Here is a 57,671-nt window from a genome sequence, read left to right on the forward strand (position 1 = left end):
ATATGCATAAATTGCTATCTTCGTCTTGTTGCTAATCCCATGCTTTCTTTCCTGTTTATAAAAATCAGAATCTAACATTATATTAGCTCTTTTTCAACTTGGGGTAAACATACGAGCGTCTTGACGAGATGGATTTGGATGATGCCAACGGTGTTCTTTATTGAATTATTTAGCGACATATATAAAAGACCTGTCAGCGTTTTAAAAAATATTTGAAATGTAACCACCCATAAACAAAAAAATCACCCGGTGAACATCTCAGGATAGTTTGCAGCATGCTGAGAATGTCTACCGGATGATGGGGTCTGACCGCTAAAGCGGGCAGACGTCGTTTAAACAATTAGTGATAACCATTAAAAACACTAGAAATGTACAAAATTTTTACGGAATCAAGAAAACGGAAGTTTCTGATGCGAATCAGCTTTATCTATGTCTTCCTTTTGGTTAGCGGGATTCAAATTCTATCCGCTTCCAACAGCCGTGCCCAGGGACTGGAGGATATCATGGTCACGATAGAATTCGAGGAAAGAAACCTGGAATACCTACTAAAACGGATTGAGCTTCAGACAGATCTGACTTTTGCGTACCTGCCTGCGGAGGTGAAAAAATACCGTCGGATCACGATACGGTCTGGAAAGCAAAGTGTGAAGTCTGCTCTGGACTATGCATTGAAATCGACGAACCTGAGTTACCGGTATATCGAAAACAGCATCATTATTTTCCCGCGAAGTGAAAATAGTGGCGATGATCCAAGAAGGGATCGTTCAGCAAAGACTAATGAAGTGTATGTGCCCTCTACATTTTCGAATAGAAATAATACGGTCGTTGACCATTTGACCACGAATCGTTTTCCAGCTCTTTCCAGCAAACGGCTGGCCCGCACGATATCCGGTCAGGTGACTGATGTCAATGGAGAACCGCTGATCGGTGTGAACGTACAAGTGAAAGGGACAGGTAAAGGCACAGCTACGGATTTTGACGGCCGGTTTCTGCTCGAGGATATGGATGATCAGGCTGTGTTGGTGATTTCCTATATAGGTTATAAGACCAGAGAAGTAATCGTTGGTGGCCAAACCAATATGACGATCGTTCTGGAAGAGGATGCCCAGACGTTGGACGAGGTGGTGGTCGTCGGTTATGGAACACAGAAAAAAGTAAACCTCACCGGGGCGGTAGAATCGGTGGGTGAAGAGGTGTTTGAAAACCGATCCGTATCAAATACTACGCAAGCGTTGCAAGGAGCCATCCCGAATCTGAATATATTTCTGGAAGATGGGAAACCAACGCGATCGGCTTCTTTTAATGTTCGTGGGCAGACATCCATAGGACAAGGGGGTAGTGCGCTCGTACTTATTGATGGTGTAGAGGGGGATCCGTCGTTTTTGAACCCGAACGATATTAAAAGTGTGTCTGTGCTAAAAGATGCCGCTTCAGCTGCGATTTACGGTTCACGGGGATCATTTGGTGTCGTTCTTATTACGACCAAAAATCCGGAGAAGGGGCGAACCACTGTTTCTTATTCCGGGAATGTATCCTCCCAGTCCTTAGCAAAGAAGCCCGAGTTTGTGACTGATGGTGTCACCTGGTTAGAGCATTTCCGACTCGCGTATGTGAACACCCAGGGAACGGTTCCTACCTCGATCAATAATAATAATCAATACTACAGCGATGAGTGGTTAGAACGCATGAGAGCGTGGAAAGCTGCAGGTGGTGAACCCAAAACGGAAATTCTTCCCAATGGGAATTACGAGTACTATTCCAATACCGACTGGATGGGTATGCTGTTTAAAGATCAGACCCTGGCATACGATCACAATCTGACCGTATCGGGCGGCAATGATAAGACGGGCTTTTATTTATCCGGTCGGATGTATGATTTTGGTGGCATCTATAATTTCAACCCCGATGAATACCGATCATATAATATCAGGGGGAAAGGCTCCTTAGAGGCATTCGAATGGCTCAAAGTATCCAATAATATCGAATATTCCAATAATTTTTATCATCAACCATATTCTGGTGCCGGACGCGTGGCCAATGTGCAGCGGTATATCGAAGTCACCGGATTCCCGACCCAGCCATTATATAATCCGGATGGAACCTATACGCGGGGTGGCGCTTACACCTTAGCAGGTATGATCGATGGAAACAACTATCAGGATAATAGAAAAAATTTGTTCAAAAATTCTTTAAGCTTAAACTCCAGCTTCTTTAACAACACCTTTCGCATCAATGGAGATTTTACACTGCGTTACAATGACAGGAACTACTTCTGGAAACGGGTAAAAGTTCCCTATTACCAAAATGCGAATCGGGAAAACCCCTCTTATATCGGTGATATCAATGGAACCATTTACGAATGGCTCGGAAATACGATGTACACCGCCAGCAATATGTTTACCGAATATGAGAATACGTTTTCGAAGAAACATTATGTGAAAGCAATGGCGGGGTGGAATTATGAAACATCAGCATATAAAGCCAACAGTATCCAACGCAATCAGTTGCTGTTGGAAAATGCAGAAAGCGTACAATTGGCCACGGGTTCTTCGATCGTGCCCGGTGCTAGTGTGTCGAGATGGAAAACAGCCGGTGCTTTCTTTCGATTGAATTACGGTTATCAGGATCGGTATTTGGTTGAAGTCAATGGTCGCTACGATGGTTCTTCTCGTTTTCCGGTAAACCAGCAATGGGGATTTTTCCCGTCTATTTCTGCGGGGTGGCGGATTTCTGAAGAATCATTTTGGACGGTCAGTGATCGGATTATATCCGATATCAAACTGCGCGCGTCGTATGGATCATTGGGGAATGGAAACATATCACCCTACCAGTTTCTTGAGTTATTGAGCATTGGAAACTCAGGGCGGGTGCTCGATGGTGACCTAAATAAAAAAACGAGTGCCCCCGCACCGATCCCGTCCGGTCTGACCTGGGAAAAAGCCACCACAAGTGATATCGGAATTGATTTTGGAATGCTTCGGGGTAAATTGCGGTTTAATGGAGATTACTATATTCGGAAAACGACCGATATGTATGTCGCGGGCCCCACGTTGCCTGAAATTTTTGGAGCTTCCTCGCCCAAAGGCAACTATGCAGATATGACGACAAAAGGTTTTGAGTTGACCTTATCCTGGCGCGATGAACTGAATGTGGCGAACAAACCATTCAACTATCAAATCCGTGCGACGCTTTACGATTATGTTTCACGAATCGATAAATTCAATAATCCGACGAAGAAAATTTCTGATTTTTACGATGGAAAAATAATCGGGGAATTGTGGGGTTTTAGAACGGATGGACTGTTTCAGGAAGATCCGGAGCCGGAAGAATACATCAACACGATCTTCAAATCATCGGCAGATGCCGTGTGGCGAGCTGGTGATCTCAAAATATCCAATTTGGATGGAAGTTCAGATAACATGATTACCAAAGGTCAGCAAACGGTGGATAATCCCGGTGATTTGACCATTATCGGAAACACCGAGCCAAGGTATCAGTATAGCGTATCGCTCAGTGCGGATTGGAAAGGTATTTTTATTTCAGCATTTATTCATGGCGTCGGACGACAAGACTGGTATCCGGGTAAAGAATCTGCTTTTTGGGGGCAGTATAACCGGGGGTACAACCAAATGCCCGCCTGGCACCTCGGTAACTTTTGGACGGAAGACAACCGTGATGCGTATCTCCCCAGATATGCGCAATACAATGGAGCGGTGGCTTTTTCAGGAAATGTGCCCAATGACCGGTATTTGCAAAAAGTCTCGTATACCCGATTGAAAAATCTCCAAATCGGATATGCACTACCCGATGTCTGGATGACGAGATTGCAGGTCAGAAGCGCGCAGGTATACCTATCCGGCGAGAACGTTGCAAGTTGGTCCCCGCTGTACAAACGGGTTAAAAACTATATGGATGTCTCGTCAGCTGTAGGGAATACCGATTCAGATTTACGCAGTACCTATAATCAGGGTGCAGGAAACGGTTATCCTCTATTGAAAAGTATCTCCTTTGGTCTTTCTGTGACATTTTAATTCTTAAATAAACAGTAATATGAACAAGTATATAATATTTCTATCCGCCATTATATTTTTATTTTGTGGTTGTGAACTCGATGAACGTCCGGTAACATCGGCCGATAAGAATGCCATTTTTAGTTCAGAAGATGGACTGAAAGCCTATTCGATTTCATTTTATGATATGTTCCCAAGTGCAACCAGCCAGGCAATTGTAGAGCAATCCCTGGTAGATTATGGTGCAACCAATACACTTGGAGGGTTTATTTTGCGCAACTCATACAGCGAAAATAATTCTTCAGGTTGGAATTGGTCTGCGCTCCGAAACGTCAATTACTTTATAGCAAATTGTACCAGTCCGGCGGTTTCGGAAAGTGTCCGGAATAATTACATCGGATTGGCCAGGTACTTTCGCGCTATGTTTTATTACGATAAGGTGCGGCGATTTGGCGATGTGCCGTGGGTCGATCGACCATTGGAACCCAAAGATGAGGAGATACTATATGGTTCACGGGATTCCCGAGAGTTGGTTATGGAAAAAGTGTACGAAGACCTGATTTTTGCAGCGGAAAATATTACAAGAAGTACTGATGCAGCTCAGTCTTCCTTAGTGACCAAATGGGCAGCTTATGCACTGGCTTCCCGGGTGGCTTTGTTTGAGGGGACATTTCGAAAATACCACAACCTCAATCTGCCTACATCCAGTGAGGAGTGGCTCATAAGAGCGGCCGATGCAGCAAAGGCGGTGATGGAGCATTCCGGAAAATCTCTGCATGATAATTATCGCGAATTATTTACAAGCGATGATCCGCCATCCAGTGAAACCATTTTGGCTATTGCTTCGGATGCTTCTTTGAATGTAAAGCATGGGGCAAACTGGCGCTGGACTTCAGAAACCTTTGGTACCGGCCTGAATTTGATCCGACCCTATATTGCGACCTATTTGCAAAAAGATGGTTCTCCGTATACCACCCGGCCCGGTTGGGAGTATGAGGATTTTTATGAAGAATTTCAAGACCGGGATCTCCGGTTACACGCCACCTTGAGACACCCGGGGTATACCCGGGAGGGAAAGCGGACCCTGCCGGTATTTGGCGGCTACGCCCGACTGGGTTACCAACCCATCAAACTCAGTGTGGATGCCACTGTAGGAGACGATAAAAACGAAAGTACCCACGCCCTCCAATTGATACGCTATGGTGAAGTCTTATTGAACTATGCCGAAGCCAAAGCAGAACTGGGTACATTGACCGATGCAGATTGGGCAATGACGATCGGTGCATTGCGGGCCCGGGCAGGCATTACCGGTGGCCTTGAGATGAAACCCACGACAATCGATACCTATTTACAAGAAACTTATTACCCGGACATCAGTGATCCCGTAATTTTGGAAATCCGCCGTGAGCGTGCGACCGAACTAATCTTTGAAGGCTTTCGATTTGATGATCTAAGACGCTGGAAACGCGGAGATTTGTTTAAAATGACATGGACGGGAATGTATATTTCGGATGTGAACAAACCTTTGGACGTAGACCATGATGGTGTCGATGATGTCATTTATTACACCGATGCTTCCGGGCTCGAAAGTGCAGAAGATCAGTCGAATAATCCCAATCTGTACCGCGTACAGGTCAGTAAAGATCCGGGTGCAGAAATCATCCAGGTGCATGAAGCCGGAGATGGTCAGGGCTATTACCTGGCCTGGTACACCAATAACGAATCAAAGAAAGTGTGGGGCCCAAAACAATACTTTTTTCCGGTCCCGGTCGGTGCTTTGAATAATAACCCCAATCTGGAACAAAATCCGGGATGGGAAAATGGAGCAACCAACGATGGAAATTAAACCAACATGAAATGACCCACTGACATTATATTCCGATATCATGAACAGGTCAAAGACACATGCCATACCTTATCACATGGAATGTGTGGACTTTATAACTTGAATTTTATATATGGATCGGTATAGGATAGCTTCTCATTTGGCCAGTTCCCGATGCGGTCCATATTGCCTCTTTCCATCGGATCACCAAATAGCGTAGCAGATTACGTGATCTTGAGGTGGAACTGCATACCCTGGCAGATCAGGGCGCCCTGGAAATATTGGGTGTGATAGCGACCAGCGATGATCCGTATGTCCCACTATGTGTGGATGCGATCAATCATTACTTCGATCGCCCGGAAATTCCAATTGGTGTAGAAAAAGGCATCGAATTACGCCATCACTCGAGATATACCAAAGAAATAAGTGAAGAGTATAAGAAAAGGCTCCATACTTATGAAGAGGCAGAAGATGCTGTGGACCTGTATCGGCGTCTGCTGGCTCGTCAACCGGATGGCAGTGTGGTGATTTTGAGTATTGGTCACCTTACGAATTTGATGCGTCTTCTGGAATCGGAACCGGATGAGCATAGTTCGCTTTCCGGAAAGGAACTCATTAAGAAAAGGGTCCGAATGTGGTCCTGTATGGGGGGCGTTTTCCAAAAGGTAAAGAGGCAAATTTTTATCGACCCGATCCAGGGGCGACGCAAGTCTGTGTGGCGCAATGGCCGACAAAGGTGGTGTTCTCCGGATGGGAAGTAGGGAATCCGGTCATTACGGGTGGTAAAAAATTTAAGGAGAGACTCTCATCTTCCAGCCCGATTTGGCGGTCATATCACTTGTTCAATAATTTTAAAGGACGACAAAGTTGGGATCAAATTGCCGTTTTAGTCGCATTACCGGAGTACGATACGTATTGGCAATTTGATAATAAGGGCTATTGCAAAGTATACCCGGATGGGAGCAATGAATGGATACCGGGTGCTCCAACCAACCATTACTACATCATTCCAGAAGTTTCAAATGAAAATTTAGCGCAATTGGTGGAAAAATTGATGGTAGGGTCAGACGTCGGAAACTAGGATTAGTGCTTCGGATCCAGCCAGGTCATAGTAGAAATCAGGCAGGGTAATCACTATCAATTTATAGAGTCAGACCACTAAGTCCTGTGTCCATGACTAGATCAATACCCAAGTTTTTAATAGATTCCATGATTTACTATTGTATGTTTTTAGTTTCAGTCTGCGATTTATAAACAGACGGTTTGTGGAATCTTTTGATAAAAGTACTGTGTCGAAAACGAAGTTCCTTTTATTGTTCTATTTTCATTGTATTGAGTTTTTTTCATCTACATGGAAAAACTAGTATGTTATTCTTTTTTGAGTCACTTTTGAAATAAATACTAAATTATGACCCATAAGCTTTTGTTGAGATTAATGATGATAATAGGTCTTTGTGGGAGTACATTAATTGCTCATAGTCAGGTAACATCACCGACCAGTAGTAGTAAATACTATCAAGTGAAACCAGGAACACCAGGTTCAAATCTATACCGGGCTGAATTATTTTCCGACATTGACCAGTCATGGGACAAATGGAATCTGAGCGGGTATGCTTTTGGATTTGATCCCGGAAAGACACCGATGTACACCACCGTAAATGGGATACTCAGTACCCCGTATATGATTCAGGTCAGAGGGAATGAAAATGAAAAAAATAAAAAGCGGTGGGGGTTTCATGTTTTCGAAGGATATGCCAGCGATGACAAATCACGATTGACCATGCTGGTGAATAAGCATGTAGAAATGGAGAAATCGGTGGCAGAAATCTACTACTATGGCACCGCTTATAATCATTCAAACGAAGCATACAACTGGATTCGATTGGGATCTGATGTGAAAAATCATTCCTATATGTTTAGTCGGGATAAAGCTGTTTTTTATGGATCGCTACAACTCTCCAATGCTTTTACCCTGGGTAATATTGGTGCTGATGATGTCAGGAAGGACAAGCCGGCAGGTGATGATGAACGAAATGCCGATGAAAGTGCCCGGCATGTGAATTTTGTGGAATTGAAGGATTCTGGGGACGGCACCCTCTTTTATGATAGAGACAACCACCTCGTTGCTATAAAAATACAGGGAAAGTGGATGAAGTTAAAAGTGGAGGAATTGCCCGAGGGCGTTGAATACGAATTTGATGCGAATGAATAAAAGCTGATCAGGACGACTCAGAGTATAATGTACCCATCCTAGTTATCACGACGTTACATATAACATTCAGGCAGAGCCCATAGCCCATTGACCGTGGATGAATTTTAAGGAATTTACGTTGAAAGCCGGAGAAACCTTTGAATATGAATTTCCCCCATCTTTTCAGTCTCGCTGGGTTCGTTTTGTGACGAACCGAGATTGTGAAGCTACGGCGTAGCTGGAGTATAAGTAAAATTCACATATCTTACCCGTATTATTTACATTCAATGATCCGCATTGAGCGGTATGTATATCCTAGACCATGAAAGATTTCTTGTTTTTGTTATTCGGGTTGTTTTACACCTTTTTAGCCATCGGTCAAGCCGATCCATGTGCTGAAGTCAAGATAGTTCAGGGAGAACCCACGTTATTCGTGGATGGAAGCAAAGTACCTCCTTTTGCCTATATGTCCTATCTGGGGAAGCCCAAATATTATCAGGAAATGTCTGATGCTCGGGTGCGGCTATTCAATGTGCCTGCTTATCTGGGCGATCAGGGGATCAATTCCACGTCAGGGATCGGTGTTTTTCGACCGTCGATGTGGATTGGACCCGGTCAATATGATCTCAGTCCTTTGTACAAGGATATGGATGAAATTATTTCTTCTGCTGCAGATCCGTTGATTGTTATTCGTATTCACCTGGATCCACCCATATGGTGGGAGAGGAGGAATAAAGATGAACTTTGTTTGTTACCCGATCTAAGTATCCATCGGGTGAGTTTGTTTTCCGAAAAATGGCGAATGGAAGCCGGAGCTGCTTTGAAAGCTATCGTAGAGGAATTAAAAAGCGATCAACGGTACTCCAAGTATCTGTTGGGAATACACGTAGCGGGAGGGATGACGGAAGAATGGTTCTATCATTATAAAGATTATTTTTATGACGACAGCATGGCTCGTAAAACTGCATACCGAAAGTGGTTGCGAAAGCAGTATGGTGATTCTGTCGAAAAACTCAGAACGGCCTGGAATCAGCCCAGTGTCACCTTTGATAACGCTATGTTGGAAGATATTAGTGGAAAGCATCGAACCGAAGGATGGCGGGATCCTGTGGAAGACCAACCTTTTTTTGATGCATTCGATTTTCAGGCGGAAAACATGGTGAACAACATTATATATTTTTGCAAAATCGTCAAGGAAGCGAGTGACGGCTGTTTGTTGACGGGCGCGTTTTACGGCTATCATTATTTTGTAACAAGTCCACAGCGGGGACATGGTGCGCTTTCAAAATTATTGGAATGCCCCGATTTGGATTACTTGTCCAGTCCCAATGATTACAAGCGGGTTTCGGGGGAAGATTGGCCACCCATGGCTGCCATAGGATCCATTCAACTGCATGGTAAGCTTTGGCTGGCAGAAAATGACACAAGAACCTACCTTACCACACTACTCAAAGAAAAGGCACCCGAAGTAGATCCGGGTGGCGATTGGTACACGCAGGGCGTATGGTTGGGGCCGGAAAGCCCGGAGCTATCTCATTCCCTGGTGCTCAAGAACCTGGGTCGGATGTTGGCTGGTGGCTATGGTGGGTGGTGGTTTGATATGTGGGGTGGTTGGTTCAGTGATTCCACCATGTTGTCGATGATTGCAGATGGGGTGGAAGCTGTTTTTAAGGAGGACACCAAAGTTCATCTGAAACCGGAAGTGGCGGTGGTCGTCGACGAACGCTTGTCATTTTGGGATAAAAGCTTCGGGCAGCAAACGGCTCATATGCTACAAAACAGGTATGCACTGGGGAAAAGCGGAACGCCGTATAAATTGTTTCTTCGCACTGATCTGGAGCGGTTGTCGGAGAATGAATATAAAGCAATATGGCTGTTGGGCATACCTGATCTGAACCCGGATGAGCAAAAGATTGTGAAATTATGGTGGTCCAATAAGAAAGCGGTTTTTTATACCAATCTTCATTCTACGGTTCAATTTAGTAATGATGCGAGAGAGATTAATTACGATCAGACTGTGTTTAGTCCGGAAGAAATTGCTGAATTTTGGCAATCAGCCGGGGTCCATAGGTATTCCGCGCCGGGTACCGTGATCTATGCGGGCAAACGTTGGCTGACCATTCACTCGGGCACAGGCGGTGAACAAGTCATCCGTTGGCCCGGTGATTATGAAGTCAGAAATCGGTTCACCAATCAATTGATAACCTCCAAAAATAGAATGTCCCAGGTAGACATGAAACCCGGAGAAACGTGCTTGTTTGAATTGGCACCGATCGTCGATTGATTTTTACCTCATTTGGATCTAAGGTCTGGATGGATAGGACGTGAAGAAGTTCTGTATATAAGTCGCAGACACCTAATCGAAAAGCAAGAGATTCAGTGTCATAATTGTCACGTTTTTCAGTTCCCTTTTTTCCGTATGTTGGAATGAAGAAATGTCAAGAAGATCTCTACCCCCCCCCGGGCTGTTTTGACCGTAATTATTCATCAATTACCGTACAGTAAAAGCTGGTAGGCGGTTAGGCTAGGGGTCGCATTTTGTTCACAGCGTATTACAGTCTATCTTCTTAAGATTGTCATTGAACGTTCGCTTTTCCTCCAGGGACATCTCTTTGGTTAATTTGCTAAGTTCTACCCGGATCGAATCAGCCAGATCCCTGCTTTCTACGGCTAATCGGGCTTTTCGTTCTTCCATGTATCCTAATTTCGTTTCCCACTCCTGGATTTTATGAGACGCCGTATTGTCCGATTCAAGAAGGGAATCCTGAATGTGGCGCATGGAATCCGCCAGCGCAAACCGTGCATTTCGCATGTCAGTCGCCTTACAAGTGAGTATTGATATTTTCTGCAGTTCGTTATTTTTGGTACCCTGGGCACAGGCGGCAACCATTATGAGAAAACCTAAGACAGAAACAAATGGATTGAACTTCATAAACTCCTTACTGAATATTTTCAGGCCAATTTAAATCATTAACCACGGCATCGCCAACCGCATACCCCAGATCCAGACCTTTTGTATTGTCCATTTCAAAATGAATGCCCCCGTAATATCTGGATAGCGCACATTCTTCGGCCATCTCATAAAAATTGTCGAAGGTACGTGCTTCAAAACCGTATTGGACTTGGCTCAGGTCTGTAAAGCTGTAATCGCCACTTTCATCCGTAAACAGGTGAATGAACACTTTGGTCGCGGCTCCGATCTCGGCAGAATGGCCCGACGTGTAGGCCGGGAAAGGCGGGGTGCCAATAACGGTTTCGAAATTGGGATCGATATTCTTCTGTATATAGCTTACCGGCCGGATCAAAACATAATCGTATTTGGACTTCCAGCAACTGATGAAGGCGTCGTTTTCGGCTACTGCCATCATGGCGAGCCCTACGGCGGTTTTTTCAAGTGTGGCGTTGGATTCCTGCAACAATTGAGTTCCAATATTAAAAGTGTGTCCAGCTGGGGTGCAAGTCTCAAACGGATCATCTGCCCAGTACTTGGCTATGGTGAGGTGTTCTGCAGTGTTGCGATGAGTTACTTGCTCATACACGTCGATGGCTTGTGCGTAAAACGCTGAGTTCTCGTCTATGGAATAGTCGATGTGGTCACCGGGTTGACTCGTTTCCACGATGTCAGGTATAAAGCTTCTGTTTTGATGCCAAAACGGGCTCAATGGGATTCGCTGTGCGCCGGTGGGAATCCAGCAATGTTCATCAGCCGGCATATGAAATTTATCTTTACTAAATGGATCCAGGTAAGCTTCGTGGCCGCCATCCGTGGTGCTGATTTGATACAGTGCTTCTGCCACTGCCAAACCATAATTTTCAGAACGCTCAACAATCTCATTGGACACCCCTTCTCTGAGTAATGCTTTGTTTTGCATTTCCATTCGGTCAATTCGTTCGCGGTTGTCTTTGGTGATGTTGATTTCAAACATGCGCCGCATTGTATGAGCGGCGGCGGCATTGCAGGCCAGTGCCCAGTTGTACTCCTCGCCTTTTCGAGGGGTCGGAAGGCTCCCCGGCTCGATTCCGTTGATTTGCCCGGCCAGACTTTTTCCGCCGTCAATTCCATGAATGACAGCTTCATATGCAGCAACACCTAGATAACCATACGCTCGTGCAGCCTGAGTAGGCAGAAAACCATCTGTGGTTTGAGTGATCCGGCAATTTAGAAAAAAATAATCCTGTAAGAAATTCCCATCATAAGTTCGTGCAAGGGGGCTTTCTTGTTGGGGTGAGACAATGAGCGGGTCATCCTGGCAGGAATGGAGAGTAAACACTAAAGTTAATAGCACCAAAAAAGAGGTGAAGATAGATAGTAAATGTTTCATTGGGTTTATATTTGGAAGCACTACAATATATTCACCCCTAAAGATAAGATATTCATTCTAATTGGAAGAAAGATTAACAGTCTAAAAAAAATGGATTTAAATAAGGAAACCGTTTAGATGCCGGATAGAGCCATATTCATGCCAGTAATTCGATGGTTTTTGTTTTCTTTCCGATTGAATAAAAAATAGTATTTTTAAACCTTTGGTATTAATTGAAATAAAATGATGAAGCCATTCCTTATTGTTTTTAGCATGCTAATCATCGAGTTCGTATCTGCTCAGTCCTTCCTGATCGAAGCCGAAAGCTTTGATGAAAAAGGTGGTTGGTTGGTCGACCCTCAGTTTGTGGAACAAATGGGCTCGCCATATCTGCTCGCTCATGGTTTGGGAACCCCGGTGGAGAATGCGACGATGGAAGTGAATTTTCCTCAGCGAGGCACGTATCACGTCTGGGTGCGAACGAAAAATTGGGTGCCGGGAAACTGGGAAGCCCCCGGTCGGTTCCAGTTGAAAGTGGGGAACCAGATACTGGATAAGGAATTTGGTGTGACTCCTGGCTGGTCCTGGGAATACGGCGGTGATGTGGATATTCGTAATCCCAAGGCTTCTGTCGAATTGATCGATTTGACTGGTTTTGAAGGACGTTGCGATGCCATTTATTTTAGTACGGAGAACGCGGCGCCACCTGCTGGTGGTAAAGAATTGGCAAAATGGCGGGCAGAAGTGACAAACCAAAAGAATGCCCCGGAGCAGTCAAAATCATACGATTATGTCGTGGTCGGAGGTGGTATTGCTGGGTGTGCCAATGCGATCGCTGCGGCTGAGCAGGGACTGAAGGTCGCTTTGATCCATGACCGACCCGTGTTGGGTGGAAATGCAAGCAGTGAAATCCGGGTGCACACCCTGGGGATATATGGTTACTTTGAGCGCATCCTCAAAATGCTGGACACGAAGCATTATCCCAATGGATCCCCGGAAGCATACGCGGAAGATCAAAAACGCCATAAAAATATGGAAAAGTACGATAACATTGATTTGTACCTGAACTGGCGGGCGTATGATGCAAATACGGATGGAAATACCATTACCTCGGTCGATGCCCGGCATACTTCGTCCGGCGAACGGATCCGCTTTGAAGCACCGTTGTTTGCGGATTGTACCGGTGATGGCTGGATTGGTTTTTGGGCCGGAGCCGAGTTTATGTATGGCCGGGAAAGTGTAGATGAATTCGATGAAGGATGGGATGAGTTTGGCGAATTGTGGAGTCCGGAAGAACCGGATGGTGCCGTGATGGGCTCTTCGGTGTTGTGGAGAGTGTATCGGGATGATAAGAAGAACATATTTCCGGAAGTTCCCTGGGCCATGGATGTGGTTGGTGATCATGCGGCCAAACATGGGGAGTGGTACTGGGAATATTCCAATGCGGATGTTCATCAGATTCATGATGCCGAGCAAATCCGGGACCACATGTTCCGGGCAATTTATGGCTCATTTGCCAACGAAAAGAAAAAGCCGGGGACCGAAAATCTGCAGTTTGAATGGATCTCCTATCTGGTCGGAAAACGGGAGTCCAGGCGCTTGGTGGGCGATTATATTTTCACCTTCAATGATGCCAAAAACAGCCGGGAATTTGAAGATGGGGTGGTTCAGGAGACCCGGGAGGTCGATGTGCATTTTCAGAAGAATTTAAAAGACCCTGAAAAACCAGATTTTCTGTCTACAGCCATGTTTTACAAAACCGGGAAGTACTACATTCCCTATCGCAGTTTGTATTCCAAAAATATTGACAACCTGTTTATGGCGGGCCGGAATTTTAGTTGCTCCCACATTGGCCTCGGTGGTCCTCGCGTGATGCGGACGACCGGACAGATGGGGGCCTCAGTCGGACTAGCCGCGTCTGTTTGTAATAAATACGATATCAATCCCAGGCAGGTTTATGAGCAGCATCTGGATGAATATATGGATTTGGTCCGGAGTAGTACGAAAATGAGCCAAGAGGTGGAGTAGCAAAGCAAGCAACAAGGGGTTGCAACCCCTTGTTACTACGAATCGGTTACGCAAGATTCCAGCTTTTAAATAAATGAAATGGCAATCAAGTTTTCCATACTAATCCTATCACTGCGGTTCCTCCTGTTTGGGGACGGAGACCCAAATCACCACCCTATGGCGATGGTAGATGGATGGGATTTATCCGAGGTTTCCTCTGAAGAAATGGCCTTTTCGCTCACGGATGATTCTACCGGGGTGGAATATGAAGTGGTTTTATTGAATGATACCGATGGTTTGCCGGAAGCCTACACCTCCTACGTAACTACCCCTGTGTGCGACGACACCTTATGTGCATTGATGCATATCCGGTTGTATTGGAATCTGTTGGGGAATTACATTGGTTTTGATACGGTTTCAGGATTGCCCCTTACAAAAAATGATCACATCGAATTTCTGGATGAAGATTATAAAAAACTACACCGTCTTTTATTGGATGACCATTCGATCATCAAACGAAAAGAAAAGAAAGACCTCTTTGATGAGGATATCAAAAGGGTATCGGAGGTGGTGGATGCCGTGACGGGGGCAACGGCCAAAGAGATCAAGAAAGTCGTAGTGGACGGTGCGCTCTATTCGTCTTACACCCTCTATCACATTGTACATGGAGGGTTGTCTGATTCCATACGTAGTGATGCAGAACGCAGGTACTCCGCATCACTACAGAATAAGCTGTTGGTCTCTGACCATGCAGATTACCAGCTTTTTGCATTGAAAAAATTAGATAAAACGGACTTTGTCAACCATCGGGACCGAATCATTGAATTAATTCACCGGACGGTTCCATTGAACAGGTTATACCTTATGAAAAAAATGCCTGAAACTATGTGGCAGGATCAGGAGGTGCAGGAGGAGGTTTCGGGTTTTTTTGGAGACTTGGAAGTGAACAGCAAATCTTATTTCCTCAAAAAATTGGAGTCGATGGATCAAATGAGTCCAAAAGCCATTTTGAACCTGGTCAAGCAGATGGAACTGATGAGTCAGAATCAATTGAAAATATTCATGCGAATTCTTAATAATGATAACCTGTCCGATGATGTAGTGCGTACACTGAATGAAAAATTAGAAGACCCGGCATTGATATACGGGTACTTGGTTAAGGAGTTTTTGGAACAGTAGCAAGGGGTTGCAACCCCTTGTTGTTATGTGGGGCTATTTGATTTGGAATCCATGAAATGGTCTGTTATATTTGGTTGGCATTGAAATTAAGTTCAATGTCATCCAAATATTTATGCATAACCATCGCACCAACATCATGATGGTGAAAGAAACTCCAAATGGCCCTATTTCAAAACGCTGTACTCCAAAAATATTTACAAGATCTTAATAACGAAAAGGTGGATGCAGCATGGGAATTATTTCAATCCCATTTTCACAATCCTGAAATACAGGAAAATATACGAAATTCCAAAGAAGAACAATACCAAGAGGGTTTCCTTCGAGATTTGTTTGTCAAGATGTTGGGCTACACCTTAAATCCCACATCAGGATTCAATCTCACGACGGAATTAAAAAACATAAAGGATGCCAAGAAAACAGATGGGGCCATTCTGAAAAATGGTAAAGCAATCGCTGTCATTGAATTAAAAGGTACGGATACCACCGATCTGAGTAAAATCGAAGACCAGGCATTTGGGTACAAAAACAATCAACCGGACTGTACATACGTGATTACGTCCAATTTTGAAAAATTACGATTTTACATCGACAATGCGGTTGAGCATGAAGATTTTAATCTCTTCACATTGACGAGAGAGCGTTTTGACCTACTCTGGTTATGTCTATCTGCAGATTATCTTCTGAAAGACCTGCCCAAGAAAATCAAAGATGAATCACATGCGGAAGAAGAGGAAATCACGAAACAACTTTATAAAGATTACTCCCTTTTCAGAAATGAGATCTTTGAAAACATACAACAAAAAAACCCGGACTACGATAAGCTGACTTTATTCAAAAAGACGCAAAAATTACTGGACCGGTTTTTATTTATCTTTTTTGCAGAAGACCGTTTATTACTGCCTCCCAATTCTATTCGTGAGATTGTCAAGCAATGGACGACGCTTAAAGAGCTCGATGCCTATGTACCCTTATATAACCGGTTTAAAAAGTATTTCAATTACATGAATACCGGGTATAAGGGCAAGACGTATGATATTTTTGCATACAACGGAGGATTGTTTAAAGCCGATGAGGTTTTAGACAACATTGAGATCGACGATAATCTCCTTTTTGAGCACACGAGAATATTAAGTAACTACGACTTTCAGAGTGAAGTGAGTGTAAATATTCTCGGCCACATTTTCGAGCATTCGCTGAACGAGATCGAGGAAATCCAGGCCGAAATCGAAGAAGGAAAGATGCCGGATACGAAAGTTTCCCGTCGCAAAAAGGATGGGGTCTTTTATACGCCCAAATACATCACCAAATACATCGTTGATCACACGGTCAAGACACTTTGTGACGATAAAAAATCGGAACTCGACATACAGGAAGCAGAATATGAGAAAGAGCGAAAAGGTCGTAAAAAGGAAACCATTCATTCGTTAATTGATAAACTGGATACCTACCGGAACTGGCTGCTGGACCTGAAGATCTGTGATCCTGCGTGTGGTAGCGGAGCTTTTCTCAACCAGGCTTTGGAATTTCTGATCACGGAGCACGAATACATCGATGAGCTTCAAAATAAACTGCTTGGAAATTTTATTCCATTCACGAACATCGAAAACTCCATATTGGAAAAGAACCTGTATGGTGTTGATATCAACGAAGAATCCGTAGAAATTGCTAAATTATCTCTGTGGCTGCGAACGGCTGAAAAGGGCCGAAAACTTACTTCGCTGAATGATAATATAAAATGCGGGAATTCGCTGATCGATGATCCCGAGGTGGCCGGCGACAAGGCGTTTAATTGGTACGAGTCGTTTCCGCAGGTGTTTGAACCAAAGGAGAAAAGTGCATATCATATCACTTGGGCTACGCACAACTCAAGGACCTCACAGCGTATGATTGATTACAATGTGAAGAAAGGAGAGGCCGTGTGGCTGGATGAGGAAGAAGAGGTAGTGATCACTGAAACGATATTGGACATTATAGAATCCGATCATCTGAATGTGATGGCGTACAATATATGTGGCGATCACGTTCACACACTCTTGGTCTGTGAAGAGGAAGCGTTACCGAATATTATCCGTAAACTGAAGGGTAAATCCTCGCAAAAACTCAAAGAATACCACAAGATACCCAGAGAAGAAAAATTCACGCTGTGGACTCAGAAATATAGTACAACATATATCAAGTCGGAGGAGGAGTTGTGGCATGCCGTAGATTATATAAAAACCAACCGGGAAAAACATAGCCTCCCACGTAACAAGGGGTTGCAACCCCTTGTTGCATCCGAGGTCATGAATCAACCCATTGAACATGCCTTCCGATCAGAATACAAAGGTGGATTCGATGTAGTGATCGGGAATCCGCCGTATGTAAAATTAGAGACCATCAAAGAAATGTCTCAACAGGTGGAGGGAGCTGGTTATGCTACTTTTGACAAGCGTGGAGACTTGTACGTTTTGTATGTCGAGAAGGGATTTGATATTCTGAGGCTTCAAGGACGTATATCTTTTATCATGCCCAATAAGTGGTTGCAGGCCGGATATGGAAAGCCACTACGTCAATACTTTCTAACTCAGAGATTGGAAAGTTTGGTCGATTTTGGAGACATCCAGATATTTCAGGGAGCCACTACCTATCCGCTTATTTTTACTGCTCACAAAGATAAGCCACAGGAAACCATTGATGTGGCCATTTTGGATTCTGTGAGTGCTAAAGATTTTAAAACCAATGTGGCGGTGAATAAGGAAACATTTTCTTTGAGTGAATTTGATGAAGACACCTGGGTCATTTCATCCGTAAAAGACAAAAATCTGCTAAAAAGGTTGAATGAGCAATTCAAGAATTTAAATGATTGCGTAGAAGGAAAAGCAAACTATGGAATTAAAACCGGGCTTACAAAAGCATTTTTAATTGATGGAAAAACAAAGAATTCAATTATTTCAAGGGGTTCTAACGCAGAAAATCATTTATTTCCATTTCTTCAAGGTCGTGACATAGAGCGATACTCTTTCCCTAAAACGGATAATATGCTGATTCTTTTTGAGAAGGGTTTTACGAAATTTGCAATAGGTGAAGAAAGGAATGAATTAAAGGCTTGGAATTGGTTTAACTAATACTTATCCTTCAATCGCCGATTGGTTATTGCCGTTCGAACAAAAGGCAAAAAAACGGACTGATAAAGGAGATTACTGGTGGGAATTGCGTGCTTGTGATTATTATTCGGAGTTTTCCAAACCCAAAATAATGTATCAAACATTTCAGGTGAAACCATGCTTCATATACGATACGAAAGGATTGTATCGCAATAACTCCATGTGGATCATACCTACGGACCGAATAGGGCTGACTGGCGTATTAAATTCCAAAATGGGTTGGTGGTTGATCACGAAGTATTGCACTCAGATTCAGAATGGATACCAGTTGATTTGGAAATATTTCGGACAAATACCCATTCCTCCCATCGGCAAAGAACTGGATGAGTTGGTTCGTTTGATTATTGGACTAACTAAAGACCTGGCAGATGTGAAACTGAACTTAAGCAATTTGTTATCATCAAAATTTGACTTTAAAAAGATCAGTCGGAAGCTCCAAAACTGGCACGAACTGACCTTTGGTGAATTCCTCAAGGAGCTCAAGAAAAAGAAGGTGAAGCTATCTCTGTCGGAAGAAGCGGAGTGGATGGATTATTTTAGTAATCAAAAGGAAAAAGCACAGTCCATCCAGACAGAGATTGATCGAGTGGACCGGGAGATAGATGCCATGGTATACCAATTGTATGGATTGACGGAGGAGGAGATCGCTCTGGTGGAAGACGCGTAACTAGGGATTGGCAGGGAGTGTAACAAGGGGTTGGAACCCCTTGTGTTGGAACCCCTTGTGTGGGAGCTCCTTGCGTTGGCACCCTGTGAGACAATAATTATGTTCATTTCTTGGTGCTGTCAATTCATTTTGTCAAATTAACTTGTATTATTGTATCGGTGTTTTGAATTTTTAATTGTGGTGTATGATGTTCATTTCGGTACTATACTGCAATCTTACAAGCACATACCATTAATAGTTAACGTTAACAAACCTCATTCATGAATAGCATCTGGCTGGCGATAGCATCCCTGGGTATTTTTTTTCTGGGTTTTCGATTTTACTCCGCTTTTATTGCGAAGCGAATCTTCAAACTGGATCCAAATTATAAAACGCCCGCTCACACTTACGAAGACGGCAGAGATTACGTCCCCACCAACAAATGGATCGTCTTGGGGCACCATTTTACATCCGTGGCAGGAGCGGCACCCATTGTGGGCCCGGCGATTGCTATTTATTGGGGCTGGTTGCCGGCAATCTTATGGGTAGCACTGGGAACGGTTTTTGCGGCTGGAGTTCATGATTTTGGAACCATCGTACTTTCGCTACGAAACAAAGGCCATTCCATTGGGACGCTGGCAGACCGCTTGATTGGAAAACGCGCCAAAATTCTATTTCTCTTTATTATCTTGATCCTCGTGCTAATGATCAATGCGGTGTTTGCCTGGGTCATCTCCAATCTGTTCATCTCCTTCCCGGCGAGTGTACTTTCCATATTTATCCAGATCCCACTGGCGATATGGATTGGGTATTATACCTATAAGCGCCAAGGGAACATCATTATTCCCAGCATTCTGGTCTTGATTGTGATGTATGGCACGGCTGTACTCGCTTCGTATGTCCCGGCATTACAAATAGACTTGGTCAATATGTTTGGCGGGGAAGATCATACTGTGATGATGGGGCTGAATGGAGTATCGATGGCTTTTTTGGTTTGGATTATTATATTGATGGTGTACGTATACATTGCATCGGTTCTTCCGGTCTGGAAATTGCTCCAGCCCCGAGATTTCATTAATGCACAGCAACTGATACTGGGTTTGATAATTTTATATTTGGGACTGTTTGTAATGGCACCGATGGTGACCGCACCGATGACCAATGTAGAGGCAACCGATGTTTCCTGGTTCCCCCTCCTGTTTATTACCATTGCTTGCGGGGCCGTATCCGGTTTTCATGGCCTGGTCGGTTCAGGTACCACTTCCAAGCAAATCGATAAAGAACCCGATGCGCGTTTTGTTGGGTATTTGGGCGCGATCGGCGAAGGAGCATTGGCGATCATCACGATCCTGGCTATTGGAACGTACTTTTCAGGCGGGGATGGATTTGCGGCGACATATTCTTCATTTTCAGCAGCAGGATCGAGTGGTCTGAATACGTTTATCCAGGGCGCCGGACAGTTGGCGACCGGGGTCGGAATTCCGGCTCATGTAGCCCGGACGATTATTGCTGTGATCGTGGTGAGTTTTGCTGCGACCACATTGGATAGTTCGGTTCGACTCATGCGGTATATCATTGCTGAACTTGGTGTGACGTATAAAATCAAACCCCTGACCCGGGTTCATGTGGCCACTTCCATCGCGGTTATTTTAAGTGCGCTCTTGGTACTGGGGCCCAAAGGACCCAAAGGACTGGGTTCCGGTGGTTATCTGTTGTGGCCGCTTTTTGGGACGGCGAATCAATTGTTGGCCGGGATCAGTTTTATGCTCATTACCATATGGCTCAAGCGGAAAGGGCGGCCTATTATCTATACCGTGCTCCCGATGGTGTTCTTGCTGGTGATGACCTTGTGGGGTATGGCGGAACAAGTGATTTTTCAATGGTCCGGATACGGTGGCGGTGAGGCCAATCTGTTGCTATTTAGCTTTGGGGCGATCATTCTGGGATTTGCGTGTTGGATTCTGGTCGAATCAGCCAGTATTATATTGAAAACAAAACCAGAGGTGGAAGGGTGATACAACAGATAGCGATTTATTCATTTAGCCGGGCTTCCAACCAGGCGATTATTTTGCTGTTTATCTCATCACTCCATCGACTATAGTCTTTCGGTGCATAGAATTGCAAGTGGTCCTGTGCGCCGAAGAGATCGTAAATTTTAGTCACCTCACCCATGCATTTTTCCACATCCGAAAAGGCGGCGTATTGATCCCACGTCGGAGCAATGACAAATAGTGGCCGTGGTGCAATGCTCGCAAGGATTTCATGGAAGTCGTAAGGAATCCGGGCCTCTTCTCCTATGAAAAATCCCAAACGGGGCTGTAAGCCATGAAGGTGCGAATACTTGTAGATGCCTTCAGCGGTTTTCCCTACTGTATCTGTTCGCATTGGCGTAAAGCCCCCAACGGAAATGACCCCTGCTATTCGTTTGTCCAGCGCGGCACTGTATAGTCCGACCGTTCCTCCCAGAGAATACCCGGCAGCATAGATTTGATTGGCATCAATAAAATCCAGTTGTGCAAGTGCATCCACACTCCATCGAACATCGGCAACCATACGACCCAGCTTGGACCAGTTTGGAAACCGTTCGTAAAACAGCCGACCTTCTTCTACCCTGGTTCCAAAACCAATTTGGTCATAGATGAATACCGCGAAGCCTTCATTGACAAATTCTCTGATCACCCGGCCCACTTTCGCTGAACCGGTGGAATAGGCGAATTCATGCAGGTAGATGATTACGGGAATCTTTTTACTAGTGACCTCACTTTTTTTATCCGATGGATAATACAGCTGTCCAAAAAGAAATGGTTTGCTGTCTATTCCAGTCCCTAGTTTGGGGAACCCGATGGCATCACGTAGATAATCCGGCTGCTCCCCGGGACCGAGGGAGGGTGGTTCCTGGCCCAGGCCCCAGCGAATTTGCTTTTTGATTTCGGCTGCTTTTGTATTCCAGGATGACGTGTCTGTAATGGGTTTATTATTCGAATCTAAAAGCAGATCGTCGATGCCCTTTTGTGGGAAGCTCAGGGGGTCGATCATTTCATCACTGAGTCCCAGCCATTTGGAAAAGGTGTAATCGTAGAAGAGCTTATTTTCAGACTTAATATCCCCCCGATCGAAAACGTAATCGAAGAAATCAATATATCGTTCCATATCCCGGGCAGAAGGAGCATGGAGCCCGTTGCGTAAGTCAATGGCAATATGATTTTCTGCGCCCAAAAATTTATAAGCTTCCTTTGCCGAAAGATAGGCCTGTTCAATGCCCCATGGATTCCCGGCCGACTCAAAGGCCGATGAAGTTAGCATCAGACCACGCGGTGCGACCAATGCCATCAAAGAATTCATATCTACGGGTAATTTATTTTCACGTCCGACAAAAAACCGGAGTCGGGGATGCAACCAATGGGGACGGTACCGTGTGAGTAATTCCACCGTCTCGCTATTGTACGGAGCCATGGTATACCGGAATGGGTTTTCACCGCCCGTGCCCCCACTAATGGGGACGACTGCTTTGATCCGGTTGTCATAAGCAGCTGCCCAAAGAGCCATCTTCCCATTTCTCGACAATCCGGTGAGGGCAATTTGATCGGTGTGAACATTCTCGAGGGTATAAAGATAATCAATAGCTCTTGAGGCTGCCCAACCCCAACGCATGATGGTGCTAAAATCAAACTCCGGCCACCACAGGGCTTCATATTTTTCACTGTCATCGGGAAAACCATACTTGGGGTCTGTGGCTGTAAACCGGCACCCGATGTAGCCTCTACGTACAGCGGCCTGCACCCAATCCTCCCGCTCTTTTTTCCATGGACAAATAAACACCGGGAAGGGGCCGTCGCCCGGCGGAATAATCAAGTTGACGTGCAACTGTGCCTGGTGTTTAGGTCCAAACTTTAGTAGAACGGTCCTTTCGGTGAGTTCGCCGCGTTTTTTCTCGCTCAGCATTTCAATCTGCAGATTGTCAGGAGGCGGGGGTACCGTCCCGGTGATCCAGTGCTGGGCTTGATCCGTCATCCATGTCCGCTTTTTTTGCCACTGTGCCATGGTCGTCACCGGAATGTTTTTTCCACCTTCATCGAGGATCAACGGATTGGGAAGAAAAGGGAGTGTGGGTAATTTATCAAAATCAGGTGGAAGTTCACCCGTCCGTTTCAACCAAGCGCCCCAGGTCACATCTTCGGGAGAAACATGAGGCGGTGGTGTTCCGGGCAACTGGTCATTCGGTCCCCGGGTTCGATCTTCCGGCAGAACTTTTAATAATTGTTGCAGATAGTCTTCCCGGGACATGCCCTCCTGGCCAATAATCGGGACCGTACAAATTCCCAAAAGTACAAGTGTTCGTATGAAAAGTAGACTGAGGTACCTGGTCATGGGTGGTGTTTTAAGATGAACTTCGCTGGAGAAACATCTAAATAACAAAAATTAATTTGATATTTACGGTGTAGATATTATGTTACGTTTTAACCCAAGAATTCTAAAATCCTGCTCGTTTTGTAAGGAATTGTGAAGCAGTAGGTTATATAATTAAAATAGAAGATATTATTTTTTCAGCTCAAACAATGAAGATGTTTCTCACAAATTTCAATTTTTTTTTTAATTCATATAAAACATTCAATATCATCTTCCTTAGGCAAAAGTCCGCCTTGCGGGCGACAGCCATAGCCAGGGTCGTGAGACCCTGAAAATGTGATCGGATTTGTTTGAGTCTTGTAGGGACGACATATAAACCTATCGTCTCGATGGGACTCCATGTTTATTCAAACAAATCCTGGGTTTGACAATCCAGACTATGATCTATCGTCCCAAAGGGACTTCACTACACAGCCAGTTGTATTTATGTTCAAATACATTTTGTTGGAATTTTAAGAATTAGGATATTTTTATGACAACATACGTAATACCATGCCACACCCGATATTTTAAGCTCTATGGAAAATGAACAACCAGGAAACGGCAATACCTTCATGATGATCTTGGATTCGATGTTTGTACATCCCAAAACGCTTAAACGGATTCCGATAGACCGGAAAAAGGAGGAAGTGTTCCTGGAGTCAGATGACCGGTATAAAGCTGGCCTGATCGATGGTGTTCCGTTTCTGCTGCCGCGCAACTCCTCCGCTTTAAAGTCTTCCAAGCTTCATGAAGATATGGGGTCAAGCTTTGACTACCAGGATCATTACCAGAAAGATGCTGAGGTATTTAATTATTTCCAGGAATTCTCAAGCAGAGTGGATCAGGAAGAACGAAATCGGCTGGATCAGATGATCCTGAGTAAAATCCCCGAAGATGCGGCTTCCATCCTCGATGTGGGCTGTGGAAGTGGTTGGTTGGCCAAAGCGAAGGCACACGGGGATACGACCGTGATATCTATGGACATCTCTTCGCGGAATCCGGTAGAAGCGCTCAGGCAGCACCCCCATCCCAATCATGAGGCATTGATCGCTGATGTGTATCATTTACCGCTGGAAGAAAGTTCGATCGACTGTATCGTGGCTTCTGAGATCATGGAGCACGTGCCGGATCCGGCAATGTTTGTTGAGAAGTTATTGTTTGTACTCAAACCAGGTGGTAAGCTGATCATCACGACCCCGTATGACGAGCAAATTCAGTATCATCTGTGTGTCCATTGCAATCATCCGACGCCAGCTCATGCGCATTTGCATTCGTTCAATGAAAATAATATAATTAAGCTGATTCCATCCAATGTTCAGTCCTGGAACTGGACTGCTTTTTCCCATGAATACTTGTCCAAGAGCCGATTTTATGTACTGATCAAAGGCCTGTCTTTTGGTGGTTGGAAATGGATTGATTCGAAAGCTAATAAAGTGTGGCGACGACCGATGCGATTGATGATGGAGGTTCTGAAATGAAGGACTACTTCTTTGTTAATTTCAGGGACTACTCTGCCAATATGAGGATTCCTTTCTGTAATGCTTTGCGTGAATTAACCTTTTTACTATCTTGGAGAACGTTAACGAGGGTGGTTATACTTCATTTCATTGATAATAAATGAGCATTTTTACCTCATTTCTACATTCAACCGATGCCAACGAATATCAGATATTTTGCTATACTAATTCTTATTTGGCCTTACCTTAGTGCGTGGTCACAGGAGCCATCTACCAGACCTAATATCATTATTTTCATGACCGATGATCAGGGCTATGCCGATGTCGGCTTCAATGGGAATGATAAAATCATTACCCCCGAACTAGATCAGTTGGCGGCCCATAGCATGGTGTTTGACCGGTGTTATACGGCACCGGTTTGTTCACCCACCCGCGCCGGTTTACTGACCGGACGTTATCCCACCCGGGCGGGCGTGTTTTATTGGGGGCATGCCCTCCGGCCACAAGAACAGACCATGGCTGAAATCTTGAAAAAGGAGGGATATCAAACGGCTTTTTTTGGAAAATGGCACCTCGGGTCAATTCGGAAGGATCAACCAACCAATCCCGGGGCCCAGGGCTTTGACACCTGGTACGCCGCAGCGAACTTTTACGAAAATGATCCCTGGATGAGCCACAATGGCCAGCCGGTTCATCTCCAAGGAGAAAGTTCGATGGTGACCGTGGATCTGGCCATGGAGTACATCAATGAAGCTTCCAAAAGAGATGCGCCTTTTCTGGTTTTTATCTGGACAGGCGCTCCACATATTCCTCATGAAGCAAGTGATGAATTGAAAAGCCTTTATCCTGGGGAACCGGATGATATGAAGAATTATATGGGTGAGATCACAGGCATCGACCGATCGATCGGCGCGCTGAAATCAGGACTTGAAAAACTGAAAATTGATAAAGAAACCGTTTTGTGGTTTTCCAGTGACAATGGGGGCCGCCTGCCCCACGCCAACAATGGTCATTTGCGAAGCCACAAAGGCACGCTTTATGAAGGTGGTATTCGCGTACCGGCGTTTATGTATTGGCCGGGACATATCGATCCTGGAACGACAGAGGTGCCGGTCAGTACCATTGATCTTCTCCCCACCGTCCTTGATATTGCGGGCATCTCGTCATCTGTCCTGGAGCACCCTGTGGACGGTATGAATATGATGCCTGCAGTGCGTAGCCGAACCGATCAACGTGAAAACCCGCTCGGTTTTTGGGTGTATCCGGAGATCAAAGGGCACAGTGTGAGAAGTGATCAGATCATTAGCGATTACAATGATATTTTGCAAGGGAAAGGTGATCGCAATACTATAAACGATGGTCTATTAAATTTACCCGAACAGGATTATTCCGGCTTGGATCATTATCCTTATTCGGGCACTTCGGTGTGGATCGATGGTCAGTGGAAATTGATCCAAACGGCGGAAGGTTATGAATTGTATAACCTGGAGGAGGACCCGTCGGAATCAAATAATCTGGCCGAATCGGAAAAAAGTCAAAAAAACCGAATGAAGAAAGCGCTTCGGAAATGGCAGAAGTCGGTGGTTGCAAGCATAAAGGGACAGGATTATGAATAAGGTAAAAATTCTGAAATGGTACAAAACAACCTGCATGGGGAGAAGCTGGGCCGGTGCCTTAAGTCAGATTTGTTTTTTAGGTGTAAGACGATGCTTTAACAGTCTAATGAAACAAAACCTCAATGGACATCGAACGAAGTACGTTCTATTATTTCTCACTTTTCTATTTATGCTTCCGTCTCTTCATTCGCAAAAGACCCCCAATATCTTGATCATTACGGTAGATAATGTAGGGTACGGTGATTTTTCTTTTTACAATGAAGACTCACCCATTTTGACACCCCATTTGGAACAACTGGCGGGCCAGAGCACTCGACTGACGAATTTTTATACTGCATCCCCGACCTGTACGGTTTCCAGAGCATCTCTTTTGACCGGCCGGATTCCGCAGCGACATAAAACAACCAAACAACTGGTCGGATTGGCTGGGAACTATGGCATTGGACTCCGACAGTCTGAGGTGCTGATACCTGAGATGCTCAAGAATGCACCAACACCCTTTGCCACCGGCGCCTTTGGAAAATGGAATATTGGTTTTGCTCCGGGATCGCGCCCCACCGAAAGGGGGTTTGATGAATACCTGGGCATTGCATCGGGGAATGTGGATCACTTTACGCATGTATATGCGGGGAAGAAAGATCTGTATCATAATACGGAATCGATCAATCGAACGGGAGTATACAGCACCGATCTGTTTGCCGACGCAGCGATTGATTTTATAGAAGAAAAGACCGAAATGGATGCGCCGTGGTTTGTTTACCTGCCCTTCGATGCACCGCACCATCCGGGTGCGCGCAATATTGATCCTGATGCGGAAAACATCTGGCAGGCACCGGATTATGCATTTGAACCTTATGGTCTTTCGCCGGATGAAAAGGATCCCAGGAAGCGGTTCAATGCTGTGGTTACTGCTATTGACCTTGCGATCGGTCGGTTGATGGAAAAATTGGAAGAACTGAATATCGCTGAGAATACCTTCGTTTTCTTTTATTCTGATAATGGCGCCTTTTACCCGTATATAGAAAGCGGCATCCAGACCAATGCACCCTTTAAAGGTGCGGGCGTCACGCTTTGGGAGGGTGGTATCCGCGTGCCGGCATTGGCGCGATGGCCAGATCGAATACCTGCAGGAACAACACTGGATACGCGTTTGTGGTCGCTGGATGTCTTTCCTGCTTGTGCGAAACTGGCTGGAGCGTCACTGCCGGAGGATCGGTTTATTGACGGAAAGAATATGATACCCAATCTGACCGGAGAAAATCCATATTCTCCGCATGAAACCCTCTTTTTTCAGTATCGAAACTTCGATGCTCTTATTTGGGGCGACTGGAAAGTCATCCGCGAATCAAACGAAGAAGCTTGGCAGCTGTATAATCTGAAAAATGATATTACTGAATCTGTCAATCAGGCAGAGACCAGACCAGATTTGGTGCAAAAACTAAGTGCATCTTTTGCATTGCAGAAACAAGAAATAGACCATTATCTGGAAATCGAATACTTATTCCAAAATACAAAATAGAGGGGCAACAGTCGCTCTTTGGCGAAATACCAGCGGACTGCAAGACCTTAGATCATTAAAACAATAAGCAACAAATATGACTCAAGAATTCATTCGATGTACTAAGCAGAGAAGCCAACCTTGTCCGTCAGTGAAATATAGGTTTTTTTTATTGGGGCTTCTTCTAATCTGGTGTACAGTAAATGGGACGTCCCAGGAACAGGAAAAGCTCAATGTTCTTTTTATGATCTCGGATGATCTCACAGCAACAGCTGTATCGAGCTATGAGAATCCGGCGTGTGCTACGCCAAATATTGACCGGCTGGCTTCGGAAGGAACCCGATTTACCAGAGCGTACTGTCAATACCCCGTTTGCGGCCCTTCCCGGGCGTCTCTTATGTTTGGTTATTACCCCAATGCGACGACAACCTATGGATATGAAAGCGGTCGAGAGAATGTCGGTGCCGACCATCAATCCTGGTCGCAGCTGTTCAAAGACAATGGGTATTATACGGCCCGGGTCGGCAAGATTTTTCACATGGGGTCGGTGGATATTATGAAAGGACGAAACGGAAAGGATGATCCGGCTTCGTGGACCGAGCGCTATAATAGTCCGGCGCCGGAAGTTCATGCGGAGGGGGAAGGCGAATTGGTTCAGCGCAATCCCTACGGATTGCGTCCCGTGCTTCAGGATACCAGCCGCAATGGCGGAAACCTTATGAATATTGTCAGAACCGTGGAAGATGAGGAGCATACCGATGCTGAGACAGCTGACAAAGTCACCGCACTCTTGCGGGAACATAAAGACGAACCATTTTTTATTGCCGCTGGATTCTTTCGCCCACACGTTCCTTTTGTAGCGCCAAAGTCTTTTTTTGAGCCCTATCCCCATGAACAAATGGTGTTGCCTCCGCAAGTGGTCAATGATTGGGATGATATCCCGGAACAGGGGATCAATTATGTCAATAGTGTGAATGGCCAAATGTCGAAAGAGCAGGAGAAAAAAGCGGTGGCTGCGTATTATGCGTCGACATCTTTCCTCGATGCGCAGGTGGGAAAAGTGCTGGAGACGCTTCGGCAGGAAGGCTTGGAAGACAATACCATCGTTATTTTCACCTCTGATCATGGTTTTCATCTGGGGGAACACCGGTTTTGGATGAAAGTCAGTTTGCTGGAAGAATCAGTACGGGTACCGATGATCATCAAGGTGCCGGGGAAGGAACCGGCGGTATGCCATTCGTTTGCAGAGCTTATCGATTTGTATCCGACTGTTTCGGAGTTGGCGGGCTTGGACCCGCCTGAAGATATTCAGGGTAAAAGCTTGGCAGGAATGATCGATAACCCGGAAAAGGAAGTCCGGGATTTTGCTTTTTCAGTTTCGAAGCGATTTGGTCGAATGGGGTATCTCATTCGTACGGATCGTTGGGCCTATATCCAATATGGCGACCAGGCCGAAGGGGGCATGGAATTGTATAATATGATTTACGATCCCGGTCAGTTCAACAATCTGGCGAATCACCCGAGGTATCAGAAGGTGGTTGCTGAGATGAAGGTTCGGCTCAGGAATAAACTGGCCGAAGTCCGAGATAATGATTTGCGGATCACGTATGATCAGGGGAAGGCAAAACCTTAGTGCTCCGTTTCATAAGTTCGTCCTGGTGTATCCAGCCGCGCAAATTTTGTTCCATGCAATCGCATAGGGTTGCTGGAAGTTCGTATGTTGACCACTTCTGACATACAGCGTGAGAAAGTAGCAGGAGCTTCCAGCTTCGGACCTGTATAGTGTCCGAATTAGTGGCTTCATGGGAGTGTTTTGCCCCGTTCCGCCAGCGTATGTGTTTATCGTCTCAGTTCCCCGCTCCAGCTCAGTTTGTGCACAAATAGTTTTTATAAAATCCCACATTATCAATTAGTGTCAGAGCAGTTCCCAACGGTGTGTGGGATGACTTCCCGGGAGTAGTGTAAGTCAAGTAACTACCCGGCTCTGAACACAGGAGTCTTTTCAGTAGCTGCATTCATGTACCGACTAAACCGATGCTTGTGCTGCAGTGATTATGCAATTAAAGCTACCGCGCTTATGATTGCTTAAACTCCATCCCCATCACCTTCAGGAATTCCCGCATAAAAGCTGCATGAGCCGGCCAGGCCGGTGAAGTAACCAGCTTTCCGTCCACGACCACATCATCGACGGGAACAGACTTGAAGTGACCTCCTGCGATGGTGACTTCTGGTCCGACTGCCGGATAAGCCGTCAGAGTACGATCTTTGACCACCCCGGCTGCAGTAAGAATCTGGATGCCATGACAAATGGCCGCAACCGGTTTGTCCTTTTCGAAAAAGTGGCGTACCATATCCAGGACCTCTTCATTGAGTCGCAGATATTCAGGTGCACGGCCACCTGCGATGACGATCCCGTCATAATCGGTGAGATTTACATCGTCAAAGCTGTAGTTTAACTCAAATTCATGGCCCGGTTTTTCGCTATAGGTCTGATCGCCCAGGAAGTCGTGGATGGCTGTTTTTACGGTCTCTCCTTTTTTCTTGTCCGGGCAAACTGCATGAACGGTATAGCCGACCATTTCAAGCATCTGGAAGGGAACCATCGTTTCATAATCTTCTGCGTAATCGCCGGTGAGAAATAAAATCTTTTTCATGTTTATCTTGGTTTTTTTATCTGTTGACCCTATTGGTATAGAGGCCTTTATAAAATCATCAACAAGCAAGGGTGGTGCTTTTGTTCAATTTCTGGTCAAGAAAGATGGTGAATCCTGTAAACTAAGAATTATGGCGCTTATTTTGTGGAAACGTTAAACTGGACTCGGCCTCCATTTTTGTGTAATACCATCTGTATTTGATAATGCCGGATAAGGTTTTGTAAATATTCAAAGATTGTCGAGGAAAAAAACGGAGGTATAGCTGGAGTTGCACCGAGCATTTTTGATGAAGAGAATCGAAAATTATTTCGGAATATATGCGGCAATTATGAATTCAAATGGTATAAGGTACAGCACTGTTTAAAGATTGCACAGCAGGAGGAGCTATTACTCCCGAAATGCTGGTGGAACAATTAAAAGTTGCTTTGACAACTCGTCTGATAAGTGCACTGTCAGTTTACTTCTTTTATTCAAATTCCAACCGTCCAAAAAATTCCGGCTGATGGAAGCTGGGGCGATCCGTATGAACGGGATTCCAGCTGAGATAATGCGGTGTGGAGGTTTCATCACCACACTTGAAGAAATTAGCGTGGGCGCTGAGTCCGCTAAGTTCGGTGATGTTCTCATGAACCAAAAGACGGGCCGGAATGACGGCGGTTAATTCCCAGGATGAAGAACCATCTTCGATATCAACGGGCGTGGTGCCCATGGTGGACCTCGTTCTGATCATGGACTCAATCAATTCTGCATCGATTAAATTTCGTTTTCCGATGTTTGGCCCATATCCCAGGTGCGTGGTGCCGATAGCATTGAATTCAAAGTTGTAGTAATGGCCGTTTTTTTTAGGGTCGATAAAAAACTCCACGCAGCTGTCTTTGTGTGTGGCACTGTTGGTGGTGGTGTGCCGGGCCAGGATGTGTTTTTCAGTAACGTAAAAAACGATCCATATTTCTTCGTTGGTGTGGCCTATACGGAAGGATACGCCGGGCGTATAGGGGAATTGCGGCCAGTTGATTTGATCAATGGTATGGAGCTCAGTCTGCTCTTTGAGTAACGCTGAAACTTGCAGGAGGTCTGTTTTTCCGTTGTGGTCTATTTTAGGAACGGTGAGTGCTTTCATATCATACATTTTTTGCGATGGATGGTTGTCCGGTACCTCACTATTATATGGTGAATGAAATACCAAAAGACTTAAAAGAATGTAAAGTTGGCTCATAGCTTTTAAAGATAGGCATTTTCTGGAAAAAATTCATCTGCTGCACCATTGCAAGGCACGGTCCAAATGGACCAATTTTGGCTGTTAAAATGTTGATGATTAACAGTGCGACCTCGCTGAGGTCGAATAGTTTCAAGGATTATGTGGCTAATATAATTGGACCTCGCTGAGGTCACATTTTTTATAACTTAGTGGTACACTTTTCAATTAATACACTGGTACACTTTTCAGTTAATATCAACATCAGTATTAGTTCGCCTTAAGTAGTTCGACTTCGCTCGGCGCACTGCTTTCCCCTTTCCCCTTTGAGCTTTGAGCTTTCAGCGTTGCGCTTCTTCCTTCCCGCTCATTTCTTCTGTACTAGTTCGCCTTAAGTAGTTCGACTTTGCTCGACGCACTGCTTTCAGCTTTCAGCTTTCCCCTTTGAGCTTTCCCCTTTGCGCTTTCAGCTTGGTCACTTCACCCACGCTCTACTCAGAGCCCGGAAGCAATTTCCAGAAGTATTCTTTTCTTCTATCTTTTCGGACGTTCGGTATTCTTCCATAAATCGCGCAGCCGAGGTCCACACCGTCTGGATCATGCCCAGATACCGATCCTTCATGGTAGGCGTGGCTTCCTCAATAAATGTACGCATCATTTTTTCCTGACGAACGGCCACATCAGGTTTTCGCCAAGGACAGGTCGCTACCCGAAAACCCTTTGATGTAAAGAGGACTGCTGTGGCATCTGCCCGCTCATAATGCCAGTCACAGATCACCACGTCTTTGTTGATGAGATCAATTGCACGGTGGGTATTGTTGTAACTTCCTTCCCAGAGACCAATTCCGGTGGTTCGCCCATCAATGAGCCGGTCACCCCACATCCACAGTTCACTCCCCTTGTCATTCAGATGATGAAATATACGATTTACTTCATCGGCAAACAACTGCGCCGGATCACGTCCCTGGCACCGGGGGCAGTCCTGGTGACCAATATAAAAAACCTCGTCAAGTCCGGCATGAAAGGCATCTGCCTCAAATACTTCCATGATCTCATCAACCAAGTCAAAGACCACCTCATGAACATCGGGATGAAGAGGGCAGTAACTTTTGCAATAAAGACCGTCCTTATTGGGCCATTCATAATACTCTGGCAGTTCGATTTTTGGGGTTTCATCAAACTCGGGGTACACCTCCAGCAGCTTTCCCAGTGTAGAGTGCCAGGATTGATGTCCCAGCAGATTGATTTGTGGAATGAGCCGAATATTGTTTTTCTGACAGATTCGGACTAGTTGCTTGATTTCCGCTTTGCTTAGAGCCTGGTCCGCAATCAGTTCTGGATGAGACTGATATTCGTAGCGGTAATCGATCCGGAGAATCAAGGTGTTTACTCCGGCCCCGGCCAAATCCTGATCAATAAAATTTGTAAAATGATCCACATTTTCCGGCATTGGAGCTGCGATGCACATTCCTTTCAGCGCGTAGTCGGACTGGCTGTGCAGTACGTTAATGCTGTAGAAATGTGTGGTAAGGAGAAGCATGGCATAAGTAAAAAAGCGCATAAGATTCAAGATATATGTTAAATGGGTAGCATTAGATCAATGATAACAAAATGAATCAAATAAAATATAGAAATTAACAGTTAATCTGATATGAAAATACGTGAGTAGTCACCGAGGTAGTAAAAAATTAATAAAAAATTCACATATTATAGCGGGAATTGCTTACATTGCAATGGATTTAAGAATTTTACGCTTTCAATGAGTTATAAGCGCCCCAAGTTTACATTAAGTTCTTATTTATATTCAGTGGCTATATCGTTATATAGTCCATTGCTGCCTGTTTTACTTACAAATCATTTATTATGAAGAAATTACTATTAATCACTTTTTCTTTATTTGCAACCCTTCCCATGTGGGCCCAGTTTCAGGTGAGTGGAAAGGTGACGGATGCAGGAGGAGAGGCATTGATCGGAGCCAATGTGAGTTTGCAAAGCGATCCCGGAAAGGGAACGATCACCGACTTTGATGGCAATTATACGATTGATGTGCCGGGAGAGAACGTTACTTTGGTAGTGAGTTATACCGGGTATCAACCAAAGACTGTGGCTGTCGAAGGACGTAATGAGATAGATATCGTTCTTTCATCGGGCATTGAGCTCAATGAATTGGTGGTCACTGCACTGGGTGTGTCCCGCCAGAAAAAATCACTGACGTATTCTGCCCAGAATGTTGGTGCAGAAGAATTATCGCAGGCCAGAAGTGCGAACATGGTCAATTCACTGTCCGGAAAAGTGGCCGGACTTTCCATCACCCCTTCCGGTGCCGGAGTAGGAGCAGGATCAAAAGTGCTTTTGAGAGGAAATCGTTCCATATCTGGAAGTAGTCAACCGCTCTATGTGGTGGATGGCGTGGTGCTCAACGGAGGAATTGGTAATCTCAGCCCGGACGATATACAAGAAATGACCGTGCTAAAAGGAGCAAATGCAGCTGCTCTTTATGGGAGCCGTGCCAGTAATGGAGCAATAATTGTAACTACGAAGTCTGGTGCGGGTGCATCCAATGGGGTTACAACGACCGCAAATCTGACGTTCCAGGGGAGCGATCCGATTCATTTGCTTAAGACGCAAGCTGAATACGCCCAGGGGTCAGAAGGAAATTATGCCCCGGCAGCAACTACTTCATGGGGACCCAGGATGACCGGTCAACAAGTAGAGCACTGGTCCAATGATCCGGAGTATTTGCAAGAAACCTATGGTGGGTCGACCTACGCACTGACACCACAGCCGAATAATATTAAGGACTTGTTTCAGACCGGCTATGAAATGGCAGCTAATCTTTCTACCACGATAAAGAATGATAACTCAAGTACCTTTTTGTCATACACCTACACAGACGCAAGGGGAATTATACCTCAAAACAACCTCTCCCGTCACAATCTGAATGCGCGCTTCAAAGCAGAATTGGTAGATAATCTGGAGCTGGACGCCAAAGTGAACTACATTCGCCAGGATTTTAGTGATATACAGGCGCAGGGTGAAAATTTTGACAATCCGCTTCGATACTTGTATAAATTGCCACCTAATATACGGACTCAGGATATTGAGCATTTTGAATTTATCAATGCCGATGGTCAGAATACCCAGCACTATTGGTTGCCCCAGTTCAATGGAGGTGGCAATCCCTACTGGACGATCAACAACGTCAAAAACCCCAACCTTTCAGAACGGGTTATAGGAATGGTTTCCTTAAAGTATAATTTAACCGACAATTTATCCATATTGGGTCGATCTGCGCTGGATCGGGGAAGCAACTTTGGTGATTATTCCCGGTACAACGATACCTACACTACTGGCAAATTCGGGAGCTACAGTAAAAACTTCAACTACAGCTATGAATGGAACAACGATGTATTATTAAATTTCAACACGAAACTGACCTCGGATATCTCCCTGGATTTAAATTTTGGAGGGAACAATCGCAGGGCTAAATACGATGCACTGACAGGTGGTGGTGATAATTTTCAGATTGCCAACTTATTCTCTTTGGCCAATACCAATGATCCCCGGCCCGGCGAAGGATACAGCCTGAAAGAAGTCCAATCGGTCTATGCATTTGCAGAAGTAGGATTTTTTGACGGACTATTCCTGGATATTACGGCTCGAAATGACTGGAGTTCTACACTGCCAGCTGACAATCGGTCTTACTTCTATCCCTCGTTTGGTCTGACGGCCGTGTTGAGTGATTTGACGACCATGCCCTCTTTTATCGATTTTCTTAAAATCCGGGGATCCTGGGCTGAAGTGGGGAATGACACCGATCCCTACGAGCTAGCGCGGACGGCCTCTATTAACTTCGGAACCATTCAGCTTAGTTCGACGCTTCCTGCAAAAAATTTAAAACCGGAAACCACACGATCCATTGAATTTGGATTGGCGAGTCGGATGTTCAATAACAATGTTCGACTGGATCTGACTTATTATAAGTCCAATACCTTTGATCAGCTTTTTAGAACACCTGTACCGCCCGCATCCGGGGCAACAAGTATCTTCCAGAACGGAGCGGATATCCAAAACAAGGGCATCGAGGCTGTGATTGGATTTAGTCCGGTAACCACCGGAGAATTTACCTGGGATATTAATTTTAACTTTGCCAAAAATGTAAGTAAGGTGCTGGAGATTGCCGAAGGTTTTGATAAATTAAATCTTGGAGGCAGCTTTATGAGAGATTATGAGCTTCGTGCCGGCGAACCATTTGGTACCGTGGTGTCTCGCGGATTTCAACGCGATGAGCAAAACCGTATTATCGTGGATGTCAATGGACTTCCGAAAATCACGCCGGGAAAGACAGTTCCGGTTTCGAATTACAATCCCGATTGGTTAGGCGGTGTACGAAATTCGTTTACGTACAAGGATTTCAATTTTAGTTTTCTGATCGATATGCGCCAGGGTGGCACCACCATTAGCTTTACAGAAGCTATTATGGCAGCCGATGGTGTATTGGAATACACCACACAAGGTCGAGAAGGAGGTATTGTTTTCGGACAAGATATTTTTTCTGATGAAGAAGTTGTGACAGAAGACGGCACAGCCAATACCATATCCGTTGATCCGGAGGATTATTACAACCATGTAGGTGGTCGTAATACACCGGTAGGAGAAGCCTTTGTGCGTGATGCATCCAATGTCCGATTGAGAGAAATGATCCTGGGCTATAGCTTTCCAGGGAACCGAATCAATCTATCCCTGGTCGGACGGAACTTGTTTTTTCTGAGCAATAAAGCGGATTACTTTGATCCAGAAATCATGGCGGGTACCAGTAATTCTGCAGAAGGCCGCGAAGCATTTGCGCCGCCAACTGTCCGTACCTTTGGATTGTCACTAAGAATTAATTTGTAAATCACATACTGAAAATCATATAGACATGAAGTTATTATATCCGTTTATTATATTGTTTTTCGCAGCTGGATTGAACTATTCATGCACCGAAGATTTTGATGAAATCAATACGGATCCGAAGAGTCTGACTACGGACAACCTGGATCTAAGCTCCTACCCGCTGGTGGTGGCCGGAGCACTGTACAATCCTCTGTATATGGGGCAGGACAACAGGGGCGCTTTCCAGTTGGGACATTCCTTGTTTGCAGATATTTACGCCAACTATTTTGCGACAACCGCACCCAATTTTGATTCCGATAAATTTATACTGGTTGGCGGCTGGCTCAATGGCGCCTACAACAATTTTTATAGTCGCTCTTTCCCTTCCATCAAATACGCTGAAGACTATGCCGTAGAGAATGGTCTTGACATTGAAAATGCTATGATGAAAACGTGGCGGGTGTTTGCCTATCACCGTGTGACAGATTATTGGGGACCCATTCCTTATTCCAATTTTGGGAATGGCGAAAAAGTGGTGTTTTATGATGGTCAAGAAGCGATCTACAATGATTTTTTCAAGACTTTGGATGAAGCAGTAGCCATATTGAAAAGCAATACCGGAGGTCGGTCCATAGTTGGAAACAGCGATGTGATTTATGGGGGAGATGTTGATCAATGGTTGCGATTTGCTAATTCTCTGCGCCTTCGTCTGGCCATGCGCGTTCGCTATGCCGATCCGGGGCTGGCTAAGACACAAGCCGAAAAAGCTATCCAGGATGGTGTCATCGAAAGTAACGATCAGAATGCTTATGCCTCGTCCAGTACAGACTGGAAAAATAATTATACGACCATTACCCAATGGGGTGAATTTCGGATGAGTGCAGATATGGAAAGCATATTGAAGGGGTACAAAGATCCTCGTGTAGAAAAGTATTTTTCACCTGCTGACGAACCGGATCCTACCGATGATCCGGAAGGTCTATCCTTCCCTTACGAAGGGATGCGGAATGGTCAGGCCAAAACGGACAAACAATCCATACCATTCAATGACATTGCATCCAATATGGCCGCTCCTTACATTGAGGCCGGGGGGGCCGGGCCGGATTGGCCTGTACTTCGTGCAGCCGAAGTTTACTTTTTAAGAGCGGAGGGCGCCCTGGAAGGCTGGAATATGGGTGGAGGAAGCCCCCAGGAATATTACAATCAGGGAATTACCATGTCCATGACTGATCATGGTTTTGACGGGAACAACATGTCCGGGAATGATTATATAACCACTCCAGCCACACCAGCCTCTTTTGATGGGAGTACCGAACCAGCATCCAACATGCCGGTTCCTTACAATGCCGGTGCAGATAAAGAAACACAACTGGAGCAGATTATCACCCAAAAGTGGATCAGTTTGTATCCCAATAGTTGGGAAGCTTACGCAGAGCGACGTCGAACCGGATATCCTACGTTGTATCCCAGGTTGAATAGTGATAACCCCGATATTAGTGTGGATGAAATTCCCCGTCGATTGCCCTATGTGAGTACCGAATACAATACAAATGAAGAAGCTGTCCAGGATGCTATCAATAATTTACTGGGTGGTCCGGATGCGGGTACAACCAAGTTGTGGTGGGACGCTAAATAAACTTAGAACTTAGTATTTTGTACTTAGAACTTAGTTTAATTTGAGTAACTATTAGCAAAGAATGGAATACCCGTTGTAGCTTCTAAAAATTGTGAGAGGCTAACCTGACAGCGTTTCGGAAAATACGATTTATTGATAGGAAATAGTGATCCTTATGGCAAGTGATTATTATGGCAGAGATGCAACCTGTCAGCGTTTGAGATAAAGCTTTGAAGAAAAACACAGGTCTTTAATTAATGTACGTCAACACACATGCAATAGAAAATTCAAGCTTTTTCCACAAATTATTTTCATCCCAGACGCTGTGAGGTTAATGTCAGCGCTTGTGACGGAAGTAATTAAAACACTGACAGTGCTTGTCACGCTTTGGCGGGATCGGTCAGCAACAACCAGACCTAATTGCGACAATAACACAAGCTTCCCCCCAAAAAACTATTCTCATCCCAGACATCGTTTGCTTAATGTCATAGTTTTTGATGTTTTTCCAGTTCTATTGGTACACCGTACGTTTACAAAATTCGATCATGTGGAATAAGAATAAAATTAGTTGGTTTTGGCTTATAATTATGTTCGTGACTGCGTGCAATAAGTCACCGGACACACTGTTCTCTCAACTATCTCCTCGTCAGTCAAATATCACATTTAAAAACACGCTTAAGGAAACTGAAGAGTTTAATGTATTGAAATACACTTATTTTTATAATGGCGGGGGCGTCGCCATCGGTGATGTTAACAATGATGGGAAGCCGGATATTTACTTCACCGGGAATATGGTGGCTAGCCATCTTTACATTAATCAGGGCGAGTTGAAGTTTGAAAATAGAGCCGCTGAAGCCGGTGTGGAAGCAGCAGGATTATGGAATACAGGTGTGACAATGGTGGATATTAACCAGGATGGCTGGCTGGATATCTATGTATGTCGTTCGGCCGCAGCCAGTGCAGATGCGCGTCGGAACTTGCTTTTTATTAACGATGGAATAGATGATGACGGACAGGTTCATTTCACGGAATCCGCCGCAGAATATGGGCTGGATGATCCGTCCTATTCTACGCAAGCCATTTTTTTTGACTATGATCGGGACGGCGACCTGGATATGTATCTGCTGAACCACTCGGTCCCGGAGTATGCTAATTTTACCGCTGATATTGAGCAGCTGAAAAAGCAAAACAATCCCCATTTTAGTGATAAACTGTACGAGAATCAAGGCGGTAATTTTGTAGATGTTTCGGAGCAAGCTGGGTTGATTAATAACGTACTGGGGTTTGGGCTGGGAGTGGCTGTCTCCGACTTTAACGGTGATGGATGGCCCGATATTTATGTAAGCAATGACTTTAATGAAGAAGATTATCTGTATATTAACCAGGCTGATGGCACTTTCCGGGAGGATTTACGGTTCTGGATGGATTATACCTCTTTGTTTTCCATGGGCTCTGATGTCGGTGATGTCAATAATGATGGACTTATGGATATATTGTCCCTGGATATGTTGCCACAGGATAACTATCGGATTAAGCTGACCTCTGGAGCAGATAATTATAAAAAGTACAAACTGTTGCTGGACCGCAATTTTTATCGTCAGCATATGCGGAATATGCTCCAATTGAATCAAGGTAACAACCGGTTTCAGGAAATAGGACAGATGGCCGGTATTTCCAATTCGGACTGGTCCTGGGCTGCTTTGATGGCAGACTATGACTTGGATGGGTGGCCGGATGTCTTTGTGACCAATGGGTATGCCCGGGATTATACCAATATGGATTTCTTGAACTACGCGATGCATTTTAAAATGGAGAATCCGGAAGTGCGGGAACAGGATATTCCCGTCAGTCAAATGATTAATCATATGCCGCAGATCAATGTAGCGAATAAAATGTATCAAAATAAAGGCAGTATCCAATTTGAAGATGTGAGTAGTTCATGGGGTTTTTCTGAGCCGGAAATGTCCAATGGAGCCGGCTATGCAGATCTCGATGGGGATGGTGATCTCGATCTGGTCATTAACAATGTGAATAGTAAAGCATCCATTTATATAAACCATTCGAGGGAAAAAAATAAAACCCATTTCCTGGGAATCAGACCATTATTGACTGAAGGTGCTCTACCTGCTATTGGGAGTGAGGTAACGATACATATCAATGATGAAAAAATGGTCCGCGAGCTTTATTTGAGCCGGGGTTTTCAGTCTTCGGTGGAACCTATACTTCATTTTGGATTGGGGACTCGGACAAAAATTGACTCACTCATTGTACGCTGGCCACAAGGCGAGCGTGAAAGGTTTAAGTTGGATTCGGTAGACCAATATTATACGTTGATCAAGGGGGAGGGTGTTAACCATGCTCAATCTATAAATAAGGAATCATCAGTGGGACCATATTTTATATCTGATTCAGTCCTTAACTTTACCCACCGTGAAGATCTTTTTAATGATTTTGATGTGCAAGGCCTCTTGCCACGGTTTTATTCTAGAAAGGGACCTGCCATGGTTCACGGGGATTTGAATGGGGATGGCATTTCGGATGTTCTTATTGGTGGTGGACCTGGCCAATCAGCGTCTTATTTTCCGGGGAAGCCGGGGGGTGGATTTTTGGCAGAACGGACAATACCAGCTTTTGAAAAAGATGCGCACCTGGAAGATGTGGCGGTTGCTATGGCTGATTTTGATGGAGATGGAGACCTGGATGTAATTATTGCATCCGGGGGAAATCGGTATCAGGCCGGGGATGAGCGGTATGCCCTGCGTTATTATGAAAATAGGGGGAATGACACTTTTGAGAGAAATAAGAGTTTTCCAGAAGTGTACCGTGATGCCACTTGTCTGGTCACCGGGGACTTTAATGAGAATGGTCGTATTGATATTTTGTTAGGAGGGGGGTATAAAGCCCGGGAATACCCGGTGGCAGGAGGCAATATGGTGATTTGGAACCGGGGAAATGATAGCTGGGAAATGGATCATGAAGTTCCATTTAGCGATTATCACTGCATGGATGGAGCCTGGCAGGATGTGGATGGAGATGGTCAGAATGAAGTGATCCTGGGTGGAGAATGGGAGCCGATCCAGATGTGGAACTACACCAATTCGGGGTGGGAGTTGACTGGAGAATCTGCCCACAAGGGGTTGGTTTCTTCGCTCCACGTCGTAAATCTCGATGATGATCCGGAATTGGAGATTATAGTTGGCAATTGGGGAGAAAACAGTGCTTTTACTGCATCGTCAGACCAACCTTTGGTGTTGTATCATGGTGATTTTGATGAGAACGGGACCATTGATCCTGTGTTGAGTTATTATGTGGAAGGAACATCGTATCCCTTCGTTTCCCGAGATGATCTGACAGGTCAACTGGCCTATATGAAAAAAGTATTACCCAATTACCACACTTATGGAGAGATGTCTATGGAAGATTTGCTGGAACATTTAGGGAAGTATACGGCAGATTCCGTTCAAATGCTGTCTACCCATATTTTGGATTATCAGAATGGGCACTGGGAGACGATTCGGTTGCCCTGGGAAGCCCAGGTGGCACCTGTATTTGCAATTGCGACTGTGGATATTGATAGGGATGGCTATCAGGACATTATCTTGGCAGGAAACAGTCGTTATAACCGGGTCAAAATCGGTGAAATGGAGGCCAACCATGGGGTGATCTTGAGAAATCAGGGCGGATTGGATTTCCAGACGGTATCGCCGGTGGAAGGTGGACTTAATCTTTCCGGGGAGGTGCGGAGTGCAACAAAATACCTCTCCAGTTCCGGTACGTATTTATTTTTCGGAGTGAATGATGGAGCAGTGAGGGGGTATAGAATGAGATAATCATTATACTTTGCTGTGGGTATCATAAGTCTGCCTATATTTATAGAATGAAAGGTCAGCAGGCTCAGTGCTTAGGATAAAACGTTTAGTTGTGGAACAGCACTTATGATGTTGGAAAGCGATAAGTCCCTTCCTACAGGAGGGACTACCCACTCGGAATTGTGACCAAATTAGTTCCTTGTTGAGTATTTGGTCTTGACATAAGCCGAGGTTTTGTTCCGTCATTCATTTTACAAGCTATGGCTCATAGTGATCATTGACCACCAATTACTCATTCGCCGGCTCATCATAATTCATCATCCATTGAATGCCATAGGGGTCTACGCACATACCAAAATAGGCTCCCCAGAAAGTGTCTTCCAAAGGCATGGTTACTTGGCCGCCTTTAGAAAGGGCGGAGAACAACTGTTCTGTTTCTTTCCGACTGGAAGGGTGTAAAGAAATCGAAAAATTATTCCCTTTTAATAAGGGGCCCCCGTGGCCGGGCATCGTATCACTTCCCATTAATACAGTTCCATTATCCATTGGGAGTGATACATGCATAATCTTATCTTTGACTTCATCAGGCATTGGTGGCATATCGTCCGAAGGTGGCATTTCGCCAAATCGATTAAGATCTTTAAAAGTTCCTCCAAAAACTGACCGATAAAATTCGAAGGCTTTTTCGCATTCTCCGTCAAAAGTCAAATAAACATTTGGTGTTGCCATTTTGTGTTTTTTAAATGAGTGATAAATTGAACGATAATATAGCGCTCTTTTGGAAAATAACACTTGACCTGTGGCAAGAAAAACGAGCGATTGCGCTGTTTTAGGTTTTTTAGATTTTCGACATCTGTTAAATTCGCTGTATATTTAATCCGGAATGCAAATAATAAAATCTTCGATGATGATATATCTCTTGTTGACTTTTCTTGCATGTCACCCCATAGGCACCTCCACAGCTCTGAACTATGGTATCAGCGATGGCTTAGAAATAACTGCCTATGGCAACAGTTGGGTAGTTAGCGATTGGCGACGGAACAAGGAAGTGATTGGCCAGGACGGAATCCAGAACTGGACCCGGCCGGATGACGTCATCCGTACATATTTTAAGACTGAACAGACCGGTACGATCCGGTTGGCTCTTAAAACGAAATCCCGTTCATCCACCGCCCGGATCGGAGTCAGAATCGGTAATACGTCGTACGAGGTTTGGTTGGATGACCAGAAAGATAAACTGGTCGAAGTAGGTCAATTTCATATTAAAACTCCCGGATACCATTATATAGAGTTAAAAGGCCTGGAAAAATCGGGGAAAACCTACGGTGATATTGAAGCATTCCTGGTGGATGGACCGGCTACAGAAAACGGACTAACCTATGTCAAAGATGATTTTTATTGGGGGCGACGTGGACCATCTGTTCATTTGACTTATCAGGAGCCTGAAAATAAAGATGTCGAGTGGTTTTACAATGAGATCACCGTGCCGGAAGGAGAGGACGTGATTGGCTCTTATTTTATGGCCAACGGATTTGGGGAAGGTTATTTTGGGATGCAGGTGAATTCATCCGAAGAACGGCGGATACTATTTTCGGTGTGGAGCCCATATAATACACAGGACCCCACTAAAATTCCGGAAGGATATAAGATTCTGCTTCAGAAAAAGGGCGAAGGCGTTTATACAGGTGAATTTGGCAATGAAGGATCTGGTGGTCAGAGTTACTGGCGATACAATTGGTCAGCTGGTCAGACCTACCGGTTTTTACTCCGAGGTGTTCCTGTAGAAAATAATTCAACGGACTATACCGCCTGGTTTTTTGCTCCGGAATTGGGTAGATGGAAGTTGATTGCTTCTTTTCGTCGACCGCATACACACACCTGGTTGACTCGGCCCCACTCTTTTCTGGAGAATTTTTATACTCAGACCGGCTATAAAAGCCGGATGGGGTATTATACCAATCAATGGATTCGGGACAAGCGTGGTCAATGGCATGAAATGACCAAAGCTCGGTTTACCGCAGATGCTACTGCCCGGAAGGGGAGTCGGTTGGATTATGCCGGCGGTGTGGACGAAGGAAAGTTTTTTATGAAAAACTGCGGATTTTTCGATGAGACAACGACCATTGATTCCTGGTTTGAGCGACCCGCAACTGGTAAAGTGCCGACCATCGATTTGGTAAATTTACCTGAGTAATGTTCTGGGTATCATTATCCACTTATTAGTAAATCTATTCCATCGTTTTCTTTCCCATTATGAAATCCGGGAGATTTTTAATACCCTTGCGCCTCTAAATAAAAGTTTTTTTAAAAAATCGTGATTTGGACTACGTGTTCAACAGATGTTTTGTGTCTATATGTATAGACGATCCAGTGAAATAGTCAAGTGAATATGGCCATTGAGAAAGAATTTTCGAAAAATACAGCTTCCCTTAAGAAGAGGAGTCTTGCTATAGATAGCGAAGACACTTCGGGCGATCGTTCGGGGCTTGTGAAGAGCAGAGACAGAGAATATTTCCTGCGGAAGGCGTTCCGGGAGGATCCCTGGGAGGGCTGTACACTCATATTTAAGCATTATTATTCGCCGTTGTGTAGTCATGCCATACGTTACGTTTATTCGCAAGCTTATGCGGAAGATATTGTTTCAGAAGTTTTTATGGAATTCTGGCAGAAGAAACATTTTGAGAAAATTCATACAACATACCGGACTTATTTATTTCAGGCAGTCCGCAACCGTGCGTTGAATTTTGTCAGAAAAGAATTTGGGCGAGAATTGGATCCAATCACGGAGGGTGAATTACTAGGTAAATCACTATCACCCGAACAAATTATGGTCCACGAAGAATTTTATCAAAAGGTACAAGAAGGCATAGAACAATTACCTCCGAAATGTAAGAAGGTGTTCTTGATGAGTCGGAATGAAGGCAAACCTATAAAGGAGATTGCGGCTCAGCAAAAAATATCAGTTCGAACTGTCGAGACTCATATTAGTAAAGCTTTAAAAATGATGCGAGAGGTGCTTGTTCAGACGAATCATTGATGTCTGAGAAAGTGGAAGCAGCCAAGGTGTTAAGTTAAAAGAGTTATGAAACATAATCAGATGGAAAGAGCATTATTAATCCGGTATTTTTCCGGAGGGGTGACTCCTTTGGAAAAATCCAGGGTTGAAAACTGGCTGTCTGATGATGTCAACTTGGAATATTTTTATGAAGTGCTGGAAGAATGGGAACGGGGAAGTGCTCAGTTTATCCCTGATCAGACAGCGGCATTGGATCGGTTCACTCAGCGAATCAATCAACATCCCTCGGAGGGCAAAAAAAAATCCAGTCATGATAACAACAATCGAGGTTTTATACATCGCTGGGGTTTGTGGTTGGCAGTGGCCTCCATACTTATGTTGCTGATGATAGGAGTCGGATTAAAAGATAGCTTGATGTACGAAACGTATCAGACCGGGTATGGCATGACGCAAAAAGTTCAGCTGGCTGATGGGAGTGAAGTGGTGTTGAATGCAAACAGTAGTTTGCGCGTATCCCGGTGGATGAATTGGACAGCAACCCGGGAAGCCTGGGTGACTGGCGAAGCTTATTTTTCAGTAAAAAGAACACCGACGCCCAAGAAATTTATCGTCTATACCGCACAACTAAGTGTTGAGGTGCTTGGAACGAAATTTAATATAAAAGATCGGGATAATACAGCCCGGGTGGTGTTGAGAGAAGGGAAAGTGAAGGTGGCATCTCGTAAGGAACAAAAAGAGGTGGCGGTCCTGGCAGAAGAAGGCGACTATGCAGAAATGACGGATAGCTCCGAAGTCTTTGTGACCAAAAAGGTTGATCCCGAATTGTATACGACCTGGAAGGAGAAGCAGCTGAAGTTTGTGGATGCGCCACTTCCGAAAGTATTGAGTGAGATCGGTTCATACTATGGGAATCATATTATCTGTCGGGATTCAGCGACCATGCAAAAACAATTCACCGGAACCCTGCCCAATGATGACCTGACTATCATCTTGAAAACACTGGGCAATATTTACAGGACTGAGTTTTTGCCCCAAAAAGCGAAAAGCTTGAAATGATGAAAACGAAAATATTTAATTCGAGTATAAATAATTTGTATTACAGACTATAAATTTATGATTATGATTGTGAGAAAATACCAATTTATCGCATGGTTGTTTTTCTCTCATGTGCTCTTTGCACAGGGGGATTTAGCTGTGAATATGTACAGCATGCCCCATGTGGTGCAGGAGTCTCCCAAGGGAGATGCGCTTACCAGCGTATTGCAGGATGTGGAGAAACAATTTGATGTATATTTTAATTATGATCCGGAATTGTTGAAAAACAAAGAGATCAGTTTTGAGTTGAATGAATCAGTGGATTTGGAACATACGTTGCGTCAGATCCTCAACCCATTGAATCTTCGATTCGAGAAAATAGCAGATAATTACTACACCATTCTTTCCGATTATTCCAGAAAGAAGATTGCTCCGCGACAAATCAAAACCGAAAATTTGTCTGTCGAGCGAACCGTGCCTGTGAGGAGATCCCATAAGGTGACCAAAAAACTGACAGCAGGACGTCTTCATTCCCTGAACAGGAGTCCAATAAACCCGCTGAAGGAGGTTCAGACGCTCACTGGGCAAGTGGTTGATCAGGATGGAGAACCCTTGATCGGGGTCAATGTTCTAGTTAAGGGAACCAACCAGGGTACAGCTACGGATTTCTCAGGAAACTTTATCCTCAATAACATTGATGACAATGCTACCTTGTTGGTATCTTATATAGGTTATCAAACTATAGAAGTAAAAGTAGACGGTCGGTCTACAATCAAAATCACATTGCTGGAAGATTCCCAGGTGCTCGACGAAGTCGTGGTCGTTGGTTACAACACCGTGGAACGAAAGCACGTTGCTTCCTCCATTGAGTCGGTGGATATGTCTAAAGTTCAGACCCGCCCTATTCAAAAGTTACAGGAAGGATTTAGTGGGACTGTAGCCGGTGTGACGATGATGCAGGGGAGTAACCTGCCCGGTAGTGTGCCGGGAGATATTCGGATCCGGGGAATCAGTACGCTTCAGAGTGCATCTCCCTTGGTTATAGTGGATGGGATGGAACAGTCACTGACGGATATTGACCCAAATCAGGTCAAGAGTATTAGTGTATTGAAAGATGCAGCAGCGGCTTCTATGTATGGATCCAGAGGAGCCAATGGTGTAATTATTATAGAGACAGAACGAGGTACTACCGGCGAATTTAAAGTAAATCTACATACCTGGACTGGATTGCAATCACCCATTGATTTACCCGATTTTGTTAACTCCCCGGATTATATGAAGCTGAATAATGAAGCGCGGAGTATGCAGGGGCAGACACCTCAGTTTTCTGAAGAAGAAATTGCAAAAGCAGAAAGTGGTGAAATTCCTACCGTGGACTGGTTGGATAAAGTCATGGAACGCCAGGCGTATACGCACAATACCTCGGCCAGTATTTCTGGTGGTGGCGGTGTAGGTACTTTTAATCTGATGCTGGGCTATCTCGAAGGGGGTGGGCTGAACAATCTGGAAGGAACCAATAAATTCAGTGCCCGGTTCAATACAAACATCAATATCGCCGACCGATTGATTTTGTTGGCGGATTTTTATGCACATCAACTTCACGTGGATCGGTTGCACGCCAATAGCGATGGTCACGGATTGTACACCAGAGCATGGTGGATGAATCCCACACAGCAACCCTTCTATGAGGATACCGATATCAATAAGCACTATATCCTTCACAACGATGACCAAAATCCATTGGCACGTATCCACGAAGGCGGGACAAGAAACTACCTGTATGATCGGAGTACGATCAATCTGCGACCCCGGTATTATATCAATGATAACCTCCACATTGCAGGTAATGTATCCTATATGATCAATAAGTCCGCTTACAAATACAAGCGACCCACATTCAAGTTCTATGATGGTGACGGCAAACCAGTTACCGTATGGCAGAACTCTGTGGGCGCATCTCAGCGGGTCAGCGAAAGCCAGATTACCGCCCGGGCATTGATTAATTATGAAAAAGATCTGCGACAGAATAAAGATAAAATCTACCTGGTGGGTGGATCAGAGATCATGAATTTTAACTACACGGATTATCGCGAAATATCCAAGTCTTCCTTTTTTGGGAAATTGAATTACTCGTTTGACAACAGATATCTGCTTGAGACCACGCTGCGGACCGATGGTAGCAGTAAATTTGCACCTGGACATCAGTGGGGTTTCTTCCCCTCTGCATCACTGGGGTGGAACCTGCACAATGAATCGTTTATGGCCGGGTTGAAAGATAAGGGGCTCATCAACAATCTAAAGTTGAGAGCATCGTACGGTAAGATCGGTAATGAAAATGTTGCCCCGTACTTATGGCAGGAAGTTGTTAATACATGGGGATGGACCATCCGGGTACCCAATCCGGAATTTTCCTGGGAGAAGCAAAAACAAGCGAACCTGGGAATTAATGTGACCATGCTCGACCGTCGGTTAAACTTCACCGCTGATGTTTACAACAAACATTCATTTGATTTGATTTATTCCAGTTTTCCTGTACCGCCATTGACGGGTTCGCACAGTCTGGAATCTTCTGTAAATATCGGAGAAGTAGAAAATAAAGGATGGGAAATGTCCGCCAGCTGGTCAGATAAGATCGGTGAACTGAACTATACCGTCGGAGGTATGGTTTTTGATAACCGAAATAAAGTGCTAAAAGCTGGATATACGGCAAACGACACGCTGATTTTCAAAGGGAATAGCGACAAGATCTGGTACAGTGGTATTGCCGTGGATAATTACTACGGTTATGAAAGCAATGGATATTTCCAAAATCAGGCAGAGATTGACGCTACCGAAGCAAAGTTACCCAATACCTTGCCCGGCGATATCCGATACGTGGATCAAAATGGGGATGGAATCATCAATGACGATGATCGGGTAAATCTGGGAGATCCTTTCCCGCATTACAATTTCTCTGTGACCTTGGATCTGAACTACAAAAGATGGGACTTTTCCATCCTGGGCCAAGGGGTCGGTGAACGAACCGGCCGACTCAATGGACTGGAAGGTTATCCGGTGCATATGGACGGATCGACCAACAGCCTGGGAACACCAAGACAATACTATATGGACAATCGGTGGACCCCGGATAATCCGGACAGTCGGTTCCCGCGGGTATGGACAGGTTCTACTCCCAACGCAATCCTGAGTGATGTTTGGTTGAGTGACGGTGCTTTTTTCCGGATCAAAACCATTCAGCTGGGGTATACATTCCCACAAATTGGAAGCGGTGTGAGCAATTTGCGACTTTACTTTAACGCACAGGATGCTTTCACATTCACCAATTGGGAAGGACTCGAGCCAGAGCGCAACGGTGGAAGTGGAAAATATCCTCGAATGGCCACCTTTAGTTTTGGTGCCAAAGCGACATTGTTTTAATCAATCATAAAAATGACAAATATGAAACGTATATTATATATCACCCTATCCATCCTGTTGTTGACCGGCTGTGAAGATTTCCTCAATAAGACGGATCCAACAGCGACTTCCTTCGTGGAGTTTTTCAATGACGAAGATGATTTGCGTCGGGTTACTTACAGTAGTTATTACGATGTTTTTACACATCACAGTAATCGAAGGTTTCTGTTTTATATGAAAGATGCCCGATCGGACAACGCCTATTCGCGTATCTCGGGAGACCATCATCAATCGATCGCCAACGGCAACTTGAAAAGTAGTAACCGTGCCGGAGAGTACTACTACACTATTTCGATGAAGCATATTGGCCGACTGAATACCTATATTGATAACATCAATGAGCCTTATGTGGAGGACGAATCCGTCCGGACCCGATATGAAAATATACTGAAAGGGCTCCGTATCTGGCATTATTTCAGATTGACAAGTCGGTTTGGGGATGTACCTTTCCGTCTTTCACCGGCTACTCTGGATGAAGCCAGAGTGCCGGCTACGCCCAAAGAGGAAATCCTGGATACCATCTTTCCACTAGCGGTGGATATCGCCGAAAGGTTGCCTAAAGAAGAATACACGACGAATAAGTACATGTTCAACGAGTATTCACTTAAGGCTTTGACGATGCGTTATGCTTTGTACAATGAACGATATGATCTGGCTATACAGTTGGCACAGGAGATTATGGATAGTGGAAACTATGAGTTGTATCCGGTGTACGGTGATTTGTTCAATTACAAAGCTTCATCAAGCAATGATGAATTTATTTTGCATCTGGACCGAGAAAGTCACTCTGGAAGCAGCAGTCATTCTTTTCAATTCTTGGGCCCCCACTATCGGACCGGTAATGGGAAGTCCTACGTTGTTCCTTTGAAATCGTTGGTGGATTCGTATTGGACTTTGCAAGGTGATCCGATCGATGAAAGCGAACTGCATTCAGAGGAAGAATATATGCTTAATCCGCATCTAAACAGAGATCCGCGGTATCATGCATCAATTATGGGGCATGGCGATATATTCTACGGGGACACCATTGATATTTACAATGACAACAGCCCGATGTTTCACAATGTAGAGCGGGGCAGCAGATCTGGCTACTGGTTCAAAAAATTCGTTGATGAAGCGGATGCATTCCGAAGCAGTGGCAACATGGAGTATGGTTTGCTGCGTTATGCAGAGGTGCTTTTGACTTATGCTGAGGCTAAGATAATGAAGAATGAGATCGATGATTCGGTCAAGGAAGCTATCAATATGATTCGGGAGCGAGCAGGTCTGGATATGGATTATGCTGATGTGACTTTACCCAAATATGATGCATACTCTCAGAACGACTGGATTGAATTGATCCGAAATGAAAGACGGATAGAATTAGCTGGTGAAGGGATCCGTTATGATGATATTATTCGATGGCGAATTGCTGAGGATGTTCTCAATCAACCAGCTTTGGGGCACACCCGGAAAATTAACGGCGAATTGGTTTCTTTGAAAATTGAAGACCGAAGCTTTGAACCGTATCAATACTTGTGGCCATTCCATGAATCTACGCTCAAAGTTAATCCGAAGCTGAAGCAAAATCCGGGCTACTAATTCAATGGAACCTTGAGAGCTAAAAGTTGAACAGAAACAGTCAAAATTGAAATGACTTAACTGGTCAGAAAATAGCCTTGAAATGGGCTACTAGTTAAAGCTTACAGCCTACAACCTACAAAAAAGGAGCCATCATTATGGCTCCTTTTTTTTAATGGGTCACGAATCTGTCGGAAGGATGAGCCGCTCAGAATTAACACCATCAGATTGGATAATTTTCTTAAATCTTTTACATCTTTTCCATATATTGAGAGTTCGTTTGAAATTCTAACTACATACTTGTATGACTTATATAAAGAACAGACGTCAATTTATGAAGACGACCGGGCTAAGCTTAGCCGGATTGCCCTATATCACCTGCAATTTAATAAAATCGCCACCGAGCGATAAAATTCGGGTAGCACACGTTGGTGTGAATGGAATGGGAAGCAGCCATATTCGCTGGTTCGCGGGTTTTGAAGATACCCAAACGGTAGCGCTCTGTGATGTGGACGACCACCATTTGGCCAAAGCTAAAAATCTTTTGTCGTCCTTACAGACTGGCGGTCAAGTGGATGGCTACGGAGATTATAGACGGATCATGGATCGAAAAGATATCGATGTCGTGACCTGTGCCACACCCGATCATTGGCATGCACTGGTCGCCATTCATGCTTTTGAATCAGGAAAGGATGTTTATGGAGAAAAACCACTTAGCTATTCCGTCAAAGAAGGGCAAGCCATGCTGGCTGCAAAACAAAAACACAACCGAATTTTTCAGTTGGGTACGCAGATTCACGCCGGAGACAACTATCACCGGGTTGCTGAATTGGTTCAGTCGGGCATATTGGGCGATATTCATACCGTGCGGCTGTGGAAGACGGGTGGAACATCAGGTCTGAGGTATCCAGAATTTCAGGATCCACCGGAACATCTGGATTGGAATATGTGGTTGGGGCCTGCTCCTTATTCAGAGTACACCCCCGTGCGCTGCCACAAAACCTATCGAAGCTTTTTCGATTATTCCGGCGGCGTATTTGCGGACTTCTGGTGTCACATAGCTGATATCATGTACATGTCGATACATCCTACAGGATTATCCAGTATCGATGCACGGGGCGAAGTTCCTACGGACGGCATTGCTGATACCCCAAAATGGATTGACGTGGATTATAAATTTGAAGGATTGGATGTGCACTGGACGACTACTCCACCTGATGTCCCCGGAGCCAAGGACATGGGTATTGGGGCCCACTTTGAGGGAACAAAGGGCAGCCTGACCTGTGATTATAATACCCGAAAGATCCGAATTGGGAATGACGTCATGGATGATGTAAATGAAGTTCCTAAATCAATAGCGCGTTCTCCGGGACATCAACGCAATTTTCTGGATTCTGTGAAATCCAGAAATGAACCGGAAAGTCACCTGGCTTATGCCCGGGAGATGACCTTGCCTATGCATTTGGGTCTCATCTCATTCCGTTTGAAGCGAAAGATAAATTGGGATGCCCGATCCGAACAGATTGTCGGTGATGCTGAGGCTAATGCGATGCTGTTCCGGCCATATCGTTCGCCCTGGGAATTACCAAATAATGGATGATTTGTCCGTCAAGAATAAAAGTGGTACCGGGATGATCAGCACCATAGAATCCATTAGTCATTTTTCATTGCATGATTACTGATAGGGAAGATTAATAAAACGGATTCGAATTTAAAATCTTCTAATTTCGAACCATGTTTATCTTTACCCCTTATCGCCCTGTTTTACAATGGGATAAATTCCGTCTTCATTCGGCAAAACAGGAGGTGTCTGGTCCCAACTGGTAATTTCAGGAGCCAGCTGAATATCTGAGTTCAGAGATTCCTCCCATTTAATTACCTGACCACTTTGTGCTGCCATTCTTCCCATATTGGCTGCATGAGAACTGTGGGCACCGAATACCGTATCATTATGCGGCCGGTTTTTACGAATTGCTTCAAAGAACACATTGTGCTCTTGTTGATACGCGTTTGTATCATCTTTCGAAGGTTTGTACTTCCAGAGTAGTTCGCCGTCATAGCTTTTGATTCCTTCTCTGTAATTGGCTGTTCCTTTTGTTCCGATAAACCAAGATCCGCCTTTGCGAAAAGTCCGGTCAATGGTTCGAATTTCACTATGGAGTTTGCTACCATCTTCATAAGTGTATTCCAAATAAAAATGATCATAACTGTCGCCCGTTCCTGGTCCATCGAGTGCGAGACGACCTCCGATGCCTTGCACACTAATGGGGTAGGCGTCCTTGACCCAGTGCACTATATCTGTATTGTGGATCTGCAATCCACCCGTCGCTCCAGCCCACATCCAGTCAAAGAAATGCCAGTTTTTGATCTGGTAGGCGAGTTCTCCACTGGTCTGGCTTCTCGGAATAAGCAAATAGCTGCCTTTCATGTAGTAACAGGTACTGCTTACTATGGGACCAATAATGCCGGATTGTAGTTTTTCTACCATCTGCTGATATGCTGAATCGTATCTATTTTGAAGTCCTACAACGACTTTTAGATTTTTCTCGGTTGCTTTTTTACCGGCTTCCAGGATTCGACGGGTCCCCGGACTATCGCAAGACAACGGTTTTTCCATGAAAACATGCTTTCCTTCTGCAACGGCAAACTCGAAATGTTCCGGGCGAAAAGCCGGGGGTGTTCCCAAAATAACTACATCGCATTCCCGGATCGCTTTTTGATAGGCATCGAATCCCAAAAACCTATTTTCAGTTGGTACCTGAATCCGATCACTGATCTCCTCTATATCCATCAAAGCAGTATAACTTTTCATCAAATGATCTTCAAACAATTCGGCCATGGCCACTAATACGGTATTCTCATCTGCCATGAGCGCCTGCACAGCTGCCCCGGTCCCCCGGCCTCCGCAACCGACCAAAGCAATCTTTAATGTGTCGCTTCGCAGCGGTGCTCTGGTTATAGAAAATAAATGGGGGCTGGCTAAAGCTGCGCCTGTGACCAGGGAGGTCTGCCGGATAAAGTTTCTGCGTTTATTCATGATGGAAACTGGTTTTTGTCTAGTATTAAATTGTGCTGAATTATTCATCCTGACAAACCCCCCGAAGCAGCAGTGGGGATGACAGTAGGTCTCAAGGAATTCCATTTTTATAGTATGAAATTTCGATTGGACTTTATTCAACACGACCAAAAGTACGATAAAAAACGATCATTATGAAAATGTTGTTCTCTATGATGCTAATCATTTGAGGGCGTTCTGTTCCTTGTCAATAATGCCTCCAAATCGGGGAACGCCGTTGATGCATAGTGCATGAAGTCTGCCGGTAGTGAACAGGAAATTGTTCCTTGCCTAGGGGTCTTCAGCTATGTAATAACAACCCAATCTGCGGTCGAAGACCGAGCTTATGATCAGGCCCATTTATATATGATGATGCCATCTTGACCAGGATTGGATAGACATCTTCAAAGAAAAGATTTGCCTGATCTCGAAGATCTGTTAGCTCTAATCCACCTTGGACTTAATAAAAAAATAACCGGCCAAAAGAATGATCGACCAAACCACAAATCCAATCACGGCTTGTATAAGTTCCAAAACTGCGCTGGCGACAAGACCGCCGGCCACGACCAGTCCGACCACTACTAAAATAGTTATTATTACTCCTTTCTTCATAGGGACTTGTTGTTTAAAAATTGATTGAAATTTCCTGGCTACATAAAATTGAAGGTAGTGGAATTTGATATATGTGCTTGTTGTTATTCATCATAAAATTACTAGAATAGTAATTATTGATCTGTCCCAGGTAGCATTGGAAACAATTTAAGGATTTCATCCCGATCAGGCTGGCTGCCGTACTCACAAATTTCAAAAGATTCAATGTGGTGCGCTTGGGTTCTTTCTTTTTCGGGATACCATTCGGTAAGCCGCGCCCGGGCAACTGGATCTATTGGTTTTGCCCGTTGTTCTCTCAACCATTCCTTTCTGGCTTCTTTTCCGGTAGGTACGATTCCGTCATAATTACTAATCCAGGGCAACCATTCGTAAAACTGTGATACGTGAGCATCGAGAGCATTTATTTTTTTATCGATGACCGGCGTAATATCTACTGTAATATCCGGTGAAAACGGATTGGGCTTTTGGAATCGATCTTCGAAATAAAGAAAAACCGGATTCTTACTGAGTGGTGGCGTATCTGCAGCCACATTGGGCACACCGACCATAAAGGCAGCGTCCTGGACCAGCACACCTGTGTATCGATGATCAGGATGGTAGTCATTGGTTCGGTGAGAGATGACAACATCCGCTTTCCATTCCCGGATTTTGCGTATGATGTCCTTGCGGTTTTCAAGTGTGGGCATTAGTTCTCCGTCGTGATTGTCCATGACTTCATATTCTGCGATACCGAGTCTTTTGGCTGATTCGTGAGATTCTGCCGTTCGACGACGTGCCAATGCTCCACCACCCATTTCCATATGTCCCGCATCTCCATTGGTAAGCGAAAGAAACTTAACCTGGTGCCCCATTTGTGCAAAGAGTGCAGCCGTTCCTCCACTTCGTATGTCGCAATCATCGGGATGAGCACCGATCATTAAGATTCGGAGCGAACCGGATGAAGTTTGGGATGATGCAGGTATTGTCATGACACATAGGGAAGTAAGGATGATAAAAAGGGGGAAATTTAATTTCATGGGTCGAATTTTCATTTGAGCGAGTAAAATACGAAATACATTGATAATTTTTTTATTCCTCAAGAGGTGGTTTATGGCAGGGGGCCTAAAACCAAACAACAACCGATTCCACTACACATTAATTCATGGATCAACTAATTGAATAACTAATAACTTAATAACCACCCACTACTTTTCAAATACCACTGCCGATGAATCGGCTCCCAGTTCACTCAGTTGTGCTCTGATGTCTTTGACCATTTGCTTTGGCCCGCATACATAAAAGTGCTGGTCAAAATCATGAATAGTTTCTTCCAGATAGGCTTTATCAATCATGCGGTGGTCATAGCCGGATTTTTTCTCGTTCGTCAGCGTATTAATGAACCGATCGCCAAGCATTCGGGTAAATTCGCCCTTGAGAATAATGTCCTCTTCGGTTTTGTTGGAAAAAATCAAGTAATGGTTGTCAAGCTTATCATCGTGTTCCAGCATGCGAAGAATAGAAATAAACGGGGTAACACCAGCCCCTCCTGCGATAAAATAACCCGGTCCGTCATAATTTATGGAGCCCCATACATCATGCAGGATCAATTCATCTCCCTCTGTCAACAAACCAATTTGCTCGGTAACTCCCTGGTGGTCTTTGTATACCTTTATTGTAAATTCAAGATTTTCATCATGATTCAATGAGGTGAATGTAAAGGGTCTTTTTTCGTTTTTCCATTTTTCTTTGTTAATGGCGACTTCAGTGGCTTGCCCGGGGATAAAATTATATCCTGCTGGTTTTTTAACGACGATTCTCCGGACGTCATGTGTGACAGCTTCTGTGGCGAGGACTTTAACGATGTGACTTTCTTCCATGATGGTAAAGATTTAGTTGATAAAAGATTGGTATGTTCCCGGACGCAACGAACATTATAATAGTATTAAATAAAATACGGGACATTTTGTTTAGAATTCGATAACATAGTGTATCAAAGCGCAAAATATGAAATGATTTCTTTTCACTGGGTTTGTGGTGATTTTATTCTCTGAAAATCAATTCAGATCAGTGGCTTGTTAACGAAAATTAGGAATATACTTTGAATATATAAAAATAGTACCTATTATTAGGGAAGGTTACCAAAGGGGCAGTGCTAATAAAAGACCCCATCTCAGAAACAACAAAGGTGAAAGAATTGTGATATGGACAATATTAACGTCGATCAAGAATCCTGGATTTTATTGAAACAAGGCGATCAGAAGGCGCTTTCCCGGATTTATCACCGGTATTATGCTTCACTCCATCAATACGGTTATAAATTGACCGGAGATACGGCTTTGGTAGAAGATTGCCTTCAGGAAATGTTCCTTTACATGTATGAGAAAAGACAAACGCTCGGAGATGTCACCTATATACGTGCTTATCTTTTTCGGTCTTTTCGTCGTCGCCTTCTAAAGAAGTTACGCAATCAGCGCAGGTCGGTCTATGTTTCAATGGATGATTCCTGGATGGTGATGCCCAACGAACTGGAAGCACTGGACCATGATGA

35 protein-coding genes (1 of these 35 running past the window's edge) are annotated in these 57,671 nt (G+C 44.6%); 24 read left to right on the top strand and 11 right to left on the bottom strand.

Features of this window, described 5'->3' with window-relative positions; all coding sequences use genetic code 11:
• The first annotated feature begins 368 nt into the window (after positions 1 to 368).
• The 5 genes from KUV50_RS15115 (at position 369) to KUV50_RS15135 (ending at position 10,310) form a co-directional block, all read left to right on the top strand.
• Positions 369 to 4,031 (top strand): TonB-dependent receptor, encoded by a 3,663-nt coding sequence (locus tag KUV50_RS15115; RefSeq protein ID WP_222581017.1) that lies wholly within the window; start codon positions 369 to 371, stop codon positions 4,029 to 4,031.
• Between the two features lie 19 nt (positions 4,032 to 4,050).
• Positions 4,051 to 5,856 carry a RagB/SusD family nutrient uptake outer membrane protein gene (locus KUV50_RS15120; RefSeq protein WP_222581018.1) on the top strand — a complete coding sequence of 602 codons (1,806 nt, stop codon included), beginning with the start codon at positions 4,051 to 4,053 and terminating at the stop codon, positions 5,854 to 5,856.
• 218 nt (positions 5,857 to 6,074) lie between these two features.
• Positions 6,075 to 6,596 (top strand): hypothetical protein, encoded by a 522-nt coding sequence (locus tag KUV50_RS15125; RefSeq protein WP_222581019.1) that lies wholly within the window; start codon positions 6,075 to 6,077, stop codon positions 6,594 to 6,596.
• 647 nt (positions 6,597 to 7,243) lie between these two features.
• A complete protein-coding gene (locus tag KUV50_RS15130; RefSeq protein WP_222581020.1) occupies positions 7,244 to 8,047 on the top strand; it encodes a hypothetical protein in 804 nt (267 codons plus the stop codon).
• A gap of 301 nt (positions 8,048 to 8,348) precedes the next feature.
• On the top strand, positions 8,349 to 10,310 hold the full coding sequence (locus KUV50_RS15135; RefSeq protein WP_222581021.1) for a hypothetical protein: 1,962 nt from the start codon (positions 8,349 to 8,351) through the stop codon (positions 10,308 to 10,310).
• Positions 10,311 to 10,568: 258 nt separating this feature from the next.
• Here KUV50_RS15135 and KUV50_RS15140 read toward each other — a convergent pair whose 3' ends face one another.
• Both KUV50_RS15140 and KUV50_RS15145 read right to left on the bottom strand, forming a co-directional pair.
• Positions 10,569 to 10,838, bottom strand: coding sequence for a hypothetical protein (locus tag KUV50_RS15140; RefSeq protein ID WP_222581022.1), 270 nt, complete (start codon positions 10,836 to 10,838; stop codon positions 10,569 to 10,571).
• Positions 10,839 to 10,965: 127 nt separating this feature from the next.
• Positions 10,966 to 12,348 (bottom strand): vanadium-dependent haloperoxidase, encoded by a 1,383-nt coding sequence (locus tag KUV50_RS15145; RefSeq protein ID WP_222581023.1) that lies wholly within the window; start codon positions 12,346 to 12,348, stop codon positions 10,966 to 10,968.
• 222 nt (positions 12,349 to 12,570) lie between these two features.
• Here KUV50_RS15145 and KUV50_RS15150 point away from each other — a divergent pair, with 222 nt between their 5' ends.
• From KUV50_RS15150 to KUV50_RS15170, 5 genes are all read left to right on the top strand, one after another.
• Positions 12,571 to 14,355: an FAD-dependent oxidoreductase gene (locus KUV50_RS15150; protein ID WP_222581024.1), complete on the top strand. Its 1,785-nt coding sequence runs from the start codon at positions 12,571 to 12,573 to the stop codon at positions 14,353 to 14,355.
• Positions 14,356 to 14,433: 78 nt separating this feature from the next.
• On the top strand, positions 14,434 to 15,513 hold the full coding sequence (locus tag KUV50_RS15155; RefSeq protein ID WP_222581025.1) for a hypothetical protein: 1,080 nt from the start codon (positions 14,434 to 14,436) through the stop codon (positions 15,511 to 15,513).
• 158 nt (positions 15,514 to 15,671) lie between these two features.
• Positions 15,672 to 18,617 (top strand): Eco57I restriction-modification methylase domain-containing protein, encoded by a 2,946-nt coding sequence (locus tag KUV50_RS15160; protein ID WP_222581026.1) that lies wholly within the window; start codon positions 15,672 to 15,674, stop codon positions 18,615 to 18,617.
• Positions 18,618 to 18,645: 28 nt separating this feature from the next.
• The gene (locus tag KUV50_RS15165) at positions 18,646 to 19,323 is read left to right on the top strand and encodes a TaqI-like C-terminal specificity domain-containing protein (RefSeq protein ID WP_222581027.1); all 678 of its coding nucleotides are present in this window, start codon (positions 18,646 to 18,648) and stop codon (positions 19,321 to 19,323) included.
• 260 nt (positions 19,324 to 19,583) lie between these two features.
• The gene (locus KUV50_RS15170; protein ID WP_222581028.1) at positions 19,584 to 21,317 is read left to right on the top strand and encodes a carbon starvation protein A; all 1,734 of its coding nucleotides are present in this window, start codon (positions 19,584 to 19,586) and stop codon (positions 21,315 to 21,317) included.
• Between the two features lie 16 nt (positions 21,318 to 21,333).
• Here KUV50_RS15170 and KUV50_RS15175 read toward each other — a convergent pair whose 3' ends face one another.
• Positions 21,334 to 23,670 carry an alpha/beta hydrolase family protein gene (locus KUV50_RS15175; protein ID WP_222581029.1) on the bottom strand — a complete coding sequence of 779 codons (2,337 nt, stop codon included), beginning with the start codon at positions 23,668 to 23,670 and terminating at the stop codon, positions 21,334 to 21,336.
• Between the two features lie 557 nt (positions 23,671 to 24,227).
• On the opposite strand from KUV50_RS15175, the gene KUV50_RS15180 reads away from it, so the two are divergent.
• The 4 genes from KUV50_RS15180 (at position 24,228) to KUV50_RS15195 (ending at position 29,895) form a co-directional block, all read left to right on the top strand.
• Positions 24,228 to 25,169, top strand: a complete 942-nt coding sequence (locus tag KUV50_RS15180; RefSeq protein WP_222581030.1) for a class I SAM-dependent methyltransferase — start codon at positions 24,228 to 24,230, stop codon at positions 25,167 to 25,169.
• A 173-nt stretch (positions 25,170 to 25,342) separates the two neighbouring features.
• Complete coding sequence (locus tag KUV50_RS15185; protein ID WP_261395306.1) at positions 25,343 to 26,764, top strand: sulfatase-like hydrolase/transferase; 1,422 nt, start codon at positions 25,343 to 25,345, stop codon at positions 26,762 to 26,764.
• Positions 26,757 to 28,283, top strand: coding sequence for a sulfatase-like hydrolase/transferase (locus tag KUV50_RS15190; RefSeq protein WP_222581032.1), 1,527 nt, complete (start codon positions 26,757 to 26,759; stop codon positions 28,281 to 28,283). Before KUV50_RS15185 ends, KUV50_RS15190 begins: the two co-directional genes overlap by 8 nt.
• A 130-nt stretch (positions 28,284 to 28,413) precedes the next feature.
• Positions 28,414 to 29,895, top strand: a complete 1,482-nt coding sequence (locus KUV50_RS15195) for a sulfatase (RefSeq protein WP_222581033.1) — start codon at positions 28,414 to 28,416, stop codon at positions 29,893 to 29,895.
• Positions 29,896 to 30,337: 442 nt separating this feature from the next.
• On the opposite strand, the gene KUV50_RS15200 is transcribed toward KUV50_RS15195, so the two are convergent.
• The 3 genes from KUV50_RS15200 to KUV50_RS15210 form a co-directional block, all read right to left on the bottom strand.
• Entirely contained in the window at positions 30,338 to 30,916 is a 579-nt protein-coding gene (locus tag KUV50_RS15200) for a DJ-1/PfpI family protein (protein ID WP_222581034.1), read from the bottom strand.
• 466 nt (positions 30,917 to 31,382) lie between these two features.
• On the bottom strand, positions 31,383 to 32,036 hold the full coding sequence (locus KUV50_RS15205; protein WP_222581035.1) for a carbohydrate-binding family 9-like protein: 654 nt from the start codon (positions 32,034 to 32,036) through the stop codon (positions 31,383 to 31,385).
• A 550-nt stretch (positions 32,037 to 32,586) separates the two neighbouring features.
• Positions 32,587 to 33,672: a family 20 glycosylhydrolase gene (locus tag KUV50_RS15210; protein WP_222581036.1), complete on the bottom strand. Its 1,086-nt coding sequence runs from the start codon at positions 33,670 to 33,672 to the stop codon at positions 32,587 to 32,589.
• Between the two features lie 302 nt (positions 33,673 to 33,974).
• Here KUV50_RS15210 and KUV50_RS15215 point away from each other — a divergent pair, with 302 nt between their 5' ends.
• From KUV50_RS15215 to KUV50_RS15225, 3 genes are all read left to right on the top strand, one after another.
• Positions 33,975 to 37,007 (top strand): SusC/RagA family TonB-linked outer membrane protein, encoded by a 3,033-nt coding sequence (locus KUV50_RS15215; protein WP_222581037.1) that lies wholly within the window; start codon positions 33,975 to 33,977, stop codon positions 37,005 to 37,007.
• Positions 37,008 to 37,032: 25 nt separating this feature from the next.
• Positions 37,033 to 38,622, top strand: coding sequence for a SusD/RagB family nutrient-binding outer membrane lipoprotein (locus KUV50_RS15220; protein ID WP_222581038.1), 1,590 nt, complete (start codon positions 37,033 to 37,035; stop codon positions 38,620 to 38,622).
• 566 nt (positions 38,623 to 39,188) lie between these two features.
• Positions 39,189 to 42,431: a VCBS repeat-containing protein gene (locus KUV50_RS15225; protein WP_261395319.1), complete on the top strand. Its 3,243-nt coding sequence runs from the start codon at positions 39,189 to 39,191 to the stop codon at positions 42,429 to 42,431.
• Positions 42,432 to 42,698: 267 nt separating this feature from the next.
• Here the strand turns inward: KUV50_RS15225 and KUV50_RS15230 are convergent, their stop codons facing one another.
• Positions 42,699 to 43,139, bottom strand: a complete 441-nt coding sequence (locus KUV50_RS15230) for a VOC family protein (protein WP_222581040.1) — start codon at positions 43,137 to 43,139, stop codon at positions 42,699 to 42,701.
• A gap of 175 nt (positions 43,140 to 43,314) precedes the next feature.
• On the opposite strand from KUV50_RS15230, the gene KUV50_RS15235 reads away from it, so the two are divergent.
• From KUV50_RS15235 to KUV50_RS15260, 6 genes are all read left to right on the top strand, one after another.
• A complete protein-coding gene (locus KUV50_RS15235) occupies positions 43,315 to 44,604 on the top strand; it encodes a DUF3472 domain-containing protein (RefSeq protein ID WP_261395308.1) in 1,290 nt (429 codons plus the stop codon).
• A gap of 195 nt (positions 44,605 to 44,799) precedes the next feature.
• Complete coding sequence (locus KUV50_RS15240) at positions 44,800 to 45,447, top strand: RNA polymerase sigma-70 factor (protein ID WP_222581041.1); 648 nt, start codon at positions 44,800 to 44,802, stop codon at positions 45,445 to 45,447.
• Positions 45,448 to 45,492: 45 nt separating this feature from the next.
• On the top strand, positions 45,493 to 46,482 hold the full coding sequence (locus KUV50_RS15245) for a FecR family protein (protein ID WP_222581042.1): 990 nt from the start codon (positions 45,493 to 45,495) through the stop codon (positions 46,480 to 46,482).
• Between the two features lie 63 nt (positions 46,483 to 46,545).
• Positions 46,546 to 49,878, top strand: coding sequence for a SusC/RagA family TonB-linked outer membrane protein (locus KUV50_RS15250; protein WP_222581043.1), 3,333 nt, complete (start codon positions 46,546 to 46,548; stop codon positions 49,876 to 49,878).
• A gap of 21 nt (positions 49,879 to 49,899) precedes the next feature.
• Complete coding sequence (locus KUV50_RS15255) at positions 49,900 to 51,498, top strand: RagB/SusD family nutrient uptake outer membrane protein (protein ID WP_222581044.1); 1,599 nt, start codon at positions 49,900 to 49,902, stop codon at positions 51,496 to 51,498.
• A 283-nt stretch (positions 51,499 to 51,781) separates the two neighbouring features.
• On the top strand, positions 51,782 to 53,077 hold the full coding sequence (locus KUV50_RS15260) for a Gfo/Idh/MocA family protein (protein WP_222581045.1): 1,296 nt from the start codon (positions 51,782 to 51,784) through the stop codon (positions 53,075 to 53,077).
• Between the two features lie 144 nt (positions 53,078 to 53,221).
• Here KUV50_RS15260 and KUV50_RS15265 read toward each other — a convergent pair whose 3' ends face one another.
• From KUV50_RS15265 to KUV50_RS15280, 4 genes are all read right to left on the bottom strand, one after another.
• Positions 53,222 to 54,514, bottom strand: a complete 1,293-nt coding sequence (locus KUV50_RS15265; protein WP_222581046.1) for a Gfo/Idh/MocA family protein — start codon at positions 54,512 to 54,514, stop codon at positions 53,222 to 53,224.
• Positions 54,515 to 54,976: 462 nt separating this feature from the next.
• Positions 54,977 to 55,144: a hypothetical protein gene (locus KUV50_RS15270; RefSeq protein ID WP_222581047.1), complete on the bottom strand. Its 168-nt coding sequence runs from the start codon at positions 55,142 to 55,144 to the stop codon at positions 54,977 to 54,979.
• A 113-nt stretch (positions 55,145 to 55,257) separates the two neighbouring features.
• Positions 55,258 to 56,160: a PIG-L deacetylase family protein gene (locus tag KUV50_RS15275; protein ID WP_222581048.1), complete on the bottom strand. Its 903-nt coding sequence runs from the start codon at positions 56,158 to 56,160 to the stop codon at positions 55,258 to 55,260.
• A 168-nt stretch (positions 56,161 to 56,328) separates the two neighbouring features.
• Positions 56,329 to 57,000, bottom strand: a complete 672-nt coding sequence (locus KUV50_RS15280) for a hypothetical protein (RefSeq protein WP_222581049.1) — start codon at positions 56,998 to 57,000, stop codon at positions 56,329 to 56,331.
• A gap of 324 nt (positions 57,001 to 57,324) precedes the next feature.
• On the opposite strand from KUV50_RS15280, the gene KUV50_RS15285 reads away from it, so the two are divergent.
• Positions 57,325 to 57,671, top strand: partial view of an RNA polymerase sigma factor gene (locus tag KUV50_RS15285; protein ID WP_222581050.1) — the 5' portion only. The gene runs 205 nt beyond the window's last position; the window shows 347 of its 552 coding nt (coding positions 1–347); its start codon is at positions 57,325 to 57,327; its stop codon lies off the right edge, out of view.

The sequence above is a fragment of the Membranihabitans marinus genome, assembly GCF_019802045.1.
GTDB lineage: Bacteria > Bacteroidota > Bacteroidia > Chitinophagales > Saprospiraceae > Membranihabitans > Membranihabitans marinus_A.

Coding starts and splice junctions, on each gene's coding strand:
- KUV50_RS15265 (WP_222581046.1), bottom strand. CDS start 54,514: ATGAATAAACGCAGAAACTTTATCCGGCAGACCTCCCTGGTCACAGGC.
- KUV50_RS15210 (WP_222581036.1), bottom strand. CDS start 33,672: ATGCGCTTTTTTACTTATGCCATGCTTCTCCTTACCACACATTTCTAC.
- KUV50_RS15230 (WP_222581040.1), bottom strand. CDS start 43,139: ATGGCAACACCAAATGTTTATTTGACTTTTGACGGAGAATGCGAAAAA.
- KUV50_RS15120 (WP_222581018.1), top strand. CDS start 4,051: ATGAACAAGTATATAATATTTCTATCCGCCATTATATTTTTATTTTGT.
- KUV50_RS15160 (WP_222581026.1), top strand. CDS start 15,672: ATGGCCCTATTTCAAAACGCTGTACTCCAAAAATATTTACAAGATCTT.
- KUV50_RS15135 (WP_222581021.1), top strand. CDS start 8,349: ATGAAAGATTTCTTGTTTTTGTTATTCGGGTTGTTTTACACCTTTTTA.
- KUV50_RS15280 (WP_222581049.1), bottom strand. CDS start 57,000: ATGGAAGAAAGTCACATCGTTAAAGTCCTCGCCACAGAAGCTGTCACA.
- KUV50_RS15275 (WP_222581048.1), bottom strand. CDS start 56,160: ATGAAATTAAATTTCCCCCTTTTTATCATCCTTACTTCCCTATGTGTC.
- KUV50_RS15240 (WP_222581041.1), top strand. CDS start 44,800: ATGGCCATTGAGAAAGAATTTTCGAAAAATACAGCTTCCCTTAAGAAG.
- KUV50_RS15225 (WP_261395319.1), top strand. CDS start 39,189: ATGTTCGTGACTGCGTGCAATAAGTCACCGGACACACTGTTCTCTCAA.
- KUV50_RS15175 (WP_222581029.1), bottom strand. CDS start 23,670: ATGACCAGGTACCTCAGTCTACTTTTCATACGAACACTTGTACTTTTG.
- KUV50_RS15235 (WP_261395308.1), top strand. CDS start 43,315: ATGATGATATATCTCTTGTTGACTTTTCTTGCATGTCACCCCATAGGC.
- KUV50_RS15255 (WP_222581044.1), top strand. CDS start 49,900: ATGAAACGTATATTATATATCACCCTATCCATCCTGTTGTTGACCGGC.
- KUV50_RS15245 (WP_222581042.1), top strand. CDS start 45,493: ATGAAACATAATCAGATGGAAAGAGCATTATTAATCCGGTATTTTTCC.
- KUV50_RS15150 (WP_222581024.1), top strand. CDS start 12,571: ATGATGAAGCCATTCCTTATTGTTTTTAGCATGCTAATCATCGAGTTC.
- KUV50_RS15250 (WP_222581043.1), top strand. CDS start 46,546: ATGATTGTGAGAAAATACCAATTTATCGCATGGTTGTTTTTCTCTCAT.
- KUV50_RS15180 (WP_222581030.1), top strand. CDS start 24,228: ATGGAAAATGAACAACCAGGAAACGGCAATACCTTCATGATGATCTTG.
- KUV50_RS15260 (WP_222581045.1), top strand. CDS start 51,782: ATGACTTATATAAAGAACAGACGTCAATTTATGAAGACGACCGGGCTA.
- KUV50_RS15155 (WP_222581025.1), top strand. CDS start 14,434: ATGGCAATCAAGTTTTCCATACTAATCCTATCACTGCGGTTCCTCCTG.
- KUV50_RS15205 (WP_222581035.1), bottom strand. CDS start 32,036: ATGAAAGCACTCACCGTTCCTAAAATAGACCACAACGGAAAAACAGAC.
- KUV50_RS15190 (WP_222581032.1), top strand. CDS start 26,757: ATGAATAAGGTAAAAATTCTGAAATGGTACAAAACAACCTGCATGGGG.
- KUV50_RS15185 (WP_261395306.1), top strand. CDS start 25,343: ATGCCAACGAATATCAGATATTTTGCTATACTAATTCTTATTTGGCCT.
- KUV50_RS15140 (WP_222581022.1), bottom strand. CDS start 10,838: ATGCGAAATGCACGGTTTGCGCTGGCGGATTCCATGCGCCACATTCAG.
- KUV50_RS15215 (WP_222581037.1), top strand. CDS start 33,975: ATGAAGAAATTACTATTAATCACTTTTTCTTTATTTGCAACCCTTCCC.
- KUV50_RS15130 (WP_222581020.1), top strand. CDS start 7,244: ATGACCCATAAGCTTTTGTTGAGATTAATGATGATAATAGGTCTTTGT.
- KUV50_RS15220 (WP_222581038.1), top strand. CDS start 37,033: ATGAAGTTATTATATCCGTTTATTATATTGTTTTTCGCAGCTGGATTG.
- KUV50_RS15170 (WP_222581028.1), top strand. CDS start 19,584: ATGAATAGCATCTGGCTGGCGATAGCATCCCTGGGTATTTTTTTTCTG.
- KUV50_RS15200 (WP_222581034.1), bottom strand. CDS start 30,916: ATGAAAAAGATTTTATTTCTCACCGGCGATTACGCAGAAGATTATGAA.
- KUV50_RS15145 (WP_222581023.1), bottom strand. CDS start 12,348: ATGAAACATTTACTATCTATCTTCACCTCTTTTTTGGTGCTATTAACT.
- KUV50_RS15115 (WP_222581017.1), top strand. CDS start 369: ATGTACAAAATTTTTACGGAATCAAGAAAACGGAAGTTTCTGATGCGA.
- KUV50_RS15270 (WP_222581047.1), bottom strand. CDS start 55,144: ATGAAGAAAGGAGTAATAATAACTATTTTAGTAGTGGTCGGACTGGTC.